We start from the raw sequence: 57136 nt of genomic DNA, 5'->3' as shown, positions 1-57136 counted from the left end.
CAACGAGCAGGCGGCGGAGGCCGGCCAGCAGGCCAAGGCCGGCAACAAGGACGTGCAAGACTCCACCGTCCGGGTGAAGCGGGTCAACGAGAGCGTCACCAGCTCGGCCGACAGCCTGGAGTCGCTGTCCGACCAGGCGCAGCAGATCGGCAGCATCGCCACCGTGATCAAGGACGTGGCCGACCAGACCAACCTGCTGGCGCTGAACGCGGCGATCGAGGCTGCGCGGGCCGGCGAGCAGGGCCGTGGCTTCGCCGTGGTGGCCGACGAGGTGAGGAAGCTTGCCGAGCGCACCACCAGCTCGGCGCAGGAAATCACCAATATGATAGGCAAGATCCAGGACGGCGCGCGCGAGGCGGTGGACGGCATGCGCAGCAGCCGCCAGATCGTCGCCGACGTGGTGGTGGCGGCCGAGAACGCGTCGGCCACCATCAGCACGGTGGAGGAGCGCGCCGCCGGCGTGGTGTCGGCGATCAACGAGATCGCGATGGCGGTGGGCGAGCAGCGCCAGGCCAGCACCGAGCTGGCGGGACGGGTGGAGGCCATCGCCGAGATGTCCAAGGAAAACGGCATCGCGGTGGATGTGTTCTCGCAGGCGACGCGGGAGCTGGCGATGGTGGCTGAAAAGCTGCAGCAGACCACGCTGGCTTTCCGCATGGATTAATCCGCAGCTGTCTTGCCAACGCCCCCGGCCATATTGTCCACGGCCGGGGGCGTTTTCATATGCCCCCGCATCGCCAGCTTGGCGGGCGTTTTCAAGCGGGTTGCGCCATCGGGTGGGTAGACGGCCTGGCTTGGTGATTGCTTCCAGTCTCAACTAAAACGCTAGGTGTAATGATCTCTGGCAGCTTGGAGCATAGCGTGACTCAATTTCTCTCCCAATTCAGCATCCGGCTGAAAATATTCAGCCTGATCGTCGTCGCCGCCGCCGCCGCATTCATCATCGGCCTCAACGGGATTTTTGGCGCCTCCAGCATGTTCGAGCTGACCACCGACATGCATAAAAATATGTTGCAACCGGTACGCTGGCTGGGCCAGGCCGCCAAGCAGGCGGCTTATGTCAGCCGTTCCGACTACCGTTACATCGCTGAAAGCGAAAAGACGGTGATGGATCAGGTGAGTGCGAGGCGCGAGGCGCAAGAGGCCGAAGTGAGGCGATATCTGGACATGTATCGCAAGACCGAGCTGACGCCTCCCGAAGTGGATGGACTGAGGCGCTTCGATGCCGCCTGGGCGGCGATGGAGGTGCCGTGCAAGCAGATGCGCGATCTCAGTTACGCCGACACCGGCAACGGCGACAACAACAAGAAGGCGCTGGCCATCATGGCCAAGCAGTGCAGGCCGCTGTTCCAGACTGCCGACGATGTGCTGACCGAACTGTCAAAAATCAACACCCAACTAGCAGACAAAGCGCAGCAGGATGCTGAGGCGAAATACCAGCAAGTGCGAACGACGGCGATCTCGGTGCTGGTGGTCGGCTTGCTTCTGTTGATTGGCCTGGGGCTGGCGATACAGAACGGCATCGTCGGCAGCTTGCGCAGCGCAGGCGCGGCGATGGACAAGATAGGCGGCGGCGATCTGACCGGCGATATCCGGCCCCAAGGCAAGGATGAAGTCGCCGACATGATGCGCTCGTTGGCCGATACCCAGCAGCGGCTGCGCGCCACTGTGGGCGAGATCGTGCGCTCGGCTGCGATGGTCGCCGCCACCTCGGAAGAGCTGGCGGCCTCCACCGAGCAGGTTAGCGCCAGCATCGGCCAGCAGGTCAACGCCACCTCCAGCGCGGCGGCGTCGATTGAGGAGCTGACGGTCAGCATAGACTTGTGCGCCAGCAATGCCGGCCACGCCAACGAGCAAGCGGCCGAAGCCGGCCAGCAGGCCAAGGCCGGCAACAAGGACGTGCAGGATTCCACCGCGCAGGTGAGGCGGGTAAACGAGAGCGTCAGCAGCTCGGCCGACAGCCTGGAGTCGCTGTCCGAGCAGGCGCAGCAGATCGGCAGCATCGCCACCGTGATCAAGGACGTGGCCGACCAGACCAATCTTCTGGCGCTGAACGCGGCGATCGAAGCCGCGCGGGCCGGCGAGCAGGGCCGCGGCTTCGCCGTGGTGGCCGACGAGGTGCGCATGCTGGCCGAGCGCACCACCAGCTCGGCGCAGGAAATCACCAATATGATAGGCAAGATCCAGGGCGGCGCGCGCGAGGCGGTGGACGGCATGCGCAGCAGCCGCCAGATCGTCGCCGACGTGGTGGTGGCGGCCGAGAACGCGTCGGCCACCATCAGCGCGGTGGAGGAGCGCGCCGCCGGCGTGGTGTCGGTGATCCACGAGATCGCGATAGCGGTGGGCGAGCAGCGCCAGGCCAGCACCGAGCTGGCGGGGCGGGTGGAGGCCATCGCGGCGATGTCCAAGGAAAACGGCGTGGCGGTGGAGGTGTTTTCGCAGGCGACGCGCGAACTGGCGGTGGTGGCGGAGAGGCTGCAGCAGACTACGCTGGCTTTCCGGATGGAATAAGGACCCGGTTCGCCCCGCCGCGCTGGCGGGAGGCGGGAAAACCAGAAGGGAATGCCGGCGAGGCCGACATCCCCTTCATCTCTGAAAACACTTGGCTACATCCGCTGGAACAGATGGGCGTAGCTGCGGCTCACCTCCAGCGGCTGCGGATAGCCGCGCAGCAGCAGCTGCATGCCGCGCTCGTCGCGGCGCACTTGTTCGATGGCGGCCACCCGCACCAGGGTGGAACGGTGCACCTGCCAGAATTCGTCCGGGTCCAGCTGCGGCAGCAGTTCCTTGATCGGCATGCGGATCAGCGCCTCGCCGCCCGCGGTCTGCACCCGGGTGTATTTCTCGTCGGATTGAAAAAACAGCACCTCTTCGGTGGCGATCATCCGCATCGAACTGCCCACCGACGCGCGTATCCAGCGCAGGTGGGCGGGTTTTTCCAGTTGACGGCTCAATTGCTTCAGCGCGGACTGCCAGTCCGGCGCGGCCGCTTCCGGCGCGCGCTGCTGCCAGCGCTGGCGGGTGCGCGCCAGCCTGTCGTCCTCCACCGGCTTGAGCAGGTAGTCGATGGCGCCTTCCTCGAAAGCCTGGATCGCGTATTGGTCGTAAGCGGTGACAAACACCACTGGGCACAGGCCATCCAGCTCCATCGCCGCGGCGATGCCGCTTTGCACCGGCATGGTGATGTCCAGGAAGGCCAGATCGGGTTGATGTTCGCGCGCCAGTTCCACCGCCTGCCCGCCGTCGCGGGCTTCGGCGACGATTTCCAGTTCCGGCCAGACCCGTTCCAGCGCGGCGCGCAATTGTTCGCGCATCAGGCGCTCGTCGTCGGCGATCAGGGCGGTCAGCGTGCTCATGGTTTCCTTTCAGCTCAGGGCAAAGGGCAGGACGATGGTGGCGCGGGTGCCGCCGGACTCGGGCGCTTCCAGCGCCAGCTCGGCCTGCGGTCCGTACAGCATGGCCAGCCGCTCGCGGATATTGGCGAGACCCATGCCCTGGCCGGGCTGTTCCGGGAAGCCGGCGCCGTCGTCGCGCACTTCCAGCCGGAGCCTGCCGTCCAGCACCTTGGCGCCCACCTCGATGGATCCGCCCTCGGCCTTGGGCTCCAGGCCGTGCTTGATGGCGTTCTCCACCAGCGTTTGCAGCATCATCACCGGGAAGCGGGCGGCCAGCAGCGATTCGGGCACTTTGAGCCGGACCTGCAGCCGGTCTTCCATCCGCAACTGCATGATTTCCAGATAGGCGCGCGACAGCTCCAGTTGCTGGCCGAGGCTGGTTTCGCCGGGCGAGTCGCGCCATTCCGGCAACGAGGAGCGCAGGTAGCGGATCAGCGCTTTCTGCATGGACAGCGCCTTGACCGGCGATTCCTCCATCAGCTGGCACACCGATGACAGGGTGTTGAACAGGAAATGCGGCTCGATCTGCGCCTGCAGCGCGCCCATCCGCGCTTCGGCCAGCTGGCGCTGCAGCGTCTCCAGCTCGGCCTGCTGCTCGGCCTCCTCGCTGCGGGCGATGGCCTGGTCGGCGGCGCGCTCGGCCTGGTATTTGCCGCCGGCGAGTATCTTCACCAGGATAGACACCAGCACCAGCGTCAGCGCCAGCATGTGCAGCTGCAGAATGCCGCCGAGGATCATCGCCAGCAGGGAGGCCAGCGCCAGCCGGCCCCACCCCAGCCGCGCCACCTTGTCGACGAAGCTCCACCAGACTCGCTCTACGGTTTGCAGAATCGCGCCGGCGTGGTCCTGGCTCATCGCCGGGCGGTTGTGATTATCCATGCTTCACCTCTTTGCGCTGCGACGGAATCTTGAAATGGGCCTGGCGGAGCAGCCGCTTGGGCTGCGTGAAGTCCAGCGACAGCCAGACCAGCGCCGCGGGCACGATCACGGCGTTGACGGCCAGGATGGTCAGCAGCGCGGACAGGACGAGATGGCCCCAGTCCATATTGCCCGCCCAGTCCGTCAATTGCAGCCAGTACGACGGGATATGATGGCAGAGCTGGATCAGAGCGTCCAACAGCGCGGCGGTGTCGAAGTAGTTCATGGCGTTTCTCCTGTTTGGTTTGTGATGTGACTGTAGGAGAGGGCCGCAGGGGATGATATCGACATGCGACAGACTGCCGAAAGCGTGGGATGAAACGCGTCTGGCGCGGATGAAACGCGGCTGGTTTGGCCGGGAGGAAAAATCCCCCGGAACGCCGCATGGCTTCCGGGGGAGGGTGTTACAGGCCTAGCGCTTGTTCAAGCGCCTGCATTTCGCCGCGCCATGCCTGCTGCAGCTGCGGCTTCTGATGCTTGGGCTTGCGGGCAAGGTCAGCCGCCAGCAGCGCTTCCAGTTCGCACAGTCGCTGCCATTGCGCGTCCTCGCCGCTTGGCTCCGCCGGCGCGGGCGCGTCGGATGCCGGGGCCGGCCGCTCGGAGGAGCCGGCGGACGCGGTGAACAGCGCGGCGTAGGCGCTGTCCGCGTCCGGCCATTCTCGCAGCCGGCCGTCGTCCAGCACCCAGAAGCGGTTGCACGCGGCTTCGATCAGCTCGCGGTCGTGCGAGACCAGCAACGCGCCGCCGGGGAAGGCCGCCAGCGCGCCGGCCAGCTCGCGCTTGCCGTCCAGATCGAGGTGGTTGGTCGGCTCGTCCAGCCACAGCAAATGGTGGCTGGCCAGCGACAAGGCCAGAAACAGCAGCCGCGCGCGTTCGCCGCCGCTGAGGGCGCTGACTTTCTGGTCGTGCCGGGCATAGGCGAAGCCGGCGGCGATCAGCGCGTGCCGGCGCGCCGCTTCCGGCAATGGCGCCAGCGGATAGAGCGCGTCGATCAGCGTCGCCTCGTCGGCCAGCTGCCGCAGCGACTGGTCGTAATAGGCGATGCTGGCCGCCGGATGCCAGCGCCAGCCGGCGCGCGGCTCGCCGGCCTGAAGGTCTGCCCAGCACTGGCGCAGCAGCGATGACTTGCCGGCGCCGTTGGCGCCCAACAGCGCCACCCGGTCGCCGGGCCGCAGCCACAGCTCGGCGGCGGCGAACAGCGCCGGCAGGCCGGGCGCGGCCGACACCGGCAGCGACTCGAAAGCCAGCAGGCTGTCGGCCGACAGCGCCTGGCCTTGCAGGCTGAGCCGCCATGGGCTGCCGCGGCTGACGAAAGTCTGCTCGTCCTTCAGCCTGTCGATGCGCTTCTCCATCGACTTGGCCTTGCGCACCAGTTTTTCGTTGTCGTGCTCGCGGCCCCAGATCGCCAGCCGCTTGCTGCTGGCGGCGAGGCGGTCTATCTCCTTCTGCTCGCCGGCATGGCGCGCGCGCGAGGCTTCGTCGGTTTCGGCCAGTTCGGCCAGCGCCTGGCTGCACGGCAGCTCGAAACGGTACAGCCGCGCGTCGCGCATCACCCAGCTGTGGCGGGTGGCGCGGTCCAGCAGCCTGGCGTCGTGCGATACCAGGATGAAGCCGCCCGGCCAGCGGGAGAGGAAGTCCTCCAGCCATAGCAGCGACGGCAGGTCCAGGTGGTTGCTGGGCTCGTCCAGCAGCAGCAGATTGGGCTGGCGCAGCACGGCGCGTCCCAGCAGCAGCCGGGTGTGCTGGCCGCCGCTGAGGCCGGAGACCGGCGTGTCGGCCTGGGCTTCCAGCTCCAGCTCGGCCAGCAGGCTGTCCGCCCGCCAATGCTGGTCCGGCTCCACCGCCTCCAGCAAGGCCTGGCGCGCGCTCAGCGCGTACAGCCGCTCGGGCAGGTGTTGTTCGACATGCTGCAGCCGGCAGGCGGACGCGTATTGAATCTCCCCGCTATTGGGTTCCAGCTGGCCGGACAGCAGTTTCAGCAGCGTGCTCTTGCCGCAGCCGTTGTGGCCGATCAGGCCGATGCGGTCGCCCAGTTTTACGGTGAAGGATAGATCCTGGAACAGCGGGCCGTGGCCGGCGTCCAGTTGAATGGACAATGCGGAAATCAGGGTTGTCATGCTTGTGCTCTCGCTTGCTCGGGACGTGGCCGTCCCTGTCAACAGGAGCGCTGGCGACAACGGGGATGAGTCGAGAAAGGACTCTGAAGGATGGGAGTGTGGCTTTGCTCGAACCCGCTTATCGCAGCGCGATGGATGGCAGGCAAGAGCGTTCAAATGTGCCGTACAGGCGAGCCAGCATGAATGGGCGCGCAGAGAAAACCATATTTACCTCCTTTCTTTACGTAAGAGGAGTGGAAGATTTCGCAGTATAAGCCAGCGCGGTGGCGGGCCGCTAGCGTCTGAAAACCTGCATGAAATCAACTCTGTCTGGTAAGGCAGCCTTGGAAACAGCGGTGGTGTGTGCACACACTATTTATCCGTTCCGCCGCTTCCGCTGTTCTGTACGGGTTTCCGCGCAGCCTTATTTTTGCCGGGTGACCCAGGTGCGCAGCGACACGCCGCCGGGAATGCCGCGGCATTGCGGCGCTTCTTGAGCCGACATCAGCTGGAAATCCTTGCCGGTCCAGGCCCAGCTGGCGCCGCCGCCGCAATCGCCGATGCCGCGGCCCTTGGCGTAGCTGGACAGCACGCCCTTGTCGAAGACGGCGCTCATCAGGAAGGTTTCCTTGCCGTCTTCGCCGCGCAGCTTGATTTCGCGCGGGCGGAAGGGCGGAGCGTCGCCGCTGACCCAAACCTTGTAGTCCCCCTGATAGGCGCCGCGGCCGCATTCGCGCAGCGCCAGCACCTGGTTGGCGCTCAGCCGGTACAGCCCGGTATCGGGGTGCTCTTCATCCGGCAGCTCGTTCCAGCATTCCTTGTTGGCGGCGCGCAGTTGCTTGAGTATGGCGGGCAGCAAGGCCTGATCGCCAGGCTTGGCGGCGGGCGGCTGCTGCGGAACCAGCAACGGCGGAGCCTGTGGGGCCGGCACTGCGGATTCCGGCTTGCCGCCTTTCTTCACCAGCGCGCCCGGAGTGCCTATCCGGCCCTGCAGATCGTCCATTTTCAGCAGCGCGGCTTTCAGGCCGGCCAGCGACAGCGTCCATTGATGCTTGCCGTCGGCCAGCGCCACTGCGTCGGCATCCAGCATGGCGGCCAGCAGCTGCGCGGTCTGCGCGGGGCTGAAAACCTGCTCGGGGCCGATATTGGCCCACTTGAGCTTGCCCACCCGCAGCGTCAGTTTGCCTACCTTGCCGTCGTCCGGATCGGCCACATCCAGCTGAGCGTTCAGTTTGCCGCCGGGGCCGGCTTCTCGGGTCAACAGCAGGCTGACCGGATTGTCGCCGTCCTCGGCCTGGGCGCCGTTGGCCTGGCAGCGGCGGACATTGTCGCAGGCGACGGCCCAGTCCTTGAATTGGTAAACCTTGGCCGAGGCGGGCAGGGCCAGCGCCAGCAGCGCGGAAGCGAGCAGGGTGCGTTTCATGCGGGTTCCTTGTTTTGCATTGCCTGGATGATGGCGGCGGGACTTGCGGCGGCGTGTCGTTTGACGCAGAACGCGGGCTATCCGCCGAACAGCCCCGGCGGCGCGCTGCGCTCCAGCTCGAAACGCAGCAACGCGGCCTTCAGCGGCAGGCCGCCGGCGTAGCCGGTGAGGCTGCCGTCCGTGCCCAATACCCGGTGGCAGGGCACGATCAGCGCGATGGGATTGGTGGCGTTGGCCCGGCCCACGGCCCGCGCGCCGTCCGGGTTGCCCAGGGCGCGCGCCAGCTCGCCGTAGCTGACGGTATGGCCATAGGGGATCTCGCGCAGCGCCGCCCATACCTGCTGCTGGAACGCCGTGCCTTGCGGCGCCAGCGGCAGATCGAAGGTTTGGCGATCTCCAGCCTGGTATTCCGCCAACTGGCGCGCCACCTCGGCCAGCGCCGCGTCGTCGCGCGGGCAGGCGTGAGCGGCCAGCTGCTCGGGCGTGGGGTTGAACAGCAAGCGCAGCAGCGCGCCGCGGATGTCCAGCCAGGCGGCCACCGGGCCGAAACGGGTATCGATCAGGCCGTGGCAGGCGGCAGTGGTCATGGGGCTTACCTTGAAGCAGGGCGGGATGACGCGATTGTAGCGCCATCCCGGCAGGGATTCGATATGGATCAGGCGGCCGACGGCAGCGCCAGCTTCGCGTTCACCATCGTCTCATCCGGCGCGTAAGCGCCCGCATGGCCGGCGGTGCAGGCGGCCGTGGCGGCGGCGAAACGCAGATGTTCCGCCATCGCTCGGGCCGGGTGTTTCAGCAGGCTGGCGATCAGGCCGCCGATGGAGGCGTCGCCGCAGCCTATGGTGTCCGACACAGCGGCGGGCAGCGCCGGCTGTTCCTGTACGCCGTCCGGGCCAATTAAGCTCATGCCGTCCGCGCCGCGGGTGAACAGAATGTTTGCCTTGGGCGCGATGCGGCGCAGCGCTTCCAGCGCATGGGTTTGATCCAGCGCGGGAAACAGCTGCTGCAGATCCTCATCCGAAACCTTGATGTAGCTGGCCAGGCCAGCCAGCGCTTCGAAGCGGCGGCGGTAGCCGGCTTCGCTCATCGCGCTGCGCATATTGGGGTCGAAAGCAATGGCTACGCCGCGCGCGGCCAATTCATGCGCCAGCGCCAGCAGCCGGTCGGCCAGCGGCGGCCTGGCCAGGCTGATGCTGCCGAAGTAGGCGATGCGTAGCGCGTCCAGCCCGTCCGGCGGCAGCCGGGCCGGGTCGAAATGCAGGTCGGCGCTATTGTCGCCGACGAAAAAATACGATGGCGGCTGGCTGCACGGCACCATCGCCAGTAGCGGCGGATAAGGCAAGGGCTGGATGAAGCGGGTGTCCAGACCGGCCGCGGCGGAGGCTTCCAGCAACTGCCGGCCCAGCAGATCGTCGCTGACCGCGCCAGCGAATGCGGCGCCCACTCCCAGCCTGCCCACCACCCTGGCCACATTCCAGCCGGCGCCGCCCGGGCGGGACTGCCAGGTGTCGCTGTCCACGCGGATGAAATCGGTCAGGGCTTCGCCAAAGGCGATGAACTGTGGGGGAGTCATCTTCTATGCTTCTCCAGGACGCGCGATGTGCTGAGAGTTAAGACGGTGATGCGCCTAGACTCCGCTGGCGCGGATATAAGTCAAAAGGCTGGTCCAAATCGTATCGGATATGATGGTGAATGCTTGAGGCGTCATTGTCCAGCTTGTATTCGGCATACCGCATTGCTCTGGGTCAGGCTTTGAATGTCAGCCAGGGGCGACTGGGATGCTGTATTGGGCTTGAGAATAGGCAGTGGGACGCCGCCCGCGGGAATGGCGAACGGCGCAGAGAGGGCTTGCAGCAGTTGCTTGCGTAGGCTAGCGGGGATGGTGTTGTTCTTCAGGAAGTCCTTGCCTTCGGCTTTCAGCCATTCCCTCAGCGTGTGGGTATTGCCGTACAGATCGCGTACCGCCGGCGCATCGGGTGACGCGCCTTGCTTGAGCAGAGCCTGCACGCAGTCCGGGTTCTTTTCTTGCAGTGCGGTGTACAGCGGATTGCCAAATGTCGACAAACCTTGTTGCTCCGGCATGCCATTGATGTCCAGGCCGGCTTGCTTCAATAGGGCGATGCGTTCTTCAGCATCCGGGTCCGTCGTGTTGGCGCGCGTCTTGAAATAGCGGGTGCAGACGAAGTGCATGGCGTTTTGGCCATTGCCGTTCGGCTTTTTCACGTCCACTTTGGCTTCCAGCATCAGTTTGACGATGCCGAGATTGCTGGCACCCATCGATGTCAGCGGCCAGTCCCCATACTGATTGCGAGCATTGGCATCCGCGCCTGCCTGCAGCAGGGCTTTGGCGTTTTCCAGATCCGGCGGATATACCTGCACCACGCCGCCGGTCGCCATCAAGGCTGTGGTGCCGTCATCCGCGGTCTTGACGTTGGGGTTCGCGCCGTGGGCCAGTAAATCCTTGATGATGGCGCGGCGAGCTTCCCTTTCTTTCGGGGAGATTTGCGGCGGCAGCATCGCATACATCATCGGCGGCATATTCATCTGAATGGAAATTGGCAGGGACAGGTCTGGCTTGGTTCCCAGAAACTTGTGAGTCAGCGCCGCATCATTGAAGTAGATGGATAGGCCTAGTGGAGTGGGCCAGCGGCACGAAGCTGTCCGGCTCGAACAGGTAGTGCACCGCTTCTTCATCGCGGGTTTCAAAGGCCAGCACGTCGCCGTCCCAGCCATACAGCGTGGCTTGACCCTGGCTGATCTTGGCGATGCGGCGGCCCAGCGGGTCGTAATGGTAGTCGGTGCGCTGACCGTCCGGGGCGATGAGGCGGGAGAGGCGGTTGTGGCTATCCCATTCCAGCTGGGTGAGGCTGCCGTTGACGCGCTTCTCCACCAGATTGCCGCGGCTGTCGTAGCGGTAGTGGCGGCCAGCGTACTGGCTCAGCAGGTTGCCGAGCAGACTGTCGTCCTGATGGCCGTCGGCGGCCGGGGCGTTGTCCAGCAGGTTACCTGCGGGGTCGAAGCCGAAGCTTTCCACGCCCTTGGGAGTGGCGGCCTCCAGCAGGCGGCCGATCGGATCATAGCGGTAATTCAGCTGGCCGCTGCGATTGTCGGCGATGCCGGTCAGCTGGCCGGCGGCGTCGTACTGGTACTGTCGGCTCCACTGGGTGGCGCCCATCAGCCGCTGGCTGGATAGGCGGCCGGCCTTATCGCACTCCAGATTGAAGATTTCGCGTTGGCCGAGCCTACGGGCTGAAATAGGGATAGATTGGTGGTGTTTTGGCATTATTTGAAAATCAAGAATTCCATTTTTATCACCGCTCTTATGTCACTATTTTCTTTGCATTGGGTTATCTATTTTTTATGTTGTATTGTGCAACCCGTGCTACATCCTCATCGTTGTCATTAGTTAAAATATTTAATAATTCAATTGGTGTTTTTTTATTGGCTGCAATTGATTGACGCACTGTTGGGTCTGGATCTTTTGCAAGGACGTAAAATAGATCTTTAGATAACTTTCTTTTGGTGGCGACAAATTGCCTTGTTTCTGGCCCGTATCTGCAGAGCTCTTCAAGTATTTCAAGGGGTACAGTTTCATTGTGTGCAACCCATTTTTGATACTCAGGGAATCGATTAATAATATCTATCCATACGTGAATGGGAGCCTCTTCCTGTGCAGATCTATCATATTCTTCTTTTATTTCACTATTGCGTAGTGAAATAAATTCTTCGGCAGAGTTAATCATTTGGAATCCTTGCATTTTAAGGAGTTGAAGTTAATGTTTTTTCCAACTTCACTCTTGTGTTTGTTCATGTAGTCACCATAGACGTCAGCATCTGCAACCCAAGCACCATTTTTATCAAAAACTTTCCAAGCACTATTCCCATGGCCAGTTTGATCTTCAGACCACCACATGCCGGTTGATGGGTCTCTGAGGTATTTGGCATGGCCAACTCCCGGAACGTTGCCGGCACATGCGCGGTCAAACCTATTTACTTCCCATTTTTTTCGACAAGGACATTTTGCATTCTGGTTGGGTTTGTCGGATGCTTGCTTTCTTCCCGCAGAAGAAGAGGTTTTGGATAAGCCAAACGGATCTACCCATTCAACCGGATTGGGCGCATAGCTATGGATATTTATACCACCCATCAACCCAATCGGATCCCGCGAAATAAACCTGCCGATCTCCGGATCATAGTAGCGATGACGGTTGTAGTGCAGCCCGGACTCGTCATCATGATACTGCCCCTGGAAGCGGAAGGGGTTGCGGATGCCGGCTTTTGAGGCGGCATCGGCGATGACCTCGCGCGCTTCGCCCCAGGCCTGGTAGTCCATTTCCAGCGCGAGCAAGCCTTGTTCGTCGGTCAGCGCTTGCGGGGTGCCCAGGTGGTCGGTGTGATAGTAGTAGACTGCCTTCGGCGCTTTCGGCTCAGGGCCGGCCTGCCGCAACGGGTCCTTGTCCGGGTCGTAGGGGTTGTGCTGGCTCCAGGCCGGCACTTTGACGCCGCGGATGGCGTCGGTGTGCACCTGGGCCAGCGGCACGAAGCTGTCCGGCTCGAACAGGTAGTGCACCGCTTCCTCGTCGCGGGTTTCGAAGGCCAGCACGTCGCCGTCCCAGCCGTACAGCGTGGCTTGGCCCTGGCTGATCTTGGCGATGCGGCGGCCCAGCGGGTCGTAGTGGTAGTCGGTGCGCTGGCCGCCCGGCGCTGTGAGGCGGGACAGACGGTTGTGGCTGTCCCATTCCAGCTTGGTGAGGTTGCCGTTGACGCGCTTCTCCACCAGATTGCCGCGGCTGTCGTAGCGGTAGTGGCGGCCAGCGTACTGGCTCAGCAGGTTGCCGAGCAGACTGTCGTCCTGATGGCCGTCGGCGGCCGGGGCGTTGTCCAGCAGGTTGCCGGCGGGGTCGAAGCGGAAGCTTTCCACGCCCTTGGGAGTGGCGGCCTCCAGCAGGCGGCCGATCGGATCATAGCGGTAATTCAGCTGGCCGCTGCGATTGTCGGCGATGCCGGTCAGCTGGCCGGCGGCGTCGTATTGGTACTGGCGGCTCCACTGGGTGGCGCCCATCAGCCGCTGGCTGGATAGGCGGCCGGCCGGGTCGTAGCCGAAGCTTTCCTTGCTGTTCGGCGCACTGCGCTCGATCAGGCGGCCGGCGCGGTCGTAGCGGTAGTCGGTGGAGACGTCGCCTTCCACCTGCTGCGCCAGGCGGCCGGCGTTGTCGTAAACATAGCGGGTGGCGCTGCCATCGAAGCCGGTTTCGGCGGTCTGGTGGCCGTTGCGGAACGGGGCTAGCTTTTTTGCATGCGAGCTGCAAGCTGTTCGATCATTCCAACCAGCATGGTGCGATCTTCGTCCGCCAGTTTGGCCAGCAGATCGGTTATATACAAGGCCTGATCTGCTGGACGATAGCTAGCTTCTTGTACCAAATCGGCTGTTGAGCAGCCGAAAATTTCCGACATCATCCATCTTGGTGAGTATCAGGCTGGGGGAGTGAATGCCATAGGTTTCTGATTTTAAATTTCACTTGCATTTGTATTGCTAATGAGTTTTTTATTCTACTCCTCTTTGTGTGGGGTGTATTTATTTACCTTTTCTTGAATAATATAATCTAACTTACTCATGTTGTTTTCGTCATAGATTAAAGAGTCTTCAATTAATTCCCTTAAAGAGGATTGGATGTCTGATATGCTATTTCCTATGTCGAGAGTTGAAAAGGTATTAAATAATTCTCTTTGAATTGTTTCGATGGAGGCATCTCTCTCTCCAAGACTCGTTCCAAGTCTGTAGAGAATTGTATCAATGAAGCCAAGTGTCGCTACTGCATCAAAAATAACTTGATCTTTTTTTTTCATGAAAATCACCTTTTGCTCATTGTTGGATTTCGTAATTTTACAGCACCTTTAACCGTAGCTTCTTTTGTTCCGTAAAGTGGATTGGATTTCCATTCAATATCGTCTTCGCATACATCTGTTTCAACATAGGCATTGGCACGTTCCCGAGGTATTCTATATTTTTTGGCGACATCATTTACACTAAGAGGTTTTTTGTTAGCTGGCTCCATGTATACTCTGTTATGTTCACCAGGTAAGATTTGTCCACTTTCCATGATGGAGTTTGCTCTGCTGATGCTAGTGTAATGCCTCATTCTTGTAGTGTTTTTGCATTCATTAGGACATTGTTTGCATTCTTTTTCTGCAGTCGGCGCGGAGGGCTTAGCTTTCTTTTTGGCAAGTCCTAACGGATCAACCCACTCTAATGGATTGGGCGCATAGCTGTGGATATTAATCCCACCCATCAATCCAATCGGATCGCGCGAAATAAACCGCCCGATCTCCGGATCATAGTAGCGATGGCGGTTGTAGTGCAGCCCGGATTCGTCGTCATGATACTGCCCCTGGAAGCGGAAGGGGTTGCGGATACCGGCTTTTGAGGCGGCGTCGGCGATGACTTCGCGCGCCTGGCCCCAGGCCTGGTAGTCCATTTCCAGTGCCAGCGCGCCATGCTCGTCGGTCAGGGCTTGCGGGGTGCCCAGGTGGTCGGTGTGATAGTAGTACACCGCCTTGGGGGCCTCGGGTTCCGGCGCGGGCTGGCGCAGCGGGTCCTTGTCCGGGTCGTAGGGGTGGTGTTGGCTCCAGGCCGGAACCTTGACGCCGCGGATGGCGTCGGTGTGCACCTGGGCCAGCGGCACGAAGCTGTCCGGCTCGAACAGGTAGTGCACCGCTTCTTCATCGCGGGTTTCAAAGGCCAGCACGTCGCCGTCCCAGCCATACAGCGTGGCTTGGCCCTGGCTGATCTTGGCGATGCGGCGGCCCAGCGGGTCGTAATGGTAGTCGGTGCGCTGACCGTCCGGGGCGATGAGGCGGGAGAGGCGGTTGTGGCTATCCCATTCCAGCTGGGTGAGGCTGCCGTTGACGCGTTTCTCCACCAGATTGCCGCGGCTGTCATAGCGGTAGTGGCGGCCGGCGTACTGGCTGAGCAGGTTGCCGAGCAGGCTGTCGCCCTGATGGCCGTCGGCGGCAGGGGCGTTGTCCAGCAGGTTGCCGGCGGGGTCGAAGCGGAAGCTTTCCACGCCCTTGGGGGTGGCAGCCTCCAGCAAGCGGCCCACCGGGTCATAGCGGTAACTCAGCTGGCCGCTGCGATTGTCGGCGATGCCGATCAGTTGGCCGGCGGCGTCGTACTGGTACTGTCGGCTCCACTGGGTGGCGCCCATCAGCCGCTGGCTGGATAGGCGGCCGGCCTTGTCGTAGGCCAGGGTCTGCTGCAACGCATTGCCCAGCACGCGCTGGGTTTCGCGATGCAGCTTGTCGCGCTCCAGGTTGAAGATGTCGCGCTGGCCGAACAGCAGGCCGTGGACGTGGCCACTGCCGTAGTTGAGCACGTCCACGCGGTGGCCATCCGGACGGACGGTGGCGATGCGGTTGCCCAGCTTGTCGTACTCATGCTGCCAGCGGTAGGTTTCCTTGACGCCGGCGACGTGGTAGCCGTGGTGCTCCTCTGAAACGTTGCCGACGGCGTCGTACACCCAGCGCAGGCTGGCATAGCGGTTCTTGGCCTGGAACAGTCGGCCGGCCGGGTCGTAGCCGAAGCTTTCCTTGCTGTTCGGCGCGCTGCGCTCGATCAGGCGGCCGGCGCGGTCGTAGCGGTAATCGGTGGCGACGTCGCCTTCCACCTGCTGCGCCAGGCGGCCGGCGTTGTCGTAGACATAGCGGGTGGCGCTGCCGTCGAAGCCGGTTTCGGCGGTCTGGTGGCTGTTGCGGAATGGGGCTAGCTTTTTTGCAGGCGAGCTGCAAGCTGTTCGATCATTCCAACCAGCATGGTGCGATCTTCGTCCGCCAGTTTGGCCAGCAGATCGGTTATATACATGGCTTGATCTGCTGGACGATAGCTAGCTTCTTGTACCAAATCGGCTGTTGAGCAGCCGAAAATTTCCGACAGCTGCATCATGCGTGTGATGGTTGGGATGACCACTCCACGCTCCATCCTAGACATGGCTTCCAAGCCAATTCCAAGCTTTTCTGCCACCTCCTCCTGTCTGAGCCCGATAGATGTCCGGCGTTTGGCAATGGCTTTGCCAACCGACTTGGCAAGCGCGTCTTCATTTTGCATCTAGTGTCCTCCATTCGACCTATATGGTCGAATGGCACCCCATTGACATGAAGGACCGTTAGGGTTGATATTCAACTTTATAAGTTGGTAATCGGCATGATGAGTTGATCTTGCGATGAGGGCGGGGAGGAAAAGTTGATGCGTGTCCATGAGACTTGTTCTTATCGATGGAGGTATCGCGATGACGAAGATGAAATGTCCGGAGTGTAATGGTAGTGGGGAAGTTCCTTGCGACTTGGCTTTTGCGACGGAGAAGCATCCAGCGTACTGTCCCGTATGCCAAGGTGATCCCAAGGTGAGGATTGATTGCCCTCTATGCGAGGGGGAGGGAGATGTAAATATTTGACTGGATGAAAATAGGCCTGCCAGTTTTATAATAATGGGCAGGCCTATTTAATTTTGATTGATTGCAAAAGATATAATCTAGATTTTGTGTTGTGAAGATGTAAACCTAGGTATTTTGCTTGAGATGGTATTCGATATTTTATGGGAAGAAGGTAGTACCAAAATCTTTAACCGGAACTAATTCTACACCTGCTCGATTGAAAAGACCCGCAAGGCTCTTATGAACAAGAATCCATCCCTCAGTAGTCGCTCCCATTTTGAACAGCGTGCGTTCGTTAATGTTCGTCTGATCCAATAAGTCACTATTTAGATGATAGCTAATTACTTCGTATCTAATGTCGCCAAAACCAGTCAAGGGGTCTGGTGCATAGAAAGATTTATCACGATCCCAGCAATCAAACTTTTTTGTAAATGTTAGAAACCAGTAATTCTCGTGCCAGACATCATTGTGATCAACATATATAGCAGGATGTATCGCTAAATTAGGGATATCCATTGATGACAGTTTTTCATAGATATCATCTTTGACTGCAATGTCAGAACCATGAAATAAAATGTCAGGAGGCGTTTTTTTAAATATGTGCTTATTCTTTTTGTTCAGCGCACCGTTGAAGAATTTTAACGGCCTTCCTCCGAACGGGATTTTCTCCGAAGTATAGGGTAGAGTGGCAGTATCCTCATCTGCTGCTAGTACAGGTCGATCCTCTACACTTTTATAACTAATGAAATAATACTCATCATCATAGTTTTTCATATCACATACCCGCTTGAAGGTTGAATCTTGGAGTTGGCTTTACCAATGTAATATTTTCTTTGTTTTGTGATGGGCCTTGCGTCTGCTGATGGTTTCGATGGACTGCGCAGCCTTTTGCATCTTTAAATTTTGGAATGTTATCTGTCCCTTTACATCCCAAGCCGTTTGGTTGAAAAAAGTCTGCGACATAGGTCAGTCTTGCTTTGGCTGGGACGTTTTGAATTAAGAATAATACATTCTTACTTATAGCTTCTATGTCTTTTTTAATAATTTCACGGGCGGCTGGATTTTTGCCCGGACAATTTTCGTGCATGAATTTTTTTAATTCTAGTAATCGTAGAGAAATGGCGTCGTGATATGTTACTGGGTGAGCATCATCATCGTCATTATCCAATGGATTTAAAACCCCGAGCGGTGCTTTATGATCTCCGCGATGAGGTTGTACACTTAAATGACAGGCGCCCTGCAATGTACTAGGGATATAAACTAAATTAGATGGTGAGTTAATATCATAGCCAAACTTAACTAATAAATCTCCAATCTTGCTTCTGTTTATTCCCTCGGCAGAAACAATGTGGTGCGCTTGCATTTTTATCCCAAAATGTCTTGGGTGATGTGGCATTTTATCCTTTTCGGTTCTTTTTGCCATCATCTCACGATATTGTGTTCCCTTTGTTATATTTCCAAGCATTTTGCACCTCAGACGTATTTTATGGTTCCAAGCCTACCGCGTGGAGTATGATGTGATGAGCTATGACAGCATGCACACTTTCCATCTCGCTTTATTAACTTTTTCTCGGCTTCGATAGTAGTCTTAGTGGATCCTTTTACTCGCAAGCCTCTTTGTCGAGCTTCTAAAAGTTTTTCCGCTAAGTTATGCAGGCGACCTGCAATGTCACAATAGTCTTCAATGAAGCGAATGACAGCATCAAAAGCTTTTTTGGCATTCTCAATCTTCTTGATTACAGTTGCAACGCGTGCACTACTTGCTGCTATGCGAGCGACTAGCGATGTAACACGAACAACAAGCCCTGCGCCCATCGTGAAAAGAGCCATAATGATGGTCAGGATAATTTCCGCTAATAAATAAGCAGCCCCTTTTGCTGCTAAGTAAGCATAAAAATTAGGGGGGATTGCTTCAAAACATAGCGTTGCATATGTTAGGTATGACAATATGCTGTCATGGTCTTGCATTAGCTCAATTGCTAAGTAAAATTTTTTATCTTGCTTGATAGATTTGGCTAATTCCGGATCAATATCCATTAAAACGGTATCTATGAATTTTTGAATCGGTTTAGGATCACCTTTAGCGATAAGATTTGGTAAATCTAGAATTTCATTCTTATGGTTATAAATTTTTTGAACTTTTTCAGCAGTTTCCTTAGCTGTTTTTATATGTGATAATGCTTGGGCTTTTAGAGCTTCTGCTTGTTTGGTTAAGTCTTTTTTCTCATCATTGTACTCAGCTTCCCACCAGGCCCAGTTAAAGAGAGTTTCGTCGGCATTGTCAATTATTTTTGCTGCTTTGTTTACTCTTTGATGTATGTCATTTTTGACTCTTATGGCATAAACGGCAGCTGTGTCGTATGCAGCGCCAGCACCATCTTTAACTTTAGAGCCTAGGTCTTTCCACGTTTTTGCTTCAAATATCTCGGCGCAATCTTCACCCCATCCGCTTACGCCTGCTTTTGCTCCAGCCCATACTGCATCAGCCAGAGCACTTGAAGGACCTGCATCCCATTCGCGCTGAAATGGTTTCATGGTATCTACTAAATTTAGATACGCAGCATCTAGACCTTGAATAATTACTTCTCTATCATCAGATATTTCTTTCTCAGTAACCTGTGGCCGAGAAATCAACTCTGCATTGCCATCTTTGTGTGTATAGGCTAGCGTCGGCTTATTCACTTTATCTGCTGAGGACATACTATTCTTTGCCTCCGTCTACCTTTAATGTCTTGCTTAAAGTTTGTCCTGCTACGTCCAGCTGCATATTTTTCAATGGCCAAACAGTTTGCCATTCATCATCATAAAAAGATTTTACCTTTACCCAAGAACCATCTTTATTCGGCATGGCTGGCAACGGCATATTCATACTCGTTGGGCCGGACAGTTCGTGGCTGGCACCCTTGACACTGACCTCGCTGGGGCAGTGGATTTCGATATTGCCGCCGGCGATGCGGATGTAGCCGCCGCCGCTGGTGAGCAGCACTTCCTGGCTGGCGGCGATCTGCACCTTGCCTTTGGCCGAGGTGATGGTCAGGTCCTTATCCGCCGTCAGCTCCATCGCGTCGCTTTGCGCCTGCACCTGCACCTTGCCCTTCGCCGCGATCAGCTTCAGCGCCACCTTGTCTTTCACTCCCGCCACGAACAGGCTGATGTGCTGGCCGACGTTGTGCAGCCAGCGCCGTCCCGTCGTGTGGTTGGCGTCGCGCTGGGCGACCAGGTTCAGGTTCTGGCCGGCGGAGACGGTCTGGCTTTGCTCGGTCAGGGAGGCGATGCCTGCGGGTGCGGACAGGATCAGCAGCGGCTGCTGTCCGGCTTGCTCTTTCGCGGTTTTGCCGTCCTTGTCGGTGTTGGTTCCCGCTTCCCACGCCTTCAGCGCGTCGGCGTGGTGTTGCAGGTGGCCATCCGGTTTCTTGCCGGCCTTGGCGTTGTCCGGGCCGATTTCGTCGGGCCCGGTTTCCATGGTGTCGGCCAGTTGGCCGGTGGCGGTCTCGGCCAGCGCCTGGGAGAGGCTCAGCGCGGCGTCGAGCTGGCTCTGGGCGTGCTCGCGCGCCAGTTGTTTGCCGCCGGCGCCGTTCTGCGCCTCGGTGGACAGCAGCAGGCCGTGGGCGGCGCGGATGGCGCCGTGGTGGTCGGTTCTGAGTTCGAAGCCGTCGCCGCGCGGCTGGGCCTTGCCGTTGCTGCGCGGATGGGCGAGGTAGCCCTGGTTGAGCTGGGTCTTGCCCGGTTCGCTGGACAGCTTGGCGCGCACTTCGCCGGGGGTGTCGTCGAACAGCAGCTCGCTGTAGCTGCCGCCCTGGTGTTCCTTGCTCTTGATGCCGGACAGGGTCTTGTTGGCCGGCAGGCTGCCGGCGCCGCTGAAGTCTGGCGTCGGGTGGCTGCCGTTGTACAGCACGCCGGTGATCACCGGGCGGTCGATGTCGCCTTCGATGAAGTCGACCAGCACTTCCTGGCCGATGCGCGGGATGAACTGGTGGCCCCAGCCAGCGCCGGCGCTGGGCATGGCGACGCGCAGCCAGCAGGAGGATTTGTCGTCGAGGCCGGCGCCGATGGTCGGGTGTTCGTCGGCCCTCTGCCAGTGGAACTGCACCTTGATCCGGCCCTGGGCGTCGGTGTGGACTTCTTCGCCGGCGGGGCCGACCACGGTGGCGGTCTGCACGCCGAGCGAGGTGGGTTTGGCGGAGGCGGTGCCGGCGTAGGCCGGGGTCAGCGGGATGCCGCGGCGCTGCGCCTGGATCCGGGTGGTGAACGGGGCGTCGGCCTGGTCGCCCGCCGGCAGGATGGCTTTCAGGTCCGTCGGCAGGTTGTTGCGCACCTGAAAGCTTTGGCCGGTGACGACGAATTCGCGCTGCTCGTGGCTGTCGGCCTCGTGCGCCGGGTGGTCGTCCAGGCGGAACCACTGGCCGGCGGTCAGGCCGCGGATGGAGCCGCCGCCTTCGAATTGCTTGGCCTGCAGATCATGCGCCTGCTGGCGCAGCCGGGCGTAGTGCGACAGCTGGTCGGCGTCGCCGGCGTAGTACAGGCCCTGCGGGTCGTAGTCCTGCAGGCTGGATTGCAGCGCCTGGCCGCCCTGGCCCTGGTCGATCTGGCTGCTGTCGCCGGTGTGCTGGGTGGACACCGGCTGGTAGTCGAAGGTGGCCAGCGCCACGTTGCCGGGCACGATCCGGCGGCTGGCGTTCCAGTCGGTGAGGCCGTCCTCTTCTTCCGTCGCGTCGCTGCGGTGGAAGCGCACGCGCTCGATCTCGGCCGGCGGCAGGCTGTAGGCGTCGTCGAACACCACCAGCTTGACCTGCGGGCTGTCGCCGTCCACATGCTCGAAGCGCCAGGCGTAGCCCTCTTCATGCAGCAGGCGGACGATGAAGCTGAAATCGTCCTCGCGGTACTGCAGGCAGTAGCTCCGCGGCTGCGCCGGGCCGACCTTGAACTCGATGGCCTGCGCGCGGGCGAACACCGGGTTGGCCGCCTGGTGCTCGTGGACGATCTGCTGGACGATGTCCGGCACGCTCAAGTCCTGGAACACCCGCGAGGTGCGGCGGTGGCGCAGCAGCGCGATCGGCGGCTCGATGGTCAGGCCGTACTGGGCGAAGCCGCCGTCGGAACCCATCAGCCGGGCCTGGCTGACCACGCCGCAACGGACAGTTTCCTGGCCCTGGGCGTCGGCGATGCCGATGCGGGCGGGCTGGCCGAGCAGGGTCTTGAGTTCGATGGCGCCGTTGGGGGACAGGCAGGTGAGTTGATAACGATAGGCCTTGGACACGCCCTCTTCGCCGTCCAGGCTTTGCGGCAGCAGCTGCTCGGCGGCGACGGATCCGCTGCCCAGCTCCAGGGTGAGCAGGCGCTGGTCTTGATTGAAGGCGGAGGCGAAGGAGGAAAGAAGGCTGTCAAGGTCCATCGATTGTCCAAAACGAAAGCGCCCTTGAAGCAGGGCTTGAAAGTGAGAAAACCGAAAAGAACCAGCATTTTATGTGGGAGGCATCGCGTCAACAAGGCGAACATTCTGCTTCATTAGCGTACCTGAACTAAAGGACAGGTATGACTGGGCGATGGGGAGAGAGGCGAGGGGCGCGCGATGGCCGGTGAAATGCTGATGAGGTGGAGATTTCGGGACTATGGGCGCAATCGGCGATGCGAATCCACTTTTTCTTCAGGCGTCGCGCCGGGCTGGTCAGCAGGGCGAAGCCGCCATCGCGCAGAAAAGCGGTTTCCTTCGGCGTGGAGGGACGGCCGGGTATCCGGTTGCAGTGGGGAAAGCGGCCGAAGCGGCGGATGATGTCGCGGTGGCCTTCCGTATGGCGCAGCCAGGGCTGATCCAGGTGCCGCGCTTCGATGTGGCCGCGCACCTGGAGAGGGGAGAGCTGGTGAAGGTGATGCCGGCGTATCTGGTTTATCCCAGCCGGCGGCATCTGTCGCGGCGGGTGCAGGCTTTTCTGATCTGGCTGGAGGCGTTGCTGGCGCCGCATGCCAGAGTGGAGCGCTAGTTATTAGTACTATATGAGACGTTTTCATTAAGGTCTAACCTGAAAGCCGGTCCCGAGAGGCGGAGGGCAATGCCATGAAAGACCCGAAATACTACGGCATCTGGGCGTGCGTGCTGGCGCTGGACGCCGCCGGCTTGGGAATCGTGTATCCATTGGCCGCCAGCGAGTTTTCCCGGCTTTACCTGAGCGGCTATGTCACGCTATTGCTGTTGGCCACCTGCCTGGCGGCCGCGCCGCTGATCCGCTTCCTGGTCACCGGCTGGGGCGCGCGCTACGAGGAGTTCCGCAACCGGCTCAACAATGGCGCGCTGGCCTTCTATCTGCGCCAGTTCTGGCAGCCGCGCACCGACAAGGAGCCGCTGCTGAAGGACTGGCCGCCGCCGGCGGACTCGCCGGAGGTGGACGCGGCGGCGGACTGTCTGTTCGAGAAGATTTACAAGGAACACTACGGACGGGGCGTGTTCATCACACCGCTTTTGCTGCTGGAGGTGGCCATTATCTTCATGGCCACGCTGTATGTGTTCGCGGAAATGGGCAGGCTGACGCTGCCGGTCAATAATCTGATCATCACGGCCTCCATCGCCGGCGCATACCTGTTCGTGGTCAGCGATATGGTGACGGCGGTGCGGCGGCGCAGCCTGAACGTGGCGGATGTCTACTGGTACGCGCTGCGGATGACGCTGGCCATTCCGATAGGCGCGGCGGTTGGCGCGGTGGATGCGGCCAGCGCGGCATCGGCGTGGCAGACCGTGACGGCCTTCGCCATCGGCGCCTTCCCCATGGACGTTCTGCTGCGCCTGTTGCGCCGGGTGGCGGCGCGCAGCTTCGGCGCCAGCGAACAGGAACAGAACAGCGACAAGCTGATCAGGCTGGAGGGCGTGACCGCAGACATCGCCGCCGGCTTGTCGGCCGAGGGCGTCAACTCCATCGAGCAGCTGATAGGCACCGATCCGGTGCTGCTGTCCATCCGCACCGGCTTCGCGTTCAAGTTCATTCTGCGGCTGGGCAGCCAGGCCATCGTCTGGCGGCATTTCAGCGCGCACTGCGGGTCGTTGGCCAAGCTGGGGCTGGCCGACGTCGCCATCATCGCCGGCCTGAATGAAAGGCTGGCGCTGCCGGACGGCGATCCGCGCCGCCAGCAGGCGGACAAGGTGGTGGCCAATGCCGCGAGTTCCTTGCTGGCAGGCGGCGGGGTGACGCCGGATGTGGACACCGTTCGTTTTCTATTCCATGAAATCGGCTGCCAGCCGTATACCCGGTTCCTGCTCTCCACGCTGAAGCAGAAGAATGGTTACCGCCGCCCGCGGCTGGTGAACGCCAAGCCGCCGGAAGAACCGCCCAACGCCGCGTGAGGCCCGGTTGGCATGGCTTTCCCTTTGGCGCAATATGCAGTTAAGGCCGGACTCTAGCGAAGTCCGGCTTTTTCCAAGGGGGAACCATGTCCGATATCCTTTTTCGACCCATCCCGGCAGGGGAGACGCCATGAGCCAGGCCGCCGACATCGTCGTCGCCCTGGTGGCGTTGCTGCACGTCTATTTCCTGATCCTGGAAATGTTTTTGTGGGACAAGCCGCTGGGGATGAAGACCTTCCGCCTGACGCCGGAGAGGGCGCGGGACACCAAGGTGCTGGCCGCCAACCAGGGCTTGTACAACGGCTTCCTCGCCGCCGGCCTGGCCTGGGGGCTGTGGCAGGGCGCGTTCGGGTTCCAGATCAAGCTGTTTTTCCTGGCTTGCGTGCTGGCGGCAGGCGTGTTCGGCGCCGCCACCGTCAACCGGCGCATTCTGTTCGTGCAGGCTTTGCCGGCGGCGCTGGGCATCGCGCTGCTGTGGCTGGCTTGAGCGGCGAGCGCGTCGCGGGGAATGCGGATGGTTCCGGAAATGAGCATCTTGGGGCGGTTTTCAGGCAGAAGGCTCAAGCCGGCGCGCATTGTGTTCGATGAGCAGGGCTTGTCCGTGCTTCGAGGCGATGCCTTGCGATGGCGGGTGCCGTTGGAGGATATCGCGTCCGTTGGCCTGAGGCGGGGGCGGCGTCTGTTCGGCTTGTTTCCGCTGGGACGGTGGCTGGTGGTGGAGTCCCGCGGCGGCGCATTCCATGTCCAGTCCGGCCTGGAGTTCAAGAATGACGACCTTGAGCGCTTGGTGGCGCGCATCTGCCAGTACATTCCTTGATTTCGCGGGATCAGCTCGTGCGTTCCAGTTCCTGCAAAAATCGCTCCAGAATCAGGTTGGCGCGCCGGCCCTTGCGTACCGCCAGCGCCAGCGGCGCGTCGTAGTGGCAGACGGTCGGCAGCAATGGACGCATCAGGCCTTGCGTTACCCAGCTGGCGGCGAAGTGCTCGGGTAGATAGCCGATGTAGCGGCCGGTGAGGATCAAAAACGCGATGCCTTCGCGGTCGGACGCGGTGGCGATGGGCTTGAGCCGTTGTTGCAGCGCCTGGGCCTGCGGCGGCAAGCGGTAGCCCGGGGCTACGGCGTCGGCGGCGGCGAGGTCCGCCTCGGCCAGATCGTCGTCGCGCTGGACGAACAACGGATGCTCGCGGCTGCAGTAGAGCTGCGAGCGCTCCTCGTACAGCGGCAGGTAGTCCAGCCCGGACAAGGGCTGGATCAGCGGCACCACGCCGGCGTGCAGCTGGCCGTCCATCAACCCGGTTTCAATGTCGTTGGGCGTCATCATGCCGATATTGATGCGCACGTCCGGCCCTTGCTTGGCCAGCGCGCGCAGCGCCTGGGTGATGCGCATCTTGGGCAGCGTGACCAGGTTGTTGATGATGCCGATGTTCAATTCGCCGCGTAGCTGGCGGTGCAGCAGATTCACCTCGCTGCGGAAGTCCTCCAGCGCCGCCAGCAGCATCTGGCTGGCGCGCAGCACCTCGCGGCCCTCGTCGGTGAGGGCGAAGCCGGCGCGGCCGCGCTGGCACAGCCGGATGCCGAGGCGTTTTTCCAGATCGCCCATCTGCAGGCTGATGGCGGAGCGGCTGATGCCCAGCACGCCCTCTGCGGCGGAAAAGCCGCCGCACTCGGCCACGGCGCGGAACAGCCGCAGCAGCCGGATATCGAAATCGCTGACCTGCCCCAATGCCGGTTTGCGGTTCATAAGTTGAGTTATTTATAATCTTAACATAAGAAAGATAGCATTTAACTCACGCAATGTCCGCGGCATGCTGTGTCCATATTCCCGCCACTGGTGCCCGACATGAACCCGCTCACCACCCGTTCCGAATTCTCCAATCTCGACCTGCGCGCGCACTGGATGCCGTTCAGCGCCAACCGCAATTTCCAGCGCGATCCGCGCATGATCGTCGCCGGCGAGGGCAATTACCTGATCGACGACCAGGGCCGCCGCATCTTCGACAGCCTGTCCGGCCTGTGGTGTTGCGGCGCCGGCCACAGCCGCAAGGAGATCGCCGAGGCGGCCTATCGCCAGTTGTCGACGCTGGACTATTCGCCGGGCTTCCAGTTTGGCCATCCCCTGTCGTTCCGGCTGGCCGAGCGGGTGGCGGCGATGGCGCCGGGCGAACTGAATCACGTGTTTTTCACCAACTCCGGCTCCGAGTGCGCGGACACCGCGGTGAAGATGGCGCGCGCCTACTGGCGGCTGAAGGGCCAGGCGTCCAAGACCAAATTGATCGGCCGCGCCCGCGGCTATCACGGCGTCAACATTGCCGGCACCAGCCTGGGCGGCATGAATGGCAACCGCAAATTGTTCGGCCCGCTGATGGACGCGGACCATCTGCCGCACACCCTGCTTCCGGCCAACGCCTTCAGCCGCGGCTTGCCCGAGCATGGCGCGGAGCTGGCGGACGATCTGCTGCGGCTGATCGAGCTGCACGACGCCTCCAATATCGCCGCGGTGATCGTGGAGCCGATGGCCGGCTCGGCCGGCGTCATCGTGCCGCCGCAGGGTTATCTGAAACGCCTGCGCGAAATTTGCAGCCAGCATGGCATCTTGCTGATCTTCGACGAGGTGATCACCGGCTTCGGCCGCACCGGGGCCTTGTTCGGCGCTGACTATTTCGGCGTGACGCCGGACATCATGAATCTGGCCAAGCAGCTGACCAACGGCGCGTTGCCGATGGGCGCGGTGGTGGCGACCAGCGAAATCTACGACGCCTTCATGGCGCAGAGCACGCCGGAGTACGCGGTGGAATTCGCCCACGGTTACACCTATTCCGCCCATCCGGTGGCCTGCGCGGCGGCGCTGGCGGCGCTGGACGTGCTGGAGAACGAAAACCTGGTGGCGCGCGCGGCGGAGCTGGCGCCGCATTTCGAGCGCGGCATCCACGGCCTGAAAGGCCTGCCGCAGGTGGCGGACATCCGCAACTGCGGCCTGGCCGGCGCGGTGCAGATCGCGCCGCGCGGCGGCGACGCCATCGTGCGGCCGTACGAGGCGGCGATGGCGCTGTGGCGCAAGGGCTTCTACGTCCGTTACGGCGGCGACGCGCTGCAGTTCGGCCCTCCGTTCACCACCACGCCGCAAGAGCTGGACAGCCTGTTCGACGCCGTCGGCGAGACGCTGTCCCAACTGGCCTGAACTGATTTCCCATCGATACCAGAGAACCTGAAATGACGACTTTGCAGCATTTGATCAACGGCGAGGCCTGCGACGGCGGCAGCCGCCGCGCGCCGATCTTCAATCCGTCCACCGGCGAAGCCATCGCCGACGTTCAATTGGCGGACGCCGCCACCGTCGCGCAGGCGGTAGAGGCCGCGCAGGCGGCGTTTCCGGCCTGGCGCGACACCCCGCCGGCCAAGCGGGCGCAAGTATTGTTCCGCTTCAAACAGCTGTTGGAGCAGTATGAGGCCGAGATCGTGCCGCTGATCAGCCGCGAGCACGGCAAGACGCTGGAGGACGCCGCCGGCGAGCTGAAGCGCGGCATCGAGAACGTCGAATACGCCTGCGCCGCGCCGGAGCTGCTGAAGGGCGAGTACAGCCGCAACGCCGGCCCGGCTATCGACGCCTGGAGCGATTTCCAGCCGCTGGGCGTGGTGGCCGGCATCACGCCGTTCAACTTCCCGGCCATGGTGCCGCTGTGGATGTATCCGCTGGCCATCGCCTGCGGCAACACCTTTATCCTGAAACCGTCGGAACGCGACCCCAGCTCCACGCTGCTGATCGCCCGTCTGCTGCATGAAGCCGGCTTGCCCCGTGGCGTGCTCAACGTGGTGCACGGCGACAAGGAGGCGGTGGACGCGCTGCTGGCGGCGCCGGAAGTCAAGGCTGTCAGCTTCGTCGGCTCCACGCCCATCGCCGAATACATCTACGCCGAGGGCAGCCGCCGCGGCAAGCGGGTGCAGGCGCTGGGCGGGGCCAAGAACCATGCGGTGGTGCTGCCGGACGCCGATCTCGACAACACCGTCAATGCCTTGATGGGCGCGGCCTACGGCTCCTGCGGCGAGCGCTGCATGGCCATCTCGGTCGCCGTCTGCGTCGGCGATCAGGCGGCCGACGCGCTGATCGCCAAACTGACGCCGCAGATCAAGGCTTTGAGAGTGGGGCCGGGCACCTCGCCGGGCCTGGACATGGGCCCGCTGGTGACGCGCGCGCATCTGGACAAGGTCAGCGGCTATATCGCCGACGGCGTGGCGGCCGGCGCGGAGCTGGTGGTCGACGGCCGCGGCATTACGGTGCCGGGCCACGAGGGCGGCTTCTTCCTCGGCGGCTGCCTGTTCGACCGCGCGACGCCTCAGATGCGCATCTACCAGGAAGAAATCTTCGGACCAGTGCTGTGCGTGGTGCGGGTGGACAGTCTGGAGGAGGCGATCGCGCTGATCAACGCCCACGAATACGGCAACGGCACCTGCATCTTCACCCGCGACGGCGAGGCGGCGCGGCTGTTCGCAGACACGGTGGAGGTGGGCATGGTGGGCATCAACGTGCCGCTGCCGGTGCCGGTGGCCTACCACAGCTTCGGCGGCTGGAAGCGGTCGCTGTTCGGCGATCTGCATGCTTACGGCCCGGACGGCGTGCGTTTCTATACCCGGCGCAAGGCGGTGACCCAGCGCTGGCCGCAGCGCGCCAGCCACGAGGCGTCGCAGTTCGCTTTCCCCAGTCTGTAAATCAGCCGCGACAGACGGGCCGCTCGCGAGGGCGGCCCGTTTCGCTGGCATAATGGCAATGTCCTGATCCTGTCTGCCCGCCATGAAACCGTCCGCTTCCGCAACCATCGTTTCTTCCACTTGGGTCATCCGCCGCCTGAGCGCGGCCGATATCGACGAGCGCTGGCTTGCCGATTTCCAGCGCTGGCAGGAGGTGACGCTGGTGTATCGCGGCGCCTCCGGCGACAGGCGCATCGCGGCCGAACCGTTCATCGACGACTGGTCGCCGGACGAGCGGCGGGCGCTGTGCCGCGAGCTGGCCGCGATGGCGGGTGCCGGGCGGGTGTGGGCAGCGATGGACGGCGAAAGCCTGGCCGGTTTCGCCGCCATTTCGCCGGAGCCGCTGGGGCCGGATGGCGAATATCGGCAGTTGAAGGAATTGCAGGTGGACGCCCGCTGGCGCGGCCGCGGGCTGGGGCGGGAGCTGATGGCCGCCTGCGTTGCCGGCGGCAGGGCCATGGGCGCGCGCCGGCTGTACATCTCCTCGCATTCGGCCATCGAGACGGTGTCGTTCTATGAGCGTTGCGGCTGCGCGCCGGCGTGCTGGCTGCATGGCCCCCAGATCGAACTGGAGCCATTCGACTGGCAGATGGAGTACGATCTGGCGCGCCAGTGAAATGTCATTGTGCTATCTTGCTTAAGCCAGCTTTCCCGCCGACAAGGAGCCAGCCATGCCCAATACGATACGTCTGCACCGCGTGCTGAGCGCGCCGCCGGCGCGCGTCTACCGCGCCTTCATCGATCCGCTGGCCCTGGCCAAATGGCTGCCGCCCGAGGGCTTCGTCTGCCGAGTGCTGGAACGCGATGTCCGCGTCGGCGGCAGCTACAAGATGGAATTCATCGTGTTCTCCAGCGGCCAAAAACATGCGTTCGGCGGCCGTTACCTGGAGCTGGTTCCGGGCGAGCGCATCCGTTACACCGACCGTTTCGACGATGCCAACCTGCCCGGCGAAATGACCACCACCATCACGCTGGCCCCGCTGTCCTGCGGTACCGATCTCGTCATCGTGCAGGATGGGATTCCGGACGCGATCCCGCCGGAAAACTGCTATCTGGGCTGGCAGCAGTCGCTGAAGCAGCTGGCGGCGCTGGTGGAGCCTGAGATACCGGGCTAGATCGGGAGGAATAAAAAAAGCCGGGCGCATGCCCGGCTTGGCTTTTGCGGGGAGCGTCCGCTCAGTTGGACAGCGCCCACGGATCGCCGGCGGTGGGCAGATTGCCCTGGCTCCACCATTTGGCGCAGTACTTCTTGCCCTGGTACAGCGCGCAGTCCTTGGCCGAATAGGCGGCGGTAGCCGACCATTGCTGCAGGCCGCCGCCCTGTTGCTGCCACACCGAGGCCTGGCCGGGCACGTCGCCCTGGGTCCACCACTGGGCTTTCCAGGTGGCGCCGGAGTAGGTGACGGTATTGCCGGTGTTGTAGACCTGGCCCGACGACCACGGCTGGCCGTTCACCGGACCGCCGCCACTGCCGTTGTCGCCGCCGCCGTAATTCGGATCCTGGGTGACGCCGCTGCCCCAATGGTCTTTGAAGCCTTTGAACACATTGGTGAAGGCGTAAGGCGTCTGCACGATGCCGGAGCATTGCGCGTCGACATAATGGCCGTTATTGGGGCAAGACTTGTCGCGGCTGATCGACCACATCGACAGCAGTCCGAAGCGATTGCTGTTGGCCATGCCGTACAGGTCCTTGGCGTTGTCCACGGTGAAGGTTTCCGGCTGGGTGTCGTTCAGGCCCGCCATGGGCGTGACGCCTACCTTTTGCCACAGCTGGGCGTCGGTCAGAGTCTGGCCGTGGGCCTTGTAAGCGGCGTCGATCTGTCCGTACAGCGCCTGGGCGGCCTGTTTGGCGGCGGCGCCCATGTTTGGATTGGACTGGCCGTAGTCCATCGCCATGATGTTGACGGCGTCCAGCGCCACGCCGTTGGCGAGCGCGGAGGCGAGCACGCGCTGGCCATCCTGGGTCAGGCCGAAGGGCATGGCCGGCAGGGTCAGCGATACATGCAGCGTCTTGCCTTTGGCCTTGTAATTCTTTTGCAGCGCGGCCACCACCGCGAAGTTGCGGTTGTTGGCGGCGGTGTCGGTTTGCGCGCCGCCTTCGATGTCGAAATCGATGCGGGACAGGTTGTAGGTATCCAGCACGGTCTGGTAGGCGGCCTGCAGGCTGGCGTTGGTGGTGCAGGCCTGCTGCAGCGGGGTGCCATTGGCTCCGCCGAAGGACACCATCACTTCGCCGCCCTTGCCGCGGAAATTATCGATGCCGTTGCGGATGGCGCTCAGCTGTTGATCGGTACCGCTGCCCGGAATGGCCAGCACGCCGCCCCAGGAGGGCGCGCAGCCGCCCTTGGCGACGACGAAGGCGAGGGTGAATTGCTGGATGCCTTGATTGATGCCCAGCTTGTCGATTTGGGGCGTCGGCCACAAGGTCATGTCCACATAGGGCGCGAAGGCGCCGGCCTGGGCGGCTGGACTGGCGATACCGGCCGCGGCGGCGGCTAGAGCGGAGAGGGCGGCAAACGTTTTCATCATGAGCGGACTCCCGGGCTGCGCAGCATTCTGATGCTTTGAATGGCTGGACATATTAAATGGTTTATAAAAACGCCAACATTTGTCAGCAATTTCTAAATATACCCAGCTGGAGTAAAAACTCAATAGAAAATGGTCGCTCGCTTTTGATTTTGCGCAAAGGCATGGAATGGATGCCGCCAGCGGATGAATGCGCCTGGCGGGCCGCCGCGAGGTGGCGGCCTGAACGGCTTCAGTCCAACGGCCAGGGCATCGATTTCGGCAGCGGCGCGTCCGCTTCCGGCGCGATGGGCGCGGGCGGGGCCGCCACGCAGTCCACCTCGCGCCACCAGGGATGGGGGCGTTCGGCGTGAGCCGGCTCCACCGCTTGTCCCAGCCGCGGCATCATCAGCCGGACATTCTCTTTTTCGCCGCTGGCCAGCAGGGACTGGGCTGGCGCGTCCCAGGCGTGCATCGCCAGATTGAAGGTGCCCCAATGCACCGGCAGGAAGGCGCCGCCGCCCAGCAGGTCCAGCGCTTTCAACGCATTGTCCGGCCCCAGGTGGATGTCGCCCCAGGCGGGATGATGGGCGCCCACTTCCAGCATCACCAGATCGAAAGGACCCATCCGATCGCGGATTTCGGCGAATTGTCCGGACAGGCCGGTGTCGCCGCTGAAGAATACGGAATGCCGGTCGCTGCGGATGGACAGCGACGACCACAGCGTGGCGTTGCGGTCTTTCAAGCCGCGTCCGGAGAAGTGTTGCGAGGGCGTGGCGGTGACGGTCAGGTCGGATTCGGGATGACGATAGCTTTCCCACCAGTCCAGCTCGGTGATCCGCTCCGGCCGCACGCCGAAGGCTTCCAGGTGGGCGCCCACGCCCAGCGCGGTGACGAAGGGGACGTCGGTCTTGGCCAGCTCGCGGATGGTGGGGTAATCGAGATGGTCGTAGTGATCGTGCGATACCAGCACCAGATCCAGCGGCGGCAGCTGCTTCAGCTTGATCGGCACCGGCTGGAAGCGTTTGGGCCCGGCCAACCGGGTGGGGGAGGCGCGGGGGCCCCATACCGGGTCGGTCAGCAGGCGCAGGCCGTCGATTTCGATCAGCACGGTGGAATGTCCGAGCCAGGTGGCGCGCAGGCCGGACTGGGCTGGCTTGCGCCAGGCATCCAGCGGGTTGTCGGCCGGAAGCGGCGCGGAGGGCGCCCGGCGCTCGCCGCCGCACAGGAAGTCGCGCAGGGACGGCATGGTTGCCGACGGGTCGCGCAAGGCGGGATCGATAGGGTAGATGTTGCGGAAACCGCTGCCGGACCAAAGCGGCGACGCTTGCATTTTTTCCAGCCTGGGGCCGGACGCTTTCTTGCCGAGAGACTTCATCGAGATGCCTTCCTGTTCGTTGCCGACGCGGACGGGGCCGGCGGGCGGTCCATATTGATGGTAGCCGGCCGGGATTCCGGCGTGCCGCTTTCCCGCGGCAGGTCCTGACAAGATGGGCGCTGAGTGTCCGGATTCAAGGCGTCGCGCTTCCTTGCCACCCCATCCGGGTCTGCCTAGGATTAACTGTTCGCCAAGTGATCATTCTGTTTGACAGGGACAACACGCGGGCGGTCCAACCGCAGGCAAGGATAAGATGTGGGAACGCTGGAAGACATTTTGCTGCAATTGAGCCGGAGCGAGGGGCTGCCGGATTCGGCGGTGCTGGACATGGTGGCGGTGCAGAAAAGCCTGCATCCCCGCGCCAGCCTGCTGTACTGGGCGGTGGTCGATTATGGCTTGCCATCGACGGAAAGCCGACTGTTCGTGTTCGACACGCTGGAGGCCAGCGTGCAGCGTTTTCTGGTCGCGCATGGCCGCGGGCTGGATCCGCACGCCAACCTGCTGAGGGCTAGCGCTTTCTCCAATGAGCTGGACTCCGATTTATCCTGCCTGGGCGTGTGCCGCGCCTCCGAAACCTATTTCGGCAGCCAGGGCTTGTCGCTGTGGCTGGACGGCCTGGAGCGAAGCAATTCCAATATGCGGCGGCGCAATCTGGTGATGCACGGCTCCGCCCACGTCTCCCCGCAGTATGCGGCCGAGCATGGCGTCTTGTGGCGCTCCGACGGCAGCCTGGCGGTGGAGCCGCAATACAGCGTCGGCTTGATCAACATGCTGCAGGGCGGTTCCTACATCAACTGCATCCGCAGCGGGGGCTGAGGCGGCGCCGGACCGCGCGAGCGGCCCGGCGTTTCAGCGGGCTATGCCTTCAGCCGCGGCAACAACGCGGCGTTCAGCATTGGACGTGCAGATGGAAGGCGTGGTCGTTGGCCGTCCCGGTGGTATCGGCCGTCCGCACGAAGACGCCGTTTGGATTGCCGCTGCGCAAGGTCACGCTGATGAAGCCCAGCGCGGGGAAGGTCGGCGAGGGGTCGCCCAGGGTCGCGGTATACACGCACTTGGAGACGTCGCTCGGGAAAATCACCTCGAAGTAGCCGTAATTGCCGCCGAAGTTGTTGGAACTGGCGCCGGCCGGACCGACAGCCAGCGTGCCATCGGTGTTGACGATCACGCTGTAGGTTTTGGTGATGACGGTTGCGACTGCCGCGGTTGCGGCGGCACTCACGGCCCGGGAGGGGGGTTGGCTGGCCGCCAGCGCCGCGGTGGTCAAAAGACCGGCGGCCATGACGGCTGACGCGAGCAGCGCGTAGCGGGAAATGCGACGAGTATTCATGACTTTGCTCCTGAGTAGGTGTCGGATACATCAAGTTGTTATGGTTTGGGCAAGCCCGCTTCTGGCGCGGACCATGGCGATGGCGCTCGATGCGCAGCGATGCGATGGAGAGGGAATGGCAGGGCCATCAGATGGAGGCGGGACCGCAAGCGGCGGTCCGGAAACGCAGAGGCGGCGAAACGCGCGTCGGTCAGGAGCGCGATGCCGAATTGGTATTAAAAAGAAAATTATTTTATGTAATTGTTTTGATTGATACTGATGGAATAGCCGTCAATATAGAAGCCGAACTGGCGATTGCATCTGTTCTTAAGGACAGTTTTTTGAGTTGCGCAGGCCGGCGCGGAAGTCAATCGCCTAAGAACCGCTAACAAAACCTCGCGGAGAAACTGAGCCAAGGCCTGCCGACGCAGGCCGTACCAGTCGTACGACAAGGGGGCGCGGCGCAGGATCAGGAGTTTTGTTAACGGGTCTAAATGGGCGAGGGGAAGGCGGACTGAATGGGGACCGGGACGCATCGGCATGGCGGAGCGCCCCGGCGTGGATGGGGGTGGGCGGCGCTCAATACTCCCCGCTCATCGCCTGCTTGCTTTGGCAATGCACATAAGGCTGGCCGGTTCGCTTGCCGGGGAAGGGGTAGCCGGTGGGGCCTCCCACCGTGCGCAACAGCGCCACGCTGTAGTCGCCCTTGAGCCGGGCCTTTTTGATCGCCGCCTGGATCGCCGTTGCGTCGCCGTCCACGAACAGCGCCAGGAAGCCGCCATCGGTTTCGGAGAGCTTGACCGAGCGGATCGGCAGGCCGCCAAAGGCATAGCCGTCAGGCAAGGACAGCTCTTGGTCCCATACCGTGTTTTCCGGCTGGCGGGTCGCTTTGCCCAGCAGGGAGGCGATGCCGTTTTCTCCGAAGTTCAGCCGCTGGCAATTGAGCTGCGCCGCCAGGCGCTTGTCCTTGGCCGCGACTTGGGTCTTTTTGGCGCCCGCCTGATACAGCCCATCGAAAGGCACATCGCCGAAGACGCCGGCGCAGCGTTCGGTCATGAGTTGCAAGGCGGACGCCTGCGGGATGAGGGTCAGCGAGCAACGATCCTCGCGGTAGGTCCATTGCTTGCCATCCGTTGAAGCCAGCTTGCCTGCTCCCGATCCGGCATGCCGCGGGAGGGCGTTTCCTTTCTGCAGCGCTTCAAGCTCGAATCGGCCATCCGCCTGGATGGTGATGGCGCGCTCGAACTCGGCGTCGGAGCCGTCGTATTTGCCGGGGGCGGGATAGCCGGCGGCAGGGGCGCCGGTGTTGGCGTTGTCGCCCTGCAGCGCTTTATGGATGCCGTCCTTGATGATAGAGCCCAGGTTCAAGTTGAAGGTTTCCGCGCGCAGAGCCGGGCTGGGCAACGCGATGGAGGCCAGGAGCAGGGTCAGACGGATGGATGTTGCTGTTTTCATGGAAGGTCCAAGGTTAGGGTGTGATCACGGACGGATATGCCAGCTATAAGGCTTTCACTCAAATAAATCAAGATATTGGTATCTTGTTTTGAGATGAAAAATGACATCATGGCTTTGGGCAGTCGGGCCGCATCACGGGATCCTTGGAGTCTAACGGCGGCGCCGACAGGCTATCGAAAGCTGATCGAGCAGCTTGGGATGATTGCAGCGACTTTACCCCATGAGTGTCGCTGCTTATGGGTAAAAATCGTAGGCTGCGGGGAACGGAGGACGTCGCCATGGCAACTGGTGGATTGAAGGGTATTATACGGACAGGTTTATGATGATGGTTTTTGGGGCGCGGCGCTTGGGTCCAATATTGGACGTCAGCAATATCAATTGATATATGGACCTGCATGTCCGTATAAACTCTGTTCGGCTGCTCTCGAGGTTTACCAACTTAGGAGAATGCATGTTTGATCATGTCGTAATAGGAGTACGCAACTATGCGGCGAGTAGATTGTTTTTCGTCCAGGCGCTCGAACCGCTGGGCGTCACCGTGGCGCATGATGGGCCGCTCGGCGTCGAGCTTTGCCGCCCTGATAGCCTTTCATCGTTGTGTATTCGTCGAGAACCCGAGGAGAGCCCGGCGCATCTCCACTTGGCGTTTACCGCCGATAATCGCCAGCAAGTAGAAGCTTTCTATCGCGCGGCCCTTGCGGCCGGCGCCATGGATAATGGCGCGCCCGGCTTGCGCGCCCAGTACCATGAAAATTACTACGCTGCCTTCGTTATCGGCCCAGACGGGCATAACATAGAAGCTGTGTGTCATGAGGTCGAGGCCTAATGATCCATTCAAGCCGGAGCCGCTTCGTGCTCCGGCTTAATTCAGGCATTGAATTGCAATGCTCGAACTCAACCATCCGTAGAGGAAGCTTGGCACCCAGCTTCTTCGCCAGCGCTAGTAGAAACACTAGCAGCCAGCTCGGCTGATCTTTATGAATTGTCGAGTTTGCTCATGAGAAAAATCCATCGCCAGTAAGAAAATGCCCCACGATCAAAAGATCGTAGGGCATTGTTATAATGCTACAGCGAAAGCGGAAAATCTTTAGTCACTGCTTATGCTGCTCGCAACCGGAAGCTGCAGGTTCTGGCTTGCTGGGCTCAGCCGCAAGCCCCCACATGCCCGCAGGCGGTGCAGAACTCGCAGCCGTCCTTCTTGATCAGCGCGTGGTTGCCGCATTCGGGGCAGGCTTTGCCGGCCAGCGGCTTGAGCATGGCCGGCGCTTCCTGGGCGAACAGGTCGCTTTGCTCCGGCGCCATCACGCCCATTTCCTCCACCGGCACGCCTTCCTCGGTCAGCACGCCCAGCATCGCGTAGCGGTGGATGATCAGCCGCGCCAGATAGGCGACGGTGGACGGCCAGCTTTGCGATTTCTCCATGCCCGGGATGCGGGCGAAGAAGTCGCCTTGCGGCTCCGCGTAGTTCAGCAGCTTGCGCAGCTTCAGGCCGATCCAGGCCGGGTCTATCACCCGCATGTCGAGGGAGAGCATCTTGCACAGCCCGTCCAGTTCGCGCGGGTAGGCGCCGGCCAGCCACACCGAGTACGGGCGGCGCTGGCCGTTGGGCAGCACCAGCTCCTTGACGAACAGCACGAAGTCGTCGCCGGTTTGCGGGTTGACCACGTCCACCGACCAGCTCATGGTGCCGTCGCTGCCGGATTTGGGCTCCTTGCGGGCGAACAGCGCGTCCATCACCGGCGTGGCTTCGCCTTCCTCCAGCCGCAGCGCGCCCAGTTGCTCGACGCGGTGGAGCACCACCTGGCCCAGCGCGGCTGCGGCCGAGGTGGCGTGTATGGTCTTGTCGCCCAGCGTGAAGCGGTAGCGCTTGTCGCCGTTGGCGCGCGACAACGCGTCCAGCTTGGCGGCCAGCCAGGCGCGGTCGCGGCAGCGCATGTCCATCGACAGCGTCTTGGCGATGGCGGACAGGCCGCGTTGCTCATCCGTCGCGTTGACCCAGCACTCGAAGGGCTGGGCGCGGCCGTTTTCCATGTGGCCGACCACCACGGCGAAATCGCCGGCGTCGCCTTCCACCATGAAGGTCCACGACGGGTTGCCTTCCTTCAGCTTGGGGCGGTTCGGCCATTTCAGGCTGGACAAGGCCGGGGTCGGGGCGGTGTTCAGCGTCACGCGGCGGTCCGGGTCGCTGGCGGCGCCGGACAGGTCTTCCGGCGCGGCGGCGGCGCTCTGGGCCGGCTCCACCGACAATACCGAACCCAGCACATTGTTGGGACGGTAGGTGGTGATGCCTTTGAGGCCCGCTCGCCAGGCTTCCAGATACAGGCTTTCGAAGTCCTCGAACGGGTAGTCGGCCGGCACGTTGACGGTCTTGGAGATGGCGGTGTCGACATAGGGCGCGACGGCGGCCACCATCCGCATGTGGTCCAGCGCGCTCATTTCCAGCGCGGAGACGAAGTAGTCCGGCAGCTTGGCGGTGTCGCCGCCCTGCATCCGCCACACGCGGTAGGCGTGGTCTTCCACCAGGTATTCTTGCTGCGAGTTGTCCGCCATCCGCTTCTTGCGGGTGTAGAACCACGAGAACGGCGGCTCGATGCCGTTGGACGCGTTGTCGGCGAAGGCCAGCGAGATGGTGCCGGTGGGGGCGATGGACAAGAGGTGGGAGTTGCGGATGCCGTGCTTGCGTATCCGGGCCTGGATCTTGGCTGGCAGCCGGCTGGCGCAGTGCGGCGCGGCCAGGTATTTCTCGGCGTCGAACAGCGGGAAGGCGCCTTTCTCTACGGCGAGGTCCACCGAGGCGTCGTAGGCGGCGTCGCGCATGCTCTCCGAGATGCGGGCGGCGAAGCGGCGGCCTTCCTCGCTGTCGTAGCGTATCTTCAGCATGATCAGCGCGTCGCCCAGGCCGGTGAAGCCGAGGCCGACGCGGCGCTTGTTCATCGCTTCGCGCTCCTGCTCAGGCAAGGGCCACACGGTCAGGTCCAGCACATTGTCCAGCATCCGGATCGATGTGCGCACCACTTTCTCGAACGATTTGAAGTCGAAGTGGGCCTTGTCGCCGAACGGCGCGCGCACGTGGCGGGTCAGGTTGACCGAGCCCAGGTCGCAGCAGCCGTAGTCGGGCAGCGGCTGCTCGCCGCAGGGGTTGGTGGACTCGATCACCTCGCAGTAGGACAGGTTGTTGTCCTGGTTGATGCGGGTCATGAACAGCACGCCGGGCTCGGCGTGGTCGTAGGTGGACTCCATGATCTGCCGCCACAGCTCGCGGGCGCGCACGGTGCGGTACACCCACAGGCCGTCTTCGCGGCGGAAGCTGTCGGGGAAGGCGTCGGACATCGGCTCCACCACGTGGGTGAGCTGCCAGTCCGCATCGGCCTCCACCGCGCGCATGAAGTCGTCGGACACGCCGACCGAGATGTTGAAGTTGCGCAGATCGCCCTGGTCCTTGGCGTGGATGAAGTCCTCCACGTCCGGATGACTGACGTCCAGCACGCCCATCTGCGCGCCGCGGCGCGCGCCGGCTGACTCCACTGTCTCGCAGCTGCGGTCGAACACGCGCATGTAGGAGACGGGGCCGGAGGCGCGGCTGTTGGTGCCCTTGACCCGGGCGCCGCGCGGGCGGATGCGCGAGAAGTTGTAGCCGACGCCGCCGCCGCGGCGCATGGTTTCCGCCGCCTGCAGCAATGCCTGGTAGATGCCGACCTTGCCGTTCTCGGTTTCGGAGACCGAGTCGCCCACCGGCTGGACGAAGCAGTTGATCAGGGTGGCCCTGAGGTCGGTGCCGGCGGCGGAGTTGATGCGGCCGCCGGGGATGAATCCGTGATCGAGCGCCTCGAAGAACAGCGGCTCGAAACGCGCCGGGTCCTGTTCCCGCTCGGCCAGCGCGCGCGCGACGCGGTGGCGGACTTCGCTGACGCTTTGTTCGCCGTTCTTGGCGTATTTCTCCAGCAACACCTCGCGGGAGATGTCTTGTTCCGCCATGGCGGCGATGTTTTCCTGCTGCATGGAACGCTCATCCTTCTGAAACGGTGTTCAACGACGATGGCATGGCCGGCTGCGCATGAAAAACGGCGTAGCACACTATATGTTGTTACGCCGTTATGGGGTGAAACGCAAGTTGTTGTGTTCCGGCGCCGTTTCCGATTGTACTCCGGACACGGCGCCGGCGGGTTATTTCGCGCTGATTTTCACCGCCAGTTCCACGCCGTCGCGGTTGGCCGAGGTCTTCTTCGGCTCATCCAGCGCGATGCGGTCCGCCAGTTCCGGCTGATGCCGCAGCATCACCTTGCGGGCGTTGTCGCCGCGCAACTTGGCCAGTTTGACCAGATCGGCCGCGCCGACCTTCTCCGCCGCCAGCATTTCGTCGCGCAGCAGCTTGGCCAGCGCTTCGCCGGACGGGCCGCCCGGCTTCAGCGTGTGGCCCAGCAGCTTCAGCCGGCCGATGCGCTGGCCATAGACCGACTTGATCGCCGATTGGGTCTGCGCGTCTTTCAGGTCCAGCGTGGCCAGCGGCTCGTCGTCCATCGGCGGGTGGCCGGCAGCGGCCAGCACCGCGGCGTCGACGCGCGCGCGCGCCAGCTGCTTGGCGTCCTCGTCGGCGTAGCCGCCGGCGATGGCCAGCTGCATTTTCGGCCGCTTGGCCATCAGCGCCGCCACCTTGTCCAGTTTCTCGCGCTCGGGCGGGCTGACGTGGGCTTCGCCGGCGACGAAGCGGATGTCGTCGAAGCCGTCGCCGCCCAGCAGCGCGCCCAGCGCGCGGAACGGCGCGGTGACCACCTTGGTGACCACGTTGACGATGGCTTTCCATACCAGCTGGCCGTAGCTGAATTGCGGATCGTCCAGGCTGCCGGCCACCGGCAGGTCCAGGTCGATGCGGCCGTCGCTGTCTTCCAGCAGCGCCACCGCCAGCTTCAGCGGCAGGTGAGGCGACTTGTCGCCTTTCAACTCGTCGCCCAGCTGGATGGAGTCGATCACTATGCGGTTTTCGCCCTTCAGCTGGCGATGGTCCAGCAGGTAGCGCAGCTCCAGCGACAGCTTGCCGTCCTTCACCTGCCAGCCGGCGAAGTTCATCGAGTACGGATTCAGGTTGTTCAGCGCCAGATTGTGGAAGTCCAGCAGGATGTCGGTGCTGTCGGTGGGCGACATCGGCGACAGCGCGCCGCGCACCTTGACCTCGCCGTACTGGTCCACCGCGCCGTCCAGCGTGATGCGGCCGCGGCCGCCGGAGCGGGTGGACAGGTTCTGGATGCTGCCGCGCAGGTGATGCATGCGGGTGGCGAAGTCGGGCGTCATGCCGTGGTCGGCGAATTCCACCGCGCCGTTCTGCACGTGGATGCTGTGCACGTCCACCTGCGGCAGCGGCCCGCTTTTGCCGTTGGACGGCTTGGCTGGCCGCTTGGCGAAGATCTTCTGCCAGTTCAGGCTGCGCTGAGGGTCCAGAATCAGGCGGGCGCGGGGCTGGTCCAGCCGAACGTCGTTGATGGAAACCTTCAGCGGCATGCCTTGCGCCTGCAATTGGCTGAGCGAGAGCGTGTTCCAGCCCAGCAGCGGCAGCGGCACGCCGGGTTCCTGCAATGCCATCTTCGCCACTTTCAGCTGGCCGCCCAGGCTCCAGCGGCTGGCGGAAGCGGCATTGAGCTTGAGGTCGGCGCTGAGCGCGCCGCCGGACAGCTTCAGCGGGGTGCCGGCCAGCGCGTACGGCGCCAGCGGGGCGACCGGCAGCGCGTCCAGCCGTATCGAGCCGCGGGCGGAAGGCGAGGCGGCGTCGATGTCCAGCTTGGCGGCGAGCTTGCCGGCGCCGGCGCGGCCGGAGAGGTCCAGCGCCAGCTGGTCGCCGCTCTTCAGCTCCAGCGTGCCGCCCAGCTGCTTCAGGCTGTATTCCAGAGGTTTGCCCAGGCTGAGATCGCGCCAGCCGACCGCGCCGTTTTCCAGCGCCACCGCCGGATAGGCCAGCTTCCAGCCCGGACCTGCGTCTCCGGGCGCGCGCGGCGCGGCGGGACGCGGGCGCTGGGCCAGCAGCTGCTGCAGTTGCAGCTGGCCGTTGCGCTCCCGTTGCAAGGAGACTTGCAGGCCGTCCAGCGAGATGCCGCCGGGCTGGATGTTGCGCCGCTTCAGGTCGATCAGTGTCGGCTCCAGCTCGGCCTTGTCCAGGCTGAGCCAGGGCATGCCGCCGGCGGCGGCGAGCTTGAGATCGGCGAGGGATAGTCCGGCTTCATCCAGCCTCAGGCCGTGGTCGGGATCCAGCGACAGCTTGCCTTGCAGCCGCGGCACCGCGGTTTCCAGCAGCATGGGCCGGACAAAGGTCTGGTCGCGCCAGGCGGCGTGCCAGTCGTTGAAGCGCAGATTGTCTATTTTGACGATCCACGGCGAAGGTTTGGCGGGCTTGGCCGTCTTGTCTTCCGGTTTGGCCGGCGGCAGCGCGCGCAGCCAGTCCAGTTGGCCGGCCGCGTCGCGGCTGGCGGCTAGCCGGCCGTGGTTCAGTTCCACCTTGGCCACGGTCAGCAGCGAGCGAGACAAATCCAGCGCGCCGCCGTCCACGCGCAGCTCGGGCAGATCCAGCATGCCGTCGCCGGCGGGCGCGCGCAGCTTCAGGCCTTTCAGGTTGGCGCTCAGCGAGGAGATAGTCAGATCGGGCGAGGCGCCGCTCATGTCGAACTGGTAGCGGGCATTGACCGACAGCTCGCCTTCAGGCTTGGCCGTGGCGAAGTGGGGGCGGACATAGTCCCAGACCGATGCCAGCGGCAGGCCCTGCATCCGGGCCTCGCCGCTGGATTGCAGCGGCTGCAGCCGCATGCTGCCCAGCCAGTCGAAGCGGCCGCCGCCTTCCATCTCGGCGTGCAGCGTGTAGCGGCCGTTTTCTTCCAGCGTGGTCAGGTCGTTCAGGCTGAGATTGATCGGCATCAGGCGGAAGTTGCCATGCGGGCCGGCCAGGTGGTCGCTGATGCGGATCTGGCCGTTGCGCAGATTGATCGCGTCCAGTTTGAGGCGCGGCAACTTTTCCGGCGCGGTGCCGTCTTCCAGCTTGGGCGGGCCGGAAACGTCGGCGACGAAGCGGGCCCAGTTCCACACGCCGTCCTGGTCGCGCTCCAGCCATAGCTCAGGGCTGTCCAGCAGGAATTCGCTGGCTTGCCAGCGGCCCATCAGCACTGCGTACAGGGCGGCGTTCAGGTAAATGCGGCGGGCTTGGAACAAGGGCTTGCCGTCGCCCTCGCGCAGCGCCACGCCGTCCAGCGTCAGCTCCATGCTCCACGGCACGATGCGGACTTCGGCGATGGCCAGCTGGCGGCCATGTTTGCGCGCCCAGTCGGCGGCGGCTTTTTGCAGCAAATGAGGCGCAATCAGGCCGAGAAAGGCCCAGAAGGCCAGCACCAGCGCGCAGGCGGCGGCGAGCCAGCGCAGCCAGCGGCGGGGTCGGCGGGGAGGAGGAGCGAGGGGGGCGGCGTCTGCCTGAACGTGGGTATCCATATCGCTTAATTCTAATGCACTTTGACGCTGCCGTCCTGTTGCGTTGTTTGTCCTATTGTTGACTAAAAATGACGACGCGGGTCCGCAGCCCGTTGCCGGCGGGGGAGAACGCTGGCTAGGATGGACGAAGCGTTGAAAATATTGAACGCGATTTTGCCAAATCTTTATCACGAAAGGACGATGATCTTGCAGCAAAACCACCGGTCAAGCCGGCCAGGCAATTTCCCTCGCACCGCGGCCGAGAGGCCGCTGCTAGCGGACCGCAGCCTGTTTCTATTGCAGGCCGCGCGCCGCCACACCCTGACCCATCATGCCCGGAGGCTGGGAAGCTCGGGCAAACACAGCTGACAGAGGATTTATGGATAGTGCCCATCTGATCAATCAATGGCTCGACGAACATCATATCACCGAGGTGGAGTGTCTGATTCCGGACATGACCGGCCTCGCCCGCGGCAAGATCGTGCCGCGCCACAAATACGACCCGGCCGTGGGCCTGCGCCTGCCGGAAGCGGTGCTGTCGATGACAGTGACCGGCGACTACCCCGATCGCGACTTCACCTCCGTCGCCGACCCCGACATGAAGCTGCTGCCCGACCTCAGCACGCTGCGCCCGGTGCCCTGGAACAAGGAGCCCACCGCGCAGATCATCCACGATTGCTACAGCTTCGGCGGCGAGGCGGTGGATCTGGCGCCGCGCAATGTGCTCAAACGCATCCTGAAGCTGTACGAGGACCAGGGCTGGAAGCCGGTGATCGCGCCGGAGATGGAGTTCTACCTGGTGGAAATCCAGCCTGACGAGGACCTGCCGCTGCGGCCGCCGGTGGGACGCACCCGCCGCACCGAGGCGGGGATGCAGAGCTTTTCCATCGACGCGGTCAACGAATACGACGACATCTTCGACGTGATGTACGACTGGTGCGAGGCGCAGGGCCTGGCGCTGGACACGCTGATCCATGAAATGGGCACGGCGCAGATGGAGATCAACCTGGATCACGGCGATCCGCTGCAGCTGGCCGATCAGGTGTTCCTGTTCAAGCGTACCGTGCGCGAGGTGGCGATCCGCAACAATATGTACGCCACCTTCATGGCCAAGCCGATGCAGGGCCAGCCCGGCAGCGCGATGCACATGCACCAGAGCGTGGTGGACATCGCCAGCGGGCGCAATATCTTCAGTCTGGCCGACGGCCAGCCGTCTCCGGCCTTCCTGCATTTCATCGGCGGCCTGCAGCGCTACCTGCCGGCGGCGATGCCGTTCTTCGCGCCCTACGTCAATTCCTACCGCCGCCTCAGCCGCTACACCTCGGCGCCGATCAATCTCAGCTGGGGCTACGACAACCGCACCTGCGGTCTGCGGGTGCCGCACTCCGATCCGGAGGCGCGGCGGGTGGAGAACCGGCTGGCCGGCGTGGACGTCAATCCCTACCTGGCGATGGCGGCCAGCCTGGCTTGCGGCTACCTGGGCATGCGCGACAGGATCGATCCATCCGAGCCGCTGTCCGGCAGCGCCTACGAGCAGCCGCACCAGCTGCCGCGCCATCTGGACGACGCCATCGACATGCTGTTGCGCTGCCAGCCGCTGGCCGAGCTGTTCGGCGGGCACTTCGTGGAAACCTACGCGGCGATCAAGGAGGCGGAGTACCGCGAGTACTTCGACGTGATCAGCCCATGGGAGCGCCGCTTCCTGTTGCTGCACGTGTGAGGCGAGGGGCGGGCGCGGGCCCGCCCCGGGCTCAGGCGTCCTCGCCGGCCAGAACCGAGGCCAGCATCGCCACGCCGTTGTGCTGCTGCAGCGGATCGTAGAAGCTGAAGTTGAGCCGCATCGCATTCAGCCGAGGCTGGCTGTCGCGGAAGAACAGCGGCGCCGGCGCGAAGTGGATGCCCTGTTGCATCGCGGCCGGCAGGCGGGCGCGGCAGTCGCTTCCTTCCGGCAATTCCAGCCACAGGAAGTAGCCGCCCTGGGGCGTGATCTGGCGGGTGCCGACCGGCAGCTGGACCGACAGCTGCTGGCTCAGCGCCAGCCAGTTGGCCTGCAGCCGGCTGCGCAGCAGGCTGAGCATGTCCTCGTGCTGGCCGCCGGACAGCAGCCGGGCCAGCGCCATCTGGCTGGGCAGCGGCGTGGACAGCGAGCTGCACAGCTTCAGGCCCAGGATGCTGTCGCGGTAGCGGCCGGCGGCGATCCAGCCGACGCGGTAGCCGGGCGCCAGCGATTTGCTGAACGAAGAACAGTACAGCACGCTGCCTTTCTGGTCGTAGGCCTTCAGCGGCAAGGGCGCGCTTTCGCCGAAATACAGCTCGCGGTAGGTGTCGTCCTCGATGATGGGCAGGCGGTGGCGGTCGGCCAGCGCCAGCAGCGCGGCCTTGTCGTTGTCGCTCATCGTCAGGCCGGTGGGATGCTGGAAGTTGGCCATCGCCAGGATGCCGGCCGGCTGATGCTGGAGGATCAGCTGCTCCAGCCGTTCCTGGTCCAGCGGCTGGCCGGGCGGCGTGGCCAGGGTGTGCACGGTGATGCCCAGCTGGTCCAGCTGGTCGAACAGCGCCGGGAAGGCCGGGGTCAGCACCAGCATCGCCTGGCTGCCGGACAGCTTGGTCACCGCGCGTATCGCCAGGCTCAGCGCTTCCATGCCGCCGCAGGTGACCAGCAGCTCGTCGCCGTCCAGCTCCACGCCCTGGGCCAGGTAGCGCAGCGTCAGTTCGCGGCGCAGGCCTTCGTAGCCGGTGCTGGCGTTGCCGGACAGCGCGTAGCGGTAGTCGCGCAGCGCGCGGGTGAGGGCGCGGTTCAGCGGCGTGGTGTTGATCAGCGCCGGGTTCATGTAGGGGCAGCCCCAGGGCATGGGCAGCGCGCTGGTCAGGTGCTCGATGCGGATGCCGCTGCCGTCGCTGTTCAGCGGCAGATTGCTGGGCAATGCGCTGCTGCGCGCCAGCACGCGGAAGCCGGAGCGCGGCAGCGACTCGATCAGCCCCAGTTTTTCCAGCTCGGCGTAGGCGCGCTGCGCGGTGGTGATGCTGATCTTGTGGTCCTGGCATACCTTGCGCAGCGAGGGCATGCGGTCGCCGGCGCGCAGATGGCCCTGTTCTATCGCATGGCGGAAGCGTTGGCTTAATTGGCCGGTTTTGTTCATATATTGTTTTCCTGAGCCGGCTTACTCGCCGATGAAGCTGGATTTTTCCCTTATGGAAACGTCATCGTTGAGCGAGCGTATCACGAAGTGGATGCGATGCGAGCCGCGCGGCGCGCTTTCCGGCTCGACCTGGACCCGTACCGGCACGGTCTCGGTCTGCGCGGGGTCCACCTCGATCACCTGGCCGGGCTTCTCCATCCGGATGCCGGGCAGGCCCTCCACCGTCACCACGTAGCGTTGCGGCTGCTCGGTGGTGTTGATCACCCGCAGGCTGTAGCGGTTTTGCAGCAGGCCGTCGTCGGACTGCTCCACCAGGCTGGCGCGGTCGCGCAGCACGTCCACCTTGAATGGTTTCTTCAGCACCAGCGCGGTGGTGGACAGAGTGATGATGCCGGCCAGCAGGCAGGAATAGATGACGATGCGCGGCCGGTGGAAGGACGGGCCGCTCTTCGCCGGTTTGCCCTGCAGCGCCTCGGCGCTGGTGTAGCGGATCAGCCCGCGCGGCGATTTCAGCTTGTCCATCACCTGGTCGCAGGCGTCGATACAGGCGGCGCAGCCTATGCATTCGTATTGCAGGCCGTTGCGGATGTCGATGCCGGTGGGACAGACCTGCACGCAGATGCCGCAGTCTACGCAGCCCTTGGTCTGCGCCTCGCTCTTGGCCTGGGTCTTGCCGCGCGGCTCGCCGCGCTTGGCGTCGTAGGAGATGACCAGGGTGTGGTCGTCGAACATCGAGCCTTGGAAGCGGGCATACGGGCACATGTGCAGGCAGACCTTCTCGCGCAGCACGCCGGCCATCAGCCAGGTGAAGCCGCCGTAGAACAGCGTCCAGAACAGGTCCCACGGGCCCATCTGCAGCGTGGCCAGCTCGCGCATCGGCGTGAAGTAGCCGACGAAGGTCAGGCCGGTCCACAAGGAAAACGCGGCCATGACCGCTTGCGTCGAGCCTTTTTTGGCGAGCTTGCCGACGCTCATCGGCGACGCGTCCAGCTTGCGGCGGGCGTTGTGGTCGCCCTGGATCGCCCTTTCTATCCAGATCATGATCTGGGTGTACACCGTTTGCGGGCAGCTGTAGCCGCACCACAGCCGGCCGGCCAGCGTGGTCCACAGGAACAGCCCAAGCGCCGACACCACCAGCAGCGCCGCCAGATAGATGAAGTCTTGCGGCCACAGGCTGATGCCGAAGATCAGGAAATGATGCTCCGCCAGATTGAAATGCACCGCCTGGCGGCCGTTCCACTGCAGCCAGGGCATGCCGAAGAACGCCAGTTGCGTCAGCACCACCATGCCGACGCGGACATTGTTGAAGCGGCCGCTGGTGAGCCGGGGATGAATCTTGATGGGGACGGGTTTGATTTCAGGCTTGGACATGGCTGCCACCACGCGATGAAGATGGCTATTTTTACTGCTGGGGATCAGTACAAACAATGAACAGGCAATGATGAAAATATCAGTACAGATGTCGCTGTATATTTACAGGAACGGATAGCGTGTTGGCATAATCGCCAATGGGTGCAAGCGTGGGCCCGATCGTGAACAGAGATGTCGCATACAGATTATCGGGAAGGGGGAATGGTTGGATGCCAATATGGCCGCGGTGTTCGCGGTGTATCTGGTTGGAACGGCCAGCCCAGGGCCCAGCAATCTGGCCATCATGGGCGTGGCGATGGAGCAGGGGAGAAGCCGGGCCCTGTCGCTGGCGGCGGGCGTGGCGCTCTGGTGGCGGCGGGCTGCGCGCTGATCGCCGCCGGCGTGTTCTCAGCCTATGGGTTGCTGTTTTCCGCCGGCCGCGCGGCGCGCCTACCTGAGATCGAGGTGTTGGCTGCATGGCGCGTTGGCGCTGGCGTTCGCCTGGGCGGGCGTCAGAATGCTGAGGGGAGGGGCATGATCCTTTGCCGAAAAACGCGCCAGCCAGTGCGCTGGCGTTCAGGGATTGGGGGGATTGGCGCCGGCCTGCACGGCTGAGAAGTGGTTGACCACATCGGCCAGCCGCGAGGTGCTGTTGCGTATCTGCTCGATCGAACTGCTGGCCTCGCTGGCGTGTTCCTCGCCTTTTTGCGCCTTTACCAGCATTTCGTGGATGCTCTCGGTGGCATTGCCGGTGCCGTTCTTGATGTCGTCTATCATTTCGGTCACCTCCTTGGTGGAGGAACTGGTGCGTTCGGCCAGCTTGCGCACCTCGTCGGCCACCACGGCGAAGCCGCGGCCCTGCTCGCCGGCGCGCGCCGCTTCGATCGCCGCGTTTAGCGCCAGCAGGTTGGTTTGGTCGGCTATTTCATGGATGGTGTTGACGATGGTGGTGATGCGGTTGGTTTTCTGTTCCAGGTCTTCGATCAGACGGGCCGATTGTCCGGCGCTGTCGGCGATCACGCTCATCGCCTGGATGGTGTCGCGGATCACCTGTTGACCGTCGTTTGAGGCGCTGTCCGACGCCGCCGACAGCCGGTGCGCCTCCTGCACCAGGCGGAGGTCCTGTTGCCGCGCGGTTTCCTGATCGGTGATGTCGGTGGCGAACTTGATGACCTTGAACACCACGCCTTCGTCGTCGAAAACCGGATTGTAGCTGGCCTCCAGCCAGACCGGCCGGCCGGACTTGTGCAGGCGCTCGAACCTGCCGGTGACGAACACGCCCTGTTTCAGCTGCGCCCACATGTGTTCATAGGCGGGGCTGTGCACGAAATCGTCGGGGCAGAAGATGCGGTGGTGCTTGCCGATGATTTCCGCGGCGGTATAGCCGGTGGCGTTGAGGAAGTTGGCGTTGGCGGTCAGGATGATGCCATCCGGGGTGAATTCGATGGCGGCCATCGAGCGCTCGACGGCTTGCATGATGTTTCTCGACTCGTGGGCGAGCTTGACTTCATGGGTGACGTCCAGCGCGAACACGATCACCTTGACCACCTGGCCCTGTCTGTCGTTGACCGGGTTGTAGCTGGCCTCCAGCCAGACGGTGCGGCCGTCTTTGGCGATGCGCCTGAACTGATCCTTGATGAAGCCGCCGGTCCGCAGCACATGCCAGAACGCCTTGTATTCCTGGCTGGCCGCGAATTGCGGCAGGCAGAACATCCGGTGGTGCTTGCCGATGATTTCCTCTGCGCGGTAGCCCATGGTCTGCTCGAAATTGGCGTTGGCGGAGAGGATGATGCCGTCCGGGCTGAATTCTATGATGGCCGTCGAGCGGTCCAGCGCGTCCAGCACGTTTTTTTGATTTTCCAGTTGCGCCAGGGCGTCATTCAAGGCGGATTTCAGTTTTTGATCGAACATCGTTTCATCCTCGCGGGATAGGGATGGTCGGGATGGCAAAGTGCGCGTTATCGCTTATTTGGTGTATGAAATATGGGTGAGATTAGTCAAGGGGGAGTCTGGGGGGGAAGTGCGGTTTCGGACGGGAAGTTCATCGGCGGCTTGCCGGGAAAGCGACGCGCCGCCACGGTTCTTCAGCGCGTCAGCTGCGGGAACAGCCGGTAAACGCCGTCGACGATGATTTCCACCGACACCGCCGCCAGCAGCATGCCCATCACCCGGTTGACGATGTTGATGCCGGTCTGGCCCAGCAGCCGGGATAGCGGCGAAGCCAGCACCAGCGCGCCATAGCAGGTGACGGCCACCAGGAGGCCGCTGACCAGCAGGTAGGCCACCTGCAGCCAGGAATGGGCGGTGCTGGCATAGATGATCACGGTGGAGATGGTGCCGGGGCCGGTCATCAGCGGGATGGCCATCGGCACCACCGCGATATTGGTCTTGTGGCCGGCTTCCTCCCGTTCCTGCTTGGTGGTCTTGGTCGGCCCGGGCTTGGCGTTCATCAGCGCGATGGCGATCAGCATCACCAGGATGCCGCCGCCCACCTGGAACGAGCCGATGCTGATGCCCAAAAAACGCAGCAGCGTCTCGCCGACCACGGCGAACAGGCTGAGCACGATGGCGACGGCGATGGCGGTGGTCTTGGCGATTTTCCGCCTTTCCTCCAGGCCGGCGTTGGGCGTCAGGCTGATGAAGATGGGAATGGCGCCCAGCGGATTGACCAGCACCAGCAGGGCGATGAAGATTTTTGCGATTTCGATTTCCATGATGATGGAGCTTACCTGTTAGTTCGATCCACAACATTCGGCGTGGAGACGCAAACAACCATGGTTGCGTCAGGGAAATGGAAATATAAAAAAACCGGCGTCGCCGCCGGTTTCAGCATAGCGGAGCGCCGGCGCTCACGCCTTGGCCAGCAACAGCTCCACTGTGCGGCGGTAAATGTCGGACAAGGGCTCCACGTCGGCCGTTTCCACGCACTCGTTCAGTTTGTGGATGGTGGCGTTGACCGGGCCGAACTCCACCAGCTCGCGCGCGATGCGCTTGATGAAGCGGCCGTCCGAGGTGCCGCCGGTGGTGGACAGCTCGGCCTTGGCGTCGGCCACATCGGCGATCGCCTGGCCCAGAGCCTGGGTCAGCGCGCCCGGCGGCGTGATGAAGGGCTGGCCGGACAGCTGCCAGTGCAACTCGTAGCCCAGACCATGCTTGTCCAGTATCCGGCAGACCCGTTCCTTCAGGCTGTCGGCGCTGCTTTCCGGCGAGAAACGGAAGTTGAACAGCAGCTCGCAGTGGCCCGGTATGACGTTGGTGGCACCGGTGCCGGCCTGGATGTTGGACACCTGCCAGCTGGTGGGCGGAAAGAAGGCATTGCCGTCGTCCCAGCGGGTGGCGGCCAGTTCCGCCAGCGCCGGCGCCATCAGGTGGATGGGGTTCTTCGCCAACTGGGGATAGGCGATATGGCCCTGGATGCCATGCACCACCAGCCGGCCGGACAGCGAGCCGCGGCGGCCGTTCTTGACGGTGTCGCCCAGGCGCTGCTCGGACGTCGGCTCGCCGACGACGCAGTAGTCTATCGTTTCGCCGCGCGCTTCCAGCGCGTCCACCACCTTCACCGTGCCATCCACCGCCACGCCTTCTTCGTCCGAGGTTATCAGCAGCGCCAACGAGCCGGCGTGGTCGGGATGCTCGGCGACGAAGCGTTCGCAGGCAGTGACGAAGGCGGCCAAAGACACCTTCATGTCGGCGGCGCCGCGGCCGTACAGCAGGCCGTTGCGGATGGTCGGCTCGAACGGCGGACTGTCCCATTTTTCCAACGGGCCGGTGGGCACCACGTCGGTATGGCCGGCGAAGCAGAACACCGGGCCGGCGTCGCCTCTGCGCGCCCAGAAGTTGTCCACATCGCCGTGGCGCATCTTCTCCACCTTGAAGCCGATGGCCTCCAGGCGGTCTATCATCAGCGCCTGGCAGCCTTCGTCGCGCGGGGTGACGGAATCGCGGCGGATCAGCTCGCGGGCGAGATCCAGCGTCGCGCTCATAAGCCGAAGCGCTCCGTCCAGTCGGCCTCGGAGAAGCCGACGCCCACCTTGCCGTCCAGGTCCAGCACCGGGCGCTTGATCACGGAAGTCTGCTCCCGCATCAGCGCGATGGCGCCGTCCGGCGTATCGGCCGCGGCCTTGGCTTCATCCGGCAGCGCGCGCCAGGTGGTGCCCTGGCGGTTGACCAGCTTGGCCAGCGGCACCTGGGCGGTCCAGGCCTGCAGGCGCTCGGCGTCTATGCCCTGTTTCTTGAAGTCGTGGAAGATGTAATCGATGCCGTTGTCGGCCAGCCATTGCCGGGCCTTCTTCACGGTGGTGCAGTTGGGGATGCCGTACAGGGTAATCATCGGGTGGGTTTACAAGTCCAGTTTGATGCTGTCGAAGCCGGCCGCGCTGGCGGGGCCGGATTTGCCTTTGCCGCTCTCCTTCGACTGATTGACCAGCCAATACAGATTGGTGGGAGAGTCGGCGTTTTTCAGCGCTTCGTCGAGGCTGATCCGTCCGGCTTGATAGAGCTGGAACAGCGCCTGTTCGAAAGTCTGCGCGCCATCGCTCATGCTGCTTTCGATGGCCTCCTTGATTTTGTCCATCTCTCCGCCGCGAATCAACTCCGAAATGTGCGGCGTGTTGATCAATAGCTCCAGCGCGGGGGTGCGGCCGCCGTCCAGCGTCGCCACCAGGCGCTGCGAGATCACCGCGCGCAGCGAGGCCGACAGGTCCATCAGCAGCGCGCCTCTGGCCTCGGGCGGGAAGAAGTTCATCACCCGGTTCAGCATGTGGTAGCTGTTGTTGCCGTGCAGGGTGGAGATGCACAGATGGCCGGACTGGGCGTAGCCGATGGCGTGGCCCAGCGTTTCCGGATTGCGGATCTCGCCTATCATCAGCACATCCGGCGCCTCGCGCATCGCGTTCTTCAGCGCCCGCGTGTAAGACAGCGTGTCGAAGCCGATCTCGCGCTGGTTGACGATGGACTGGTCGTGGCGGAACAGGAATTCGATCGGGTCCTCGATGGTGAGGATGTGGCCCTTGGTGCTGCGGTTGCGCGCCTGCAGCATCGCCGCCACCGTCGAGCTCTTGCCGGAGCCGGTGGCGCCGACCACCAGGATCAGGCCGCGCTTCAGCTGGATCAGCTCCTCCAGCAGCGGCGGCAGCTCCAGCTCCTCCATGGTGGGGATGCTGGGCAGGATGTAGCGCACCACCATGCCGACGGAGCCGCGCTGCCAGAACACATTGACGCGGAAGCTGCCGAGGCCCGGCACCGGATGGCCCAGGTTCATCTCGCGCTCGCGCTCGAAGACGGCGGCCTCTTCGTCGCTCATCAGGCTGTAGGCCAACTGTTTGACCATATCCGGCGTCAGCGGCTTTTCGTTGACCGGCGCCAGCTCGCCGCCCAGTTTCAGCATCGGTGGGGAAAAGCTGGTCAGGAACAGGTCGCTGGCCTTTTTTTCGGCCATCAGCTTGAAGAACGGCAGCATCAGCATGGAGCGCTCCGGCAAGGCGGGATATCGATTCAGTTTAGCCGCCCGGCACGGGCTTGCGTTTGTTCCGGATGAAACAAAACGCCGCCCGGGAAGGGCGGCGTCGCTTGAATGCCGGCGGACGGTCAGGCCGGCTTGGCGGTTTCCTGGTCGCGCAGCGCGCGGCGCAGGATCTTGCCGACGTTGGTCTTGGGCAGCTCGTTGCGGAACTCCACCAGCTTGGGCACCTTGTAGCCGGTGAGGTTTTCGCGGCAGTAGCGGATGATGTCCTTGTCGGTGAGGGCGGGGTTCTTCTTCACCACGAATACCTTGACCACTTCGCCGGACTTGTCGTCCGGCACGCCGATGCAGGCCACTTCCAGCACGTCCGGATGGCCGGCCACCACGTCTTCGATCTCGTTCGGATAGACGTTGAAGCCGGATACCAGAATCATGTCCTTCTTGCGGTCCACCAGTTTGACGTAGCCTTCCGGGGTGATCACGGCCATGTCGCCGGTGGCGAGGAAGCCGTCGTCGCCCAGCACCTTGGCGGTTTCATCCGGCCGCTGCCAGTAGCCGCGCATCACCTGCGGGCCGCGGATGCATAGCTCGCCCTGTTCGCCCATGGCTACCGGCTTGCCTTCGGCGTCGCGGATCTCGATCTCGGTGGAGGGGACCGGCAGGCCGATGGAGCCGTTGTATTCCTTCAGGTCCATCGGGTTGATGCAAGCGGCGGGGCTGGTTTCGGTCAGGCCGTAGGCCTCCACCAGCGGCACGCCGGTGACGGCCTTCCACTTGTCGGCCACCGCCTTCTGCACCGCCATGCCGCCGCCCAGCGTCAGCCGCCAGCTGGAGAAATTCAGCTTGGAGAATTCCGGGTTGTTCAGCAGCGCGTTGAACAGCGTGTTGACGCCGGTGATGCAGGTGATCGGGTATTTGCGCAGTTCCTTGACGAAGCCGGGGATGTCGCGCGGATTGGTGATCAGCACGTTCAGCGCGCCGATCTCGGTGAACACCATCAGGTTCGCGGTCAGCGAGAAGATGTGGTACAGCGGCAGCGCGGTGACGATCACTTCCTGGCCTTCGCGCACCAGCGTGCCTACCCAGGCGCTCGCCTGAAGCATGTTGGCGACGATGTTCCGGTGCAGCAGCACCGCGCCCTTGGCCACGCCGGTGGTGCCGCCGGTATACTGCAGGAAGGCGATGTCGTCGTGGGTCAGCGCCATCTTGTCGTAGGGCTTGGCCGCGCCGATGGACAGCGCGTCGTTGAAGCGGATGTGGCCGGGGATGTGCCAGGGCGGCACCATCTTCTTGACCTTGCGCACCACGAAGTTCACCAACGGGCCCTTGAAGGCGCCCAGCATCTCGCCGATGGAGGCGATGACCACGTTTTTCACCTGGGTGCGCGGCAGCACCTGCTCCAGCACGCCGGCGAAGTTTTCCAGGATGACGATGGTTTCCGCGCCGGAGTCTTTCAACTGGTGTTCCAGCTCGCGCGGGGTGTACAGCGGATTGACGTTGACCACCGCGCCGCCGGCGCGCAGCGTGCCGAACACGGCGATCGGGTATTGCAGCAGATTGGGCATCATCAGCGCGACGCGGTCGCCCTTTTTCAGGCCCAGCCTGTGTTGCAGGAAAGAGGCGAATCGGCCGCTGAGCGCGTCCAGCTCAGCATAGCTGAGCACCTTGTCCATGCAGGCCATCGCCGGCCGGCCGCTGAATTTCTTGACGCTGCGGTCGAACACCTCGGTTACCGACTGGAACTGGTCGATGTCGATCTCGTGGGCGACGCCGGGCTGGTAGTTTTTGAGCCACACCTTATCCATAAATCCGGGTTTCTCCGTCGTGCGGGTTTTAGCGAGCTTCGCCGCGGCGGGCGCGGACGAGCGTTTTTGCGAGTCGCTATTTAATAGTTGTTGTTGTCGGCCTGAAGGCCATTGCGATCAAACCGGAGTTTGATTCGCGGTAATGTATCGCAACTGAAATCGTCTCGCAAAGTTGTCTGGCATGCGGCGGCCTTCGCCCCGGGGCCGGGCGGCCGCGCCGGTTTTCTTTTTTGCGGAAATAGGTTACAATCGCAGCGGTTAGGGATGGGCGTTTCGCCCATTTTTTATTTGTGGAAAAAGCAATGGATGTTCGTTTGCTGCTGGAAAACACCCTGCAGGGTCTGGGCTATGAGCTCGTCGATTTCGAAATGACCCAAGGTGGAGGTTTCCGCGTATTTATCGATAAACCCGGTGGCATCACCGTGGAAGACTGCGTGCTGGTGAGCAATCACCTGACTCGGCTGTTCATGGTCGAGAACGTGGATTACGAGCGTTTGGAAGTGTCTTCGCCGGGCCTGGATCGCCCGCTGAAGAAGGAGGCCGATTTTGTCCGCTTCTCCGGTCAGCTCGCCAAGATCAAGACGCGGATGCCGATCGAGCAGCAGAAGAAATTTACCGGTCGTCTTGCCGGGGTCGAGGACGGCTCCGTGAAGCTGGATGTGGATGGCCGCATCGTGGAGATTCCGTTCGCCAACATCGACAAGGCTCGTATCGAGCCTGAGTTTTGATGTCTGGACGGCGATAGCCCGCGCTAAAGGACAAAATTCGGAGAGGAATGCATGAGTCGCGAGATTTTGTTGCTGGTGGATGCCCTGGCGAGCGAAAAGAATGTCAGCAAGGATGTGGTGTTCTCCGCCCTTGAGATGGCGCTTGCCTCGGCCACCAAGAAGAAGTTTACCGATGACGAGATGGACGTGCGCGTCGAAATCGACCGCCACACCGGGCAATACCAAACCTTCCGCCGCTGGACTGTGGTGGAAGACGAGCTGTTGGAATCCGAGAGCCGGGAACTCGGCCTGGTCGACGCGCGCGACCGCGATCCGCGCATCGAGCTGGGCGCTGTAATCGAAGAACAGATGGAAGCCGTGGAGTTCGGCCGCATCGGCGCGCAGACCGCCAAGCAGGTGATCCTGCAGCGCATCCGCGACGCCGAGCGCGAACAGCTGCTGAACGAATTCCTGCAGCGCCGCGAGCATCTGGTGATCGGCACCATCAAGCGCATCGAGCGCGGCAATGCCATCGTCGAGTGCGGCAAGCTGGAAGCCGTGCTGCCGCGCGATCAGATGATTCCGAAGGAAAACCTGCGCGTGGGCGACCGCGTCAAAGCCTACCTGCTGCGCATCGATCGCCAGGGCCGCGGCCCGCAGCTGATCCTGTCGCGCACCGCGCCGGAATTCCTGGTCAAGCTGTTCGAGTTGGAAGTGCCGGAGATCGAGGAAGGCATGCTGGAAATCCGCGCCGCCGTGCGCGATGCCGGCATGCGCGCCAAGATCGCGGTCAAGGCCAACGACGCCCGCATCGATCCGCAGGGCACCTGCATCGGCATGCGCGGTTCCCGCGTTCAGGCCGTGACCCAGGAGCTGGCGGGCGAGCGCGTCGACATCGTGTTGTGGGCGCCGGAACCGGCCCAGTTCGTGATCAACGCGCTGTCGCCGGCGGAAGTGAGCCGCATCATGGTTGATGAAGACAATCACAGCATGGATGTGGTCGTCGAGGAAGAGCAGCTGGCGCTGGCCATCGGCCGCAGCGGCCAGAACGTCAAGCTCGCCGCCGAGCTGACCGGCTGGTACCTGAACATCATGACCGTGACCGAGGCTGAAGAGAAGCACCTGGCCGAGGACGCCGCGTTGCGCCAGCTGTTCGTCAGCGCGCTCAGCGTGGACGAAGACACCGCCGCCAAGCTGGTGGCAGAGGGCTTCGCCGCGCTGGAAGAGGTGGCCTATGTGCCGTTGGAAGAAATGCTGGAAATCGAAGGCTTCAACGAGGAGCTGGTGGGCGAGCTGCGTAGCCGCGCCCGTGATGCGCTCCTGACGCAGGCCATCGCGTCCGAAGAGCAGGTCGAAAATGTATCCGACGACCTGAAGGACGTTGAAGGCCTGGATGCCGAGCTGGTTCGCAAGCTGGCCGCAGGCGGTGTGGCCACCCGCGACGATCTGGCCGACCTGGCCGTTGACGATCTGGTGGACATGACCGGCATGGAAGCGGAAGCTGCACGCGCAATCATCATGAAGGCGCGCGAACACTGGTTCAACCAGTAAGGCTTTCTCGGGAAGTATTTACGGAATTTGGGAAGACGCATGGTTTTGACGAATGTAAAACAATTTGCCGGTGAGATGAATCTCACGCCGGAACGCCTGCTGGAACAGCTGAAGGCAGCCGGAGTGAGCAAGCGCTCGCCGGATGACACCCTATCGGCGCAAGACAAGTCCCAGCTCCTGGACTACCTGAAACGTTCGCACGGCGCGCGCGAGGACTCCAACATCACCCTGACTCGCAAGTCGACTTCCGAAGTGAAGAAGGCCGATGGCAGCACCGTGACGGTTGAGACTCGCAAGAAGCGCGTGGTGGCTCGTCCGGATGACGCGCCGCGAGCCGAGGCTGCCAAGCCGGCCGAGCCGGCGCCTGTCGCCGCGCCGGTGGAAGCCAAGCCGGAACCGAAGCCCGAGCCCAAGGTCGAGGCCAAGCCGGAACCGAAGCCGGAACCGAAGGTCGAGGCCAAGCCCGAGCCTAAGCCGGAAGCCAAGCCCGAGCCGAAACCGGCCGCTGCGCCGGCGCCGCGCACCGTCGCCTCCATCCTGTCGCCGGAAGAAATCGCTTCTCGCGAAGCGGAAGAGAAGCGTCAGGCTGCTTTCCGCGCCCGTCAGGAAGCGCTGATGCGCGAAAAGATCGAGCGCGAAGAGCGCCGCCAAGCCGCCAAGCTGGCCGCGTCGCAGCCGGCTCCGGCTCCGGTGGTGGAGCAGCCGC

The 57136-nt window shown here is 62.8% G+C and carries 52 protein-coding genes and 1 pseudogene (1 of these 53 cut by a window edge); 17 read left to right on the top strand and 36 right to left on the bottom strand.

Translation table 11 applies throughout. The annotated features are described in order from the left end of the window. Positions 1–664 carry the end of a methyl-accepting chemotaxis protein gene (locus VL52_RS23300; RefSeq protein ID WP_052729275.1) on the top strand. The gene continues 986 nt to the left of window position 1, outside the view, so the window shows 664 of its 1650 coding nt (coding positions 987–1650); its start codon lies beyond the left edge, outside the window; it ends in the stop codon at positions 662–664. Positions 665–861: 197 nt separating this feature from the next. Beyond that, positions 862–2511, top strand: coding sequence for a HAMP domain-containing methyl-accepting chemotaxis protein (locus tag VL52_RS12040; RefSeq protein ID WP_160298940.1), 1650 nt, complete (start codon positions 862–864; stop codon positions 2509–2511). Between the two features lie 95 nt (positions 2512–2606). Here VL52_RS12040 and VL52_RS12035 read toward each other — a convergent pair whose 3' ends face one another. The 21 genes and pseudogenes from VL52_RS12035 to VL52_RS25665 form a co-directional block, all read right to left on the bottom strand. Continuing rightward, positions 2607–3356 (bottom strand): LytR/AlgR family response regulator transcription factor, encoded by a 750-nt coding sequence (locus VL52_RS12035; protein WP_046157255.1) that lies wholly within the window; start codon positions 3354–3356, stop codon positions 2607–2609. Positions 3357–3365: 9 nt separating this feature from the next. After that, the gene (locus VL52_RS12030; RefSeq protein WP_052717591.1) at positions 3366–4274 is read right to left on the bottom strand and encodes a sensor histidine kinase; all 909 of its coding nucleotides are present in this window, start codon (positions 4272–4274) and stop codon (positions 3366–3368) included. Further along, positions 4267–4539 carry a hypothetical protein gene (locus VL52_RS12025; protein WP_046157253.1) on the bottom strand — a complete coding sequence of 91 codons (273 nt, stop codon included), beginning with the start codon at positions 4537–4539 and terminating at the stop codon, positions 4267–4269. The genes VL52_RS12030 and VL52_RS12025 overlap by 8 nt, the downstream gene beginning before the upstream one ends. A gap of 178 nt (positions 4540–4717) precedes the next feature. Then, a complete protein-coding gene (locus VL52_RS12020; protein ID WP_046157252.1) occupies positions 4718–6430 on the bottom strand; it encodes an ABC-F family ATP-binding cassette domain-containing protein in 1713 nt (570 codons plus the stop codon). 403 nt (positions 6431–6833) lie between these two features. Next, complete coding sequence (locus tag VL52_RS12015) at positions 6834–7832, bottom strand: DUF1176 domain-containing protein (protein ID WP_046157251.1); 999 nt, start codon at positions 7830–7832, stop codon at positions 6834–6836. A 77-nt stretch (positions 7833–7909) separates the two neighbouring features. Then, entirely contained in the window at positions 7910–8419 is a 510-nt protein-coding gene (locus VL52_RS12010) for a methylated-DNA--[protein]-cysteine S-methyltransferase (protein ID WP_046157250.1), read from the bottom strand. 68 nt (positions 8420–8487) lie between these two features. Next, positions 8488–9405, bottom strand: a complete 918-nt coding sequence (locus VL52_RS12005; RefSeq protein ID WP_046157249.1) for a carbohydrate kinase family protein — start codon at positions 9403–9405, stop codon at positions 8488–8490. A gap of 131 nt (positions 9406–9536) precedes the next feature. Beyond that, the gene (locus VL52_RS12000; RefSeq protein WP_046157248.1) at positions 9537–10370 is read right to left on the bottom strand and encodes an ankyrin repeat domain-containing protein; all 834 of its coding nucleotides are present in this window, start codon (positions 10368–10370) and stop codon (positions 9537–9539) included. 70 nt (positions 10371–10440) lie between these two features. Further along, the gene (locus VL52_RS11995; RefSeq protein WP_082113728.1) at positions 10441–11115 is read right to left on the bottom strand and encodes an RHS repeat domain-containing protein; all 675 of its coding nucleotides are present in this window, start codon (positions 11113–11115) and stop codon (positions 10441–10443) included. A 64-nt stretch (positions 11116–11179) separates the two neighbouring features. Next, the gene (locus VL52_RS23995) at positions 11180–11575 is read right to left on the bottom strand and encodes a hypothetical protein (protein ID WP_082113727.1); all 396 of its coding nucleotides are present in this window, start codon (positions 11573–11575) and stop codon (positions 11180–11182) included. Further along, positions 11572–12969: an RHS repeat domain-containing protein gene (locus tag VL52_RS11990; protein ID WP_499679387.1), complete on the bottom strand. Its 1398-nt coding sequence runs from the start codon at positions 12967–12969 to the stop codon at positions 11572–11574. Before VL52_RS11990 ends, VL52_RS23995 begins: the two co-directional genes overlap by 4 nt. Then, positions 12958–13053, bottom strand: a pseudogene (locus VL52_RS25755) (hypothetical protein); the annotation flags it as partial. The gene VL52_RS11990 and the pseudogene VL52_RS25755, both read right to left, overlap by 12 nt. A 62-nt stretch (positions 13054–13115) precedes the next feature. Continuing rightward, positions 13116–13286, bottom strand: coding sequence for a hypothetical protein (locus VL52_RS25015; RefSeq protein ID WP_160298939.1), 171 nt, complete (start codon positions 13284–13286; stop codon positions 13116–13118). 96 nt (positions 13287–13382) lie between these two features. Beyond that, positions 13383–13679: a hypothetical protein gene (locus tag VL52_RS24520; RefSeq protein WP_144410229.1), complete on the bottom strand. Its 297-nt coding sequence runs from the start codon at positions 13677–13679 to the stop codon at positions 13383–13385. Between the two features lie 5 nt (positions 13680–13684). After that, positions 13685–15496: an RHS repeat-associated core domain-containing protein gene (locus tag VL52_RS25675; protein ID WP_052729271.1), complete on the bottom strand. Its 1812-nt coding sequence runs from the start codon at positions 15494–15496 to the stop codon at positions 13685–13687. A gap of 95 nt (positions 15497–15591) precedes the next feature. Continuing rightward, entirely contained in the window at positions 15592–15933 is a 342-nt protein-coding gene (locus VL52_RS11980) for a helix-turn-helix domain-containing protein (RefSeq protein WP_046157247.1), read from the bottom strand. Positions 15934–16417: 484 nt separating this feature from the next. Continuing rightward, positions 16418–17032, bottom strand: coding sequence for a hypothetical protein (locus tag VL52_RS24515; RefSeq protein ID WP_144410228.1), 615 nt, complete (start codon positions 17030–17032; stop codon positions 16418–16420). A 1-nt stretch (position 17033) separates the two neighbouring features. Next, complete coding sequence (locus VL52_RS23990; protein ID WP_082113726.1) at positions 17034–17723, bottom strand: AHH domain-containing protein; 690 nt, start codon at positions 17721–17723, stop codon at positions 17034–17036. 8 nt (positions 17724–17731) lie between these two features. Then, positions 17732–18958, bottom strand: coding sequence for a hypothetical protein (locus VL52_RS24510; RefSeq protein WP_160298938.1), 1227 nt, complete (start codon positions 18956–18958; stop codon positions 17732–17734). Position 18959: 1 nt separating this feature from the next. Beyond that, entirely contained in the window at positions 18960–21650 is a 2691-nt protein-coding gene (locus tag VL52_RS11975) for a type VI secretion system Vgr family protein (protein WP_235429283.1), read from the bottom strand. A gap of 127 nt (positions 21651–21777) precedes the next feature. After that, positions 21778–22161 carry a DUF924 family protein gene (locus VL52_RS25665; RefSeq protein ID WP_369094638.1) on the bottom strand — a complete coding sequence of 128 codons (384 nt, stop codon included), beginning with the start codon at positions 22159–22161 and terminating at the stop codon, positions 21778–21780. Between the two features lie 149 nt (positions 22162–22310). Between VL52_RS25665 and VL52_RS11965 the strand changes: the two genes are divergently transcribed. From VL52_RS11965 to VL52_RS11955, 3 genes are all read left to right on the top strand, one after another. Beyond that, positions 22311–23588 (top strand): hypothetical protein, encoded by a 1278-nt coding sequence (locus VL52_RS11965; protein ID WP_052729270.1) that lies wholly within the window; start codon positions 22311–22313, stop codon positions 23586–23588. Between the two features lie 130 nt (positions 23589–23718). Next, a complete protein-coding gene (locus tag VL52_RS11960) occupies positions 23719–24075 on the top strand; it encodes a DUF1304 domain-containing protein (protein ID WP_046157245.1) in 357 nt (118 codons plus the stop codon). A 108-nt stretch (positions 24076–24183) separates the two neighbouring features. Beyond that, positions 24184–24405 (top strand): hypothetical protein, encoded by a 222-nt coding sequence (locus VL52_RS11955; protein ID WP_144410226.1) that lies wholly within the window; start codon positions 24184–24186, stop codon positions 24403–24405. Between the two features lie 10 nt (positions 24406–24415). Here VL52_RS11955 and VL52_RS11950 read toward each other — a convergent pair whose 3' ends face one another. Further along, positions 24416–25330 (bottom strand): LysR family transcriptional regulator, encoded by a 915-nt coding sequence (locus tag VL52_RS11950; RefSeq protein ID WP_046157243.1) that lies wholly within the window; start codon positions 25328–25330, stop codon positions 24416–24418. A gap of 99 nt (positions 25331–25429) precedes the next feature. On the opposite strand from VL52_RS11950, the gene aptA reads away from it, so the two are divergent. The 4 genes from aptA (at position 25430) to VL52_RS11930 (ending at position 29447) form a co-directional block, all read left to right on the top strand. Continuing rightward, positions 25430–26767, top strand: coding sequence for an omega-aminotransferase AptA (aptA, locus tag VL52_RS11945; protein ID WP_046157242.1), 1338 nt, complete (start codon positions 25430–25432; stop codon positions 26765–26767). A gap of 32 nt (positions 26768–26799) precedes the next feature. Then, a complete protein-coding gene (locus VL52_RS11940) occupies positions 26800–28293 on the top strand; it encodes a CoA-acylating methylmalonate-semialdehyde dehydrogenase (RefSeq protein WP_046157241.1) in 1494 nt (497 codons plus the stop codon). An 82-nt stretch (positions 28294–28375) separates the two neighbouring features. Beyond that, positions 28376–28948 (top strand): GNAT family N-acetyltransferase, encoded by a 573-nt coding sequence (locus tag VL52_RS11935; RefSeq protein WP_052729269.1) that lies wholly within the window; start codon positions 28376–28378, stop codon positions 28946–28948. Positions 28949–29003: 55 nt separating this feature from the next. Next, the gene (locus VL52_RS11930) at positions 29004–29447 is read left to right on the top strand and encodes an SRPBCC family protein (protein WP_046157240.1); all 444 of its coding nucleotides are present in this window, start codon (positions 29004–29006) and stop codon (positions 29445–29447) included. A gap of 61 nt (positions 29448–29508) precedes the next feature. Here the strand turns inward: VL52_RS11930 and VL52_RS11925 are convergent, their stop codons facing one another. Both VL52_RS11925 and VL52_RS11920 read right to left on the bottom strand, forming a co-directional pair. Further along, entirely contained in the window at positions 29509–30861 is a 1353-nt protein-coding gene (locus tag VL52_RS11925) for a chitinase (RefSeq protein ID WP_046157239.1), read from the bottom strand. Between the two features lie 229 nt (positions 30862–31090). Beyond that, positions 31091–32215, bottom strand: a complete 1125-nt coding sequence (locus tag VL52_RS11920; protein WP_046157238.1) for an MBL fold metallo-hydrolase — start codon at positions 32213–32215, stop codon at positions 31091–31093. 255 nt (positions 32216–32470) lie between these two features. Here VL52_RS11920 and VL52_RS11915 point away from each other — a divergent pair, with 255 nt between their 5' ends. After that, complete coding sequence (locus tag VL52_RS11915) at positions 32471–33031, top strand: murein L,D-transpeptidase catalytic domain-containing protein (RefSeq protein WP_052717705.1); 561 nt, start codon at positions 32471–32473, stop codon at positions 33029–33031. A 73-nt stretch (positions 33032–33104) separates the two neighbouring features. On the opposite strand, the gene VL52_RS23295 is transcribed toward VL52_RS11915, so the two are convergent. Beyond that, entirely contained in the window at positions 33105–33545 is a 441-nt protein-coding gene (locus VL52_RS23295) for a hypothetical protein (RefSeq protein WP_052717704.1), read from the bottom strand. Between the two features lie 89 nt (positions 33546–33634). Between VL52_RS23295 and VL52_RS24505 the strand changes: the two genes are divergently transcribed. After that, positions 33635–33913, top strand: a complete 279-nt coding sequence (locus VL52_RS24505) for a hypothetical protein (protein ID WP_144410225.1) — start codon at positions 33635–33637, stop codon at positions 33911–33913. A gap of 190 nt (positions 33914–34103) precedes the next feature. Here VL52_RS24505 and VL52_RS23290 read toward each other — a convergent pair whose 3' ends face one another. Continuing rightward, positions 34104–34979 (bottom strand): hypothetical protein, encoded by an 876-nt coding sequence (locus tag VL52_RS23290; protein ID WP_052729268.1) that lies wholly within the window; start codon positions 34977–34979, stop codon positions 34104–34106. Positions 34980–35430: 451 nt separating this feature from the next. Here VL52_RS23290 and VL52_RS11900 point away from each other — a divergent pair, with 451 nt between their 5' ends. Beyond that, on the top strand, positions 35431–35805 hold the full coding sequence (locus VL52_RS11900) for a VOC family protein (RefSeq protein WP_046157237.1): 375 nt from the start codon (positions 35431–35433) through the stop codon (positions 35803–35805). A gap of 317 nt (positions 35806–36122) precedes the next feature. On the opposite strand, the gene VL52_RS11895 is transcribed toward VL52_RS11900, so the two are convergent. Together VL52_RS11895 and VL52_RS11890 are read right to left on the bottom strand one after the other, a co-directional pair. Further along, positions 36123–38978 (bottom strand): adenosylcobalamin-dependent ribonucleoside-diphosphate reductase, encoded by a 2856-nt coding sequence (locus tag VL52_RS11895; protein ID WP_046157236.1) that lies wholly within the window; start codon positions 38976–38978, stop codon positions 36123–36125. Positions 38979–39143: 165 nt separating this feature from the next. Continuing rightward, positions 39144–42437 carry a DUF748 domain-containing protein gene (locus tag VL52_RS11890; RefSeq protein ID WP_046157235.1) on the bottom strand — a complete coding sequence of 1098 codons (3294 nt, stop codon included), beginning with the start codon at positions 42435–42437 and terminating at the stop codon, positions 39144–39146. A 358-nt stretch (positions 42438–42795) separates the two neighbouring features. Here VL52_RS11890 and VL52_RS11885 point away from each other — a divergent pair, with 358 nt between their 5' ends. Then, positions 42796–44136: a glutamine synthetase family protein gene (locus tag VL52_RS11885; RefSeq protein ID WP_046157234.1), complete on the top strand. Its 1341-nt coding sequence runs from the start codon at positions 42796–42798 to the stop codon at positions 44134–44136. A gap of 31 nt (positions 44137–44167) precedes the next feature. Here VL52_RS11885 and VL52_RS11880 read toward each other — a convergent pair whose 3' ends face one another. Next, complete coding sequence (locus tag VL52_RS11880) at positions 44168–45556, bottom strand: aminotransferase-like domain-containing protein (RefSeq protein WP_046157233.1); 1389 nt, start codon at positions 45554–45556, stop codon at positions 44168–44170. 21 nt (positions 45557–45577) lie between these two features. Beyond that, a complete protein-coding gene (gene ccoG / locus VL52_RS11875; RefSeq protein ID WP_046157232.1) occupies positions 45578–46927 on the bottom strand; it encodes a cytochrome c oxidase accessory protein CcoG in 1350 nt (449 codons plus the stop codon). A 205-nt stretch (positions 46928–47132) separates the two neighbouring features. Here ccoG and VL52_RS23980 point away from each other — a divergent pair, with 205 nt between their 5' ends. Beyond that, on the top strand, positions 47133–47297 hold the full coding sequence (locus VL52_RS23980; protein WP_200896001.1) for a hypothetical protein: 165 nt from the start codon (positions 47133–47135) through the stop codon (positions 47295–47297). Positions 47298–47482: 185 nt separating this feature from the next. On the opposite strand, the gene VL52_RS25635 is transcribed toward VL52_RS23980, so the two are convergent. From VL52_RS25635 to VL52_RS11845, 6 genes are all read right to left on the bottom strand, one after another. Further along, on the bottom strand, positions 47483–48817 hold the full coding sequence (locus VL52_RS25635; RefSeq protein WP_046157231.1) for a methyl-accepting chemotaxis protein: 1335 nt from the start codon (positions 48815–48817) through the stop codon (positions 47483–47485). A gap of 173 nt (positions 48818–48990) precedes the next feature. Further along, the gene (locus VL52_RS11865) at positions 48991–49620 is read right to left on the bottom strand and encodes a MarC family protein (RefSeq protein WP_046157230.1); all 630 of its coding nucleotides are present in this window, start codon (positions 49618–49620) and stop codon (positions 48991–48993) included. A gap of 135 nt (positions 49621–49755) precedes the next feature. Beyond that, positions 49756–50889 (bottom strand): succinyl-diaminopimelate desuccinylase, encoded by a 1134-nt coding sequence (gene dapE / locus VL52_RS11860; RefSeq protein ID WP_046157229.1) that lies wholly within the window; start codon positions 50887–50889, stop codon positions 49756–49758. Beyond that, a complete protein-coding gene (locus VL52_RS11855) occupies positions 50886–51236 on the bottom strand; it encodes an arsenate reductase (protein WP_021477170.1) in 351 nt (116 codons plus the stop codon). The genes dapE and VL52_RS11855 overlap by 4 nt, the downstream gene beginning before the upstream one ends. A gap of 9 nt (positions 51237–51245) precedes the next feature. Then, positions 51246–52370 (bottom strand): PilT/PilU family type 4a pilus ATPase, encoded by a 1125-nt coding sequence (locus VL52_RS11850; RefSeq protein WP_046157228.1) that lies wholly within the window; start codon positions 52368–52370, stop codon positions 51246–51248. Between the two features lie 122 nt (positions 52371–52492). After that, the gene (locus tag VL52_RS11845) at positions 52493–54172 is read right to left on the bottom strand and encodes a long-chain-fatty-acid--CoA ligase (RefSeq protein ID WP_046157227.1); all 1680 of its coding nucleotides are present in this window, start codon (positions 54170–54172) and stop codon (positions 52493–52495) included. Between the two features lie 302 nt (positions 54173–54474). On the opposite strand from VL52_RS11845, the gene rimP reads away from it, so the two are divergent. From rimP to VL52_RS11830, 3 genes are all read left to right on the top strand, one after another. Further along, positions 54475–54900 carry a ribosome maturation factor RimP gene (gene rimP / locus VL52_RS11840; protein ID WP_021477167.1) on the top strand — a complete coding sequence of 142 codons (426 nt, stop codon included), beginning with the start codon at positions 54475–54477 and terminating at the stop codon, positions 54898–54900. 51 nt (positions 54901–54951) lie between these two features. Then, on the top strand, positions 54952–56430 hold the full coding sequence (gene nusA / locus VL52_RS11835; RefSeq protein ID WP_046157226.1) for a transcription termination factor NusA: 1479 nt from the start codon (positions 54952–54954) through the stop codon (positions 56428–56430). Positions 56431–56505: 75 nt separating this feature from the next. Beyond that, a partial coding sequence (locus VL52_RS11830; protein ID WP_046157225.1) for a translation initiation factor IF-2 N-terminal domain-containing protein occupies positions 56506–57136 on the top strand: 631 nt, incomplete at its 3' end.

Source organism: Chromobacterium vaccinii (assembly GCF_000971335.1).
Classification (GTDB): Bacteria; Pseudomonadota; Gammaproteobacteria; order Burkholderiales; family Chromobacteriaceae; genus Chromobacterium; species Chromobacterium vaccinii.
The sequence above is the reverse complement of the archived record's forward strand: the minus strand, read 5'-3'. Positions and strand labels throughout refer to the sequence as shown.

Coding starts and splice junctions, on each gene's coding strand:
- VL52_RS11885 (WP_046157234.1), top strand. CDS start 42,796: ATGGATAGTGCCCATCTGATCAATCAATGGCTCGACGAACATCATATC.
- VL52_RS11980 (WP_046157247.1), bottom strand. CDS start 15,933: ATGCAAAATGAAGACGCGCTTGCCAAGTCGGTTGGCAAAGCCATTGCC.
- VL52_RS12005 (WP_046157249.1), bottom strand. CDS start 9,405: ATGACTCCCCCACAGTTCATCGCCTTTGGCGAAGCCCTGACCGATTTC.
- VL52_RS11890 (WP_046157235.1), bottom strand. CDS start 42,437: ATGGATACCCACGTTCAGGCAGACGCCGCCCCCCTCGCTCCTCCTCCC.
- VL52_RS11895 (WP_046157236.1), bottom strand. CDS start 38,978: ATGCAGCAGGAAAACATCGCCGCCATGGCGGAACAAGACATCTCCCGC.
- VL52_RS24515 (WP_144410228.1), bottom strand. CDS start 17,032: ATGAAAAACTATGATGATGAGTATTATTTCATTAGTTATAAAAGTGTA.
- VL52_RS12020 (WP_046157252.1), bottom strand. CDS start 6,430: ATGACAACCCTGATTTCCGCATTGTCCATTCAACTGGACGCCGGCCAC.
- VL52_RS11935 (WP_052729269.1), top strand. CDS start 28,376: ATGAAACCGTCCGCTTCCGCAACCATCGTTTCTTCCACTTGGGTCATC.
- VL52_RS25015 (WP_160298939.1), bottom strand. CDS start 13,286: ATGTCGGAAATTTTCGGCTGCTCAACAGCCGATTTGGTACAAGAAGCT.
- rimP (WP_021477167.1), top strand. CDS start 54,475: ATGGATGTTCGTTTGCTGCTGGAAAACACCCTGCAGGGTCTGGGCTAT.
- VL52_RS11930 (WP_046157240.1), top strand. CDS start 29,004: ATGCCCAATACGATACGTCTGCACCGCGTGCTGAGCGCGCCGCCGGCG.
- VL52_RS11995 (WP_082113728.1), bottom strand. CDS start 11,115: ATGCCAAAACACCACCAATCTATCCCTATTTCAGCCCGTAGGCTCGGC.
- VL52_RS11965 (WP_052729270.1), top strand. CDS start 22,311: ATGAAAGACCCGAAATACTACGGCATCTGGGCGTGCGTGCTGGCGCTG.
- VL52_RS23295 (WP_052717704.1), bottom strand. CDS start 33,545: ATGAATACTCGTCGCATTTCCCGCTACGCGCTGCTCGCGTCAGCCGTC.
- VL52_RS24505 (WP_144410225.1), top strand. CDS start 33,635: ATGCGCAGCGATGCGATGGAGAGGGAATGGCAGGGCCATCAGATGGAG.
- VL52_RS11900 (WP_046157237.1), top strand. CDS start 35,431: ATGTTTGATCATGTCGTAATAGGAGTACGCAACTATGCGGCGAGTAGA.
- ccoG (WP_046157232.1), bottom strand. CDS start 46,927: ATGTCCAAGCCTGAAATCAAACCCGTCCCCATCAAGATTCATCCCCGG.
- VL52_RS12035 (WP_046157255.1), bottom strand. CDS start 3,356: ATGAGCACGCTGACCGCCCTGATCGCCGACGACGAGCGCCTGATGCGC.
- VL52_RS24520 (WP_144410229.1), bottom strand. CDS start 13,679: ATGAAAAAAAAAGATCAAGTTATTTTTGATGCAGTAGCGACACTTGGC.
- VL52_RS11850 (WP_046157228.1), bottom strand. CDS start 52,370: ATGCTGATGCTGCCGTTCTTCAAGCTGATGGCCGAAAAAAAGGCCAGC.
- VL52_RS12025 (WP_046157253.1), bottom strand. CDS start 4,539: ATGAACTACTTCGACACCGCCGCGCTGTTGGACGCTCTGATCCAGCTC.
- VL52_RS11940 (WP_046157241.1), top strand. CDS start 26,800: ATGACGACTTTGCAGCATTTGATCAACGGCGAGGCCTGCGACGGCGGC.
- VL52_RS11925 (WP_046157239.1), bottom strand. CDS start 30,861: ATGATGAAAACGTTTGCCGCCCTCTCCGCTCTAGCCGCCGCCGCGGCC.
- VL52_RS23990 (WP_082113726.1), bottom strand. CDS start 17,723: ATGCTTGGAAATATAACAAAGGGAACACAATATCGTGAGATGATGGCA.
- VL52_RS11950 (WP_046157243.1), bottom strand. CDS start 25,330: ATGAACCGCAAACCGGCATTGGGGCAGGTCAGCGATTTCGATATCCGG.
- nusA (WP_046157226.1), top strand. CDS start 54,952: ATGAGTCGCGAGATTTTGTTGCTGGTGGATGCCCTGGCGAGCGAAAAG.
- VL52_RS11855 (WP_021477170.1), bottom strand. CDS start 51,236: ATGATTACCCTGTACGGCATCCCCAACTGCACCACCGTGAAGAAGGCC.
- VL52_RS11975 (WP_235429283.1), bottom strand. CDS start 21,650: ATGGACCTTGACAGCCTTCTTTCCTCCTTCGCCTCCGCCTTCAATCAA.
- VL52_RS11845 (WP_046157227.1), bottom strand. CDS start 54,172: ATGGATAAGGTGTGGCTCAAAAACTACCAGCCCGGCGTCGCCCACGAG.
- VL52_RS23995 (WP_082113727.1), bottom strand. CDS start 11,575: ATGATTAACTCTGCCGAAGAATTTATTTCACTACGCAATAGTGAAATA.
- VL52_RS12010 (WP_046157250.1), bottom strand. CDS start 8,419: ATGACCACTGCCGCCTGCCACGGCCTGATCGATACCCGTTTCGGCCCG.
- VL52_RS12030 (WP_052717591.1), bottom strand. CDS start 4,274: ATGGATAATCACAACCGCCCGGCGATGAGCCAGGACCACGCCGGCGCG.
- VL52_RS11920 (WP_046157238.1), bottom strand. CDS start 32,215: ATGAAGTCTCTCGGCAAGAAAGCGTCCGGCCCCAGGCTGGAAAAAATG.
- VL52_RS24510 (WP_160298938.1), bottom strand. CDS start 18,958: ATGTCCTCAGCAGATAAAGTGAATAAGCCGACGCTAGCCTATACACAC.
- VL52_RS25665 (WP_369094638.1), bottom strand. CDS start 22,161: ATGCCGCCGGCTGGGATAAACCAGATACGCCGGCATCACCTTCACCAG.
- VL52_RS12000 (WP_046157248.1), bottom strand. CDS start 10,370: ATGCCGCCGATGATGTATGCGATGCTGCCGCCGCAAATCTCCCCGAAA.
- VL52_RS25635 (WP_046157231.1), bottom strand. CDS start 48,817: ATGTTCGATCAAAAACTGAAATCCGCCTTGAATGACGCCCTGGCGCAA.
- VL52_RS23290 (WP_052729268.1), bottom strand. CDS start 34,979: ATGAAAACAGCAACATCCATCCGTCTGACCCTGCTCCTGGCCTCCATC.
- dapE (WP_046157229.1), bottom strand. CDS start 50,889: ATGAGCGCGACGCTGGATCTCGCCCGCGAGCTGATCCGCCGCGATTCC.
- VL52_RS11865 (WP_046157230.1), bottom strand. CDS start 49,620: ATGGAAATCGAAATCGCAAAAATCTTCATCGCCCTGCTGGTGCTGGTC.
- VL52_RS11960 (WP_046157245.1), top strand. CDS start 23,719: ATGAGCCAGGCCGCCGACATCGTCGTCGCCCTGGTGGCGTTGCTGCAC.
- VL52_RS11880 (WP_046157233.1), bottom strand. CDS start 45,556: ATGAACAAAACCGGCCAATTAAGCCAACGCTTCCGCCATGCGATAGAA.
- VL52_RS12015 (WP_046157251.1), bottom strand. CDS start 7,832: ATGAAACGCACCCTGCTCGCTTCCGCGCTGCTGGCGCTGGCCCTGCCC.
- aptA (WP_046157242.1), top strand. CDS start 25,430: ATGAACCCGCTCACCACCCGTTCCGAATTCTCCAATCTCGACCTGCGC.